Annotated in this window: 56 protein-coding genes and 1 riboswitch (1 of these 57 cut by a window edge); of the genes, 26 read left to right on the top strand and 30 right to left on the bottom strand. The window is 70.9% G+C overall.

Annotated elements, in window-relative coordinates; translation table 11 throughout:
• Together ACFYP5_RS37365 and ACFYP5_RS37360 are read left to right on the top strand one after the other, a co-directional pair.
• A protein-coding gene (locus ACFYP5_RS37365; RefSeq protein ID WP_389044246.1) for an aminoglycoside phosphotransferase family protein crosses the window boundary here: on the top strand, nucleotides 1-848 show its 3' portion. Its footprint begins 91 nt before the window's first position; the window shows 848 of its 939 coding nt (coding positions 92-939); its start codon lies beyond the left edge, outside the window; its stop codon occupies nucleotides 846-848.
• A 55-nt stretch (nucleotides 849-903) separates the two neighbouring features.
• Complete coding sequence (locus tag ACFYP5_RS37360) at nucleotides 904-1377, top strand: GNAT family N-acetyltransferase (RefSeq protein ID WP_327126141.1); 474 nt, start codon at nucleotides 904-906, stop codon at nucleotides 1375-1377.
• A gap of 17 nt (nucleotides 1378-1394) precedes the next feature.
• Here the strand turns inward: ACFYP5_RS37360 and ACFYP5_RS37355 are convergent, their stop codons facing one another.
• Together ACFYP5_RS37355 and ACFYP5_RS37350 are read right to left on the bottom strand one after the other, a co-directional pair.
• Nucleotides 1395-2396: a zinc-binding dehydrogenase gene (locus tag ACFYP5_RS37355; RefSeq protein WP_389044244.1), complete on the bottom strand. Its 1002-nt coding sequence runs from the start codon at nucleotides 2394-2396 to the stop codon at nucleotides 1395-1397.
• A gap of 46 nt (nucleotides 2397-2442) precedes the next feature.
• A complete protein-coding gene (locus ACFYP5_RS37350; protein WP_389044242.1) occupies nucleotides 2443-3642 on the bottom strand; it encodes an NAD(P)-binding protein in 1200 nt (399 codons plus the stop codon).
• A gap of 101 nt (nucleotides 3643-3743) precedes the next feature.
• Here ACFYP5_RS37350 and ACFYP5_RS37345 point away from each other — a divergent pair, with 101 nt between their 5' ends.
• Nucleotides 3744-4445, top strand: a complete 702-nt coding sequence (locus tag ACFYP5_RS37345; RefSeq protein WP_389044240.1) for a pentapeptide repeat-containing protein — start codon at nucleotides 3744-3746, stop codon at nucleotides 4443-4445.
• A 27-nt stretch (nucleotides 4446-4472) separates the two neighbouring features.
• Here the strand turns inward: ACFYP5_RS37345 and ACFYP5_RS37340 are convergent, their stop codons facing one another.
• From ACFYP5_RS37340 to ACFYP5_RS37330, 3 genes are all read right to left on the bottom strand, one after another.
• Nucleotides 4473-4970 (bottom strand): hypothetical protein, encoded by a 498-nt coding sequence (locus ACFYP5_RS37340; RefSeq protein ID WP_030933146.1) that lies wholly within the window; start codon nucleotides 4968-4970, stop codon nucleotides 4473-4475.
• Nucleotides 4971-5061: 91 nt separating this feature from the next.
• Complete coding sequence (locus ACFYP5_RS37335) at nucleotides 5062-5688, bottom strand: response regulator (RefSeq protein WP_389044238.1); 627 nt, start codon at nucleotides 5686-5688, stop codon at nucleotides 5062-5064.
• Nucleotides 5685-6971 carry a sensor histidine kinase gene (locus ACFYP5_RS37330; RefSeq protein WP_389044257.1) on the bottom strand — a complete coding sequence of 429 codons (1287 nt, stop codon included), beginning with the start codon at nucleotides 6969-6971 and terminating at the stop codon, nucleotides 5685-5687. Before ACFYP5_RS37330 ends, ACFYP5_RS37335 begins: the two co-directional genes overlap by 4 nt.
• Nucleotides 6972-7282: 311 nt before the next feature.
• On the opposite strand from ACFYP5_RS37330, the gene ACFYP5_RS37325 reads away from it, so the two are divergent.
• From ACFYP5_RS37325 to ACFYP5_RS37315, 3 genes are all read left to right on the top strand, one after another.
• Complete coding sequence (locus ACFYP5_RS37325) at nucleotides 7283-7834, top strand: heme-binding protein (protein WP_389044236.1); 552 nt, start codon at nucleotides 7283-7285, stop codon at nucleotides 7832-7834.
• Nucleotides 7835-7961: 127 nt separating this feature from the next.
• Entirely contained in the window at nucleotides 7962-8084 is a 123-nt protein-coding gene (locus ACFYP5_RS37320) for a hypothetical protein (RefSeq protein WP_389044235.1), read from the top strand.
• A 47-nt stretch (nucleotides 8085-8131) separates the two neighbouring features.
• The gene (locus ACFYP5_RS37315; RefSeq protein ID WP_389044233.1) at nucleotides 8132-9538 is read left to right on the top strand and encodes a M1 family metallopeptidase; all 1407 of its coding nucleotides are present in this window, start codon (nucleotides 8132-8134) and stop codon (nucleotides 9536-9538) included.
• Nucleotides 9539-9562: 24 nt separating this feature from the next.
• On the opposite strand, the gene ACFYP5_RS37310 is transcribed toward ACFYP5_RS37315, so the two are convergent.
• From ACFYP5_RS37310 to ACFYP5_RS37300, 3 genes are all read right to left on the bottom strand, one after another.
• The gene (locus tag ACFYP5_RS37310) at nucleotides 9563-11161 is read right to left on the bottom strand and encodes a M4 family metallopeptidase (protein ID WP_389044231.1); all 1599 of its coding nucleotides are present in this window, start codon (nucleotides 11159-11161) and stop codon (nucleotides 9563-9565) included.
• Between the two features lie 136 nt (nucleotides 11162-11297).
• Nucleotides 11298-11819, bottom strand: coding sequence for a GNAT family N-acetyltransferase (locus ACFYP5_RS37305; protein WP_389044230.1), 522 nt, complete (start codon nucleotides 11817-11819; stop codon nucleotides 11298-11300).
• Nucleotides 11820-12168: 349 nt separating this feature from the next.
• A complete protein-coding gene (locus ACFYP5_RS37300; protein WP_389044229.1) occupies nucleotides 12169-12744 on the bottom strand; it encodes a TerD family protein in 576 nt (191 codons plus the stop codon).
• A 191-nt stretch (nucleotides 12745-12935) separates the two neighbouring features.
• Here ACFYP5_RS37300 and arfB point away from each other — a divergent pair, with 191 nt between their 5' ends.
• A complete protein-coding gene (gene arfB / locus ACFYP5_RS37295; protein ID WP_030979457.1) occupies nucleotides 12936-13361 on the top strand; it encodes an alternative ribosome rescue aminoacyl-tRNA hydrolase ArfB in 426 nt (141 codons plus the stop codon).
• 16 nt (nucleotides 13362-13377) lie between these two features.
• On the opposite strand, the gene ACFYP5_RS37290 is transcribed toward arfB, so the two are convergent.
• The gene (locus tag ACFYP5_RS37290) at nucleotides 13378-13884 is read right to left on the bottom strand and encodes a flavin reductase family protein (protein WP_389044227.1); all 507 of its coding nucleotides are present in this window, start codon (nucleotides 13882-13884) and stop codon (nucleotides 13378-13380) included.
• Nucleotides 13885-14265: 381 nt separating this feature from the next.
• Here ACFYP5_RS37290 and cdgB point away from each other — a divergent pair, with 381 nt between their 5' ends.
• The gene (gene cdgB, locus ACFYP5_RS37285; protein ID WP_389044225.1) at nucleotides 14266-15927 is read left to right on the top strand and encodes a diguanylate cyclase CdgB; all 1662 of its coding nucleotides are present in this window, start codon (nucleotides 14266-14268) and stop codon (nucleotides 15925-15927) included.
• A gap of 174 nt (nucleotides 15928-16101) precedes the next feature.
• Nucleotides 16102-17097: a CBM35 domain-containing protein gene (locus ACFYP5_RS37280; protein WP_389044223.1), complete on the top strand. Its 996-nt coding sequence runs from the start codon at nucleotides 16102-16104 to the stop codon at nucleotides 17095-17097.
• A gap of 100 nt (nucleotides 17098-17197) precedes the next feature.
• Here the strand turns inward: ACFYP5_RS37280 and ACFYP5_RS37275 are convergent, their stop codons facing one another.
• The 5 genes from ACFYP5_RS37275 to ACFYP5_RS37255 all read right to left on the bottom strand — a co-directional run bounded on the left by ACFYP5_RS37275 (nucleotide 17198) and on the right by ACFYP5_RS37255 (nucleotide 22295).
• Entirely contained in the window at nucleotides 17198-18046 is an 849-nt protein-coding gene (locus tag ACFYP5_RS37275) for a ketose-bisphosphate aldolase (protein ID WP_389044220.1), read from the bottom strand.
• A 54-nt stretch (nucleotides 18047-18100) separates the two neighbouring features.
• The gene (locus ACFYP5_RS37270; RefSeq protein WP_389044255.1) at nucleotides 18101-19030 is read right to left on the bottom strand and encodes a 1-phosphofructokinase family hexose kinase; all 930 of its coding nucleotides are present in this window, start codon (nucleotides 19028-19030) and stop codon (nucleotides 18101-18103) included.
• A 167-nt stretch (nucleotides 19031-19197) separates the two neighbouring features.
• Nucleotides 19198-20352 carry an N-acetylglucosamine-6-phosphate deacetylase gene (gene nagA, locus ACFYP5_RS37265; protein WP_389044218.1) on the bottom strand — a complete coding sequence of 385 codons (1155 nt, stop codon included), beginning with the start codon at nucleotides 20350-20352 and terminating at the stop codon, nucleotides 19198-19200.
• Nucleotides 20352-21284: an ROK family protein gene (locus ACFYP5_RS37260; protein ID WP_389044216.1), complete on the bottom strand. Its 933-nt coding sequence runs from the start codon at nucleotides 21282-21284 to the stop codon at nucleotides 20352-20354. Before ACFYP5_RS37260 ends, nagA begins: the two co-directional genes overlap by 1 nt.
• 102 nt (nucleotides 21285-21386) lie before the next feature.
• Complete coding sequence (locus tag ACFYP5_RS37255) at nucleotides 21387-22295, bottom strand: SIS domain-containing protein (protein WP_389044213.1); 909 nt, start codon at nucleotides 22293-22295, stop codon at nucleotides 21387-21389.
• Between the two features lie 323 nt (nucleotides 22296-22618).
• On the opposite strand from ACFYP5_RS37255, the gene ACFYP5_RS37250 reads away from it, so the two are divergent.
• From ACFYP5_RS37250 to otsB, 3 genes are all read left to right on the top strand, one after another.
• Nucleotides 22619-23836 carry an ABC transporter substrate-binding protein gene (locus ACFYP5_RS37250; protein ID WP_389044253.1) on the top strand — a complete coding sequence of 406 codons (1218 nt, stop codon included), beginning with the start codon at nucleotides 22619-22621 and terminating at the stop codon, nucleotides 23834-23836.
• A 32-nt stretch (nucleotides 23837-23868) separates the two neighbouring features.
• The gene (locus ACFYP5_RS37245; RefSeq protein ID WP_389044211.1) at nucleotides 23869-24147 is read left to right on the top strand and encodes a DUF3263 domain-containing protein; all 279 of its coding nucleotides are present in this window, start codon (nucleotides 23869-23871) and stop codon (nucleotides 24145-24147) included.
• 151 nt (nucleotides 24148-24298) lie between these two features.
• A complete protein-coding gene (otsB, locus tag ACFYP5_RS37240; protein WP_389044209.1) occupies nucleotides 24299-25153 on the top strand; it encodes a trehalose-phosphatase in 855 nt (284 codons plus the stop codon).
• An 18-nt stretch (nucleotides 25154-25171) separates the two neighbouring features.
• On the opposite strand, the gene ACFYP5_RS37235 is transcribed toward otsB, so the two are convergent.
• A complete protein-coding gene (locus ACFYP5_RS37235) occupies nucleotides 25172-26566 on the bottom strand; it encodes a trehalose-6-phosphate synthase (RefSeq protein WP_389044206.1) in 1395 nt (464 codons plus the stop codon).
• A 54-nt stretch (nucleotides 26567-26620) separates the two neighbouring features.
• A complete protein-coding gene (locus ACFYP5_RS37230; RefSeq protein WP_389044251.1) occupies nucleotides 26621-27571 on the bottom strand; it encodes a glucosyl-3-phosphoglycerate synthase in 951 nt (316 codons plus the stop codon).
• A 152-nt stretch (nucleotides 27572-27723) separates the two neighbouring features.
• A riboswitch (SAM riboswitch) is annotated at nucleotides 27724-27850 on the top strand.
• Between the two features lie 17 nt (nucleotides 27851-27867).
• On the opposite strand from ACFYP5_RS37230, the gene thrC reads away from it, so the two are divergent.
• From thrC to groL, 4 genes are all read left to right on the top strand, one after another.
• The gene (gene thrC, locus ACFYP5_RS37225) at nucleotides 27868-29169 is read left to right on the top strand and encodes a threonine synthase (RefSeq protein ID WP_030933081.1); all 1302 of its coding nucleotides are present in this window, start codon (nucleotides 27868-27870) and stop codon (nucleotides 29167-29169) included.
• 58 nt (nucleotides 29170-29227) lie between these two features.
• Nucleotides 29228-29506: a MoaD/ThiS family protein gene (locus tag ACFYP5_RS37220; protein ID WP_030933077.1), complete on the top strand. Its 279-nt coding sequence runs from the start codon at nucleotides 29228-29230 to the stop codon at nucleotides 29504-29506.
• A 453-nt stretch (nucleotides 29507-29959) separates the two neighbouring features.
• Nucleotides 29960-30166, top strand: a complete 207-nt coding sequence (locus tag ACFYP5_RS37215; RefSeq protein WP_003967346.1) for a cold-shock protein — start codon at nucleotides 29960-29962, stop codon at nucleotides 30164-30166.
• A 348-nt stretch (nucleotides 30167-30514) separates the two neighbouring features.
• The gene (groL, locus tag ACFYP5_RS37210; protein ID WP_389044203.1) at nucleotides 30515-32137 is read left to right on the top strand and encodes a chaperonin GroEL; all 1623 of its coding nucleotides are present in this window, start codon (nucleotides 30515-30517) and stop codon (nucleotides 32135-32137) included.
• 99 nt (nucleotides 32138-32236) lie between these two features.
• On the opposite strand, the gene ACFYP5_RS37205 is transcribed toward groL, so the two are convergent.
• On the bottom strand, nucleotides 32237-32899 hold the full coding sequence (locus ACFYP5_RS37205) for an HAD family acid phosphatase (RefSeq protein ID WP_389044201.1): 663 nt from the start codon (nucleotides 32897-32899) through the stop codon (nucleotides 32237-32239).
• A gap of 517 nt (nucleotides 32900-33416) precedes the next feature.
• Between ACFYP5_RS37205 and ACFYP5_RS37200 the strand changes: the two genes are divergently transcribed.
• A complete protein-coding gene (locus ACFYP5_RS37200; protein WP_389044200.1) occupies nucleotides 33417-35372 on the top strand; it encodes an Ig-like domain repeat protein in 1956 nt (651 codons plus the stop codon).
• Between the two features lie 421 nt (nucleotides 35373-35793).
• Entirely contained in the window at nucleotides 35794-37068 is a 1275-nt protein-coding gene (locus ACFYP5_RS37195) for an LAETG motif-containing sortase-dependent surface protein (protein WP_389044198.1), read from the top strand.
• Between the two features lie 218 nt (nucleotides 37069-37286).
• Here the strand turns inward: ACFYP5_RS37195 and ACFYP5_RS37190 are convergent, their stop codons facing one another.
• The 3 genes from ACFYP5_RS37190 to ACFYP5_RS37180 form a co-directional block, all read right to left on the bottom strand.
• A complete protein-coding gene (locus ACFYP5_RS37190) occupies nucleotides 37287-38108 on the bottom strand; it encodes a hypothetical protein (protein ID WP_389044195.1) in 822 nt (273 codons plus the stop codon).
• A 306-nt stretch (nucleotides 38109-38414) separates the two neighbouring features.
• Entirely contained in the window at nucleotides 38415-38624 is a 210-nt protein-coding gene (locus ACFYP5_RS37185; protein WP_389044194.1) for a DUF397 domain-containing protein, read from the bottom strand.
• Nucleotides 38605-39447 carry a helix-turn-helix domain-containing protein gene (locus ACFYP5_RS37180; RefSeq protein WP_389044192.1) on the bottom strand — a complete coding sequence of 281 codons (843 nt, stop codon included), beginning with the start codon at nucleotides 39445-39447 and terminating at the stop codon, nucleotides 38605-38607. The genes ACFYP5_RS37185 and ACFYP5_RS37180 overlap by 20 nt, the downstream gene beginning before the upstream one ends.
• 113 nt (nucleotides 39448-39560) lie before the next feature.
• On the opposite strand from ACFYP5_RS37180, the gene ACFYP5_RS37175 reads away from it, so the two are divergent.
• The 3 genes from ACFYP5_RS37175 to ACFYP5_RS37165 all read left to right on the top strand — a co-directional run bounded on the left by ACFYP5_RS37175 (nucleotide 39561) and on the right by ACFYP5_RS37165 (nucleotide 40852).
• Nucleotides 39561-39812: a hypothetical protein gene (locus tag ACFYP5_RS37175; protein WP_389044189.1), complete on the top strand. Its 252-nt coding sequence runs from the start codon at nucleotides 39561-39563 to the stop codon at nucleotides 39810-39812.
• Entirely contained in the window at nucleotides 39802-40035 is a 234-nt protein-coding gene (locus ACFYP5_RS37170) for a hypothetical protein (RefSeq protein ID WP_389044187.1), read from the top strand. The genes ACFYP5_RS37175 and ACFYP5_RS37170 overlap by 11 nt, the downstream gene beginning before the upstream one ends.
• A 211-nt stretch (nucleotides 40036-40246) precedes the next feature.
• The gene (locus ACFYP5_RS37165; protein ID WP_389044184.1) at nucleotides 40247-40852 is read left to right on the top strand and encodes a Uma2 family endonuclease; all 606 of its coding nucleotides are present in this window, start codon (nucleotides 40247-40249) and stop codon (nucleotides 40850-40852) included.
• Nucleotides 40853-40909: 57 nt separating this feature from the next.
• On the opposite strand, the gene ACFYP5_RS37160 is transcribed toward ACFYP5_RS37165, so the two are convergent.
• The 3 genes from ACFYP5_RS37160 to ACFYP5_RS37150 all read right to left on the bottom strand — a co-directional run bounded on the left by ACFYP5_RS37160 (nucleotide 40910) and on the right by ACFYP5_RS37150 (nucleotide 44468).
• Nucleotides 40910-42454, bottom strand: a complete 1545-nt coding sequence (locus tag ACFYP5_RS37160; RefSeq protein ID WP_389044183.1) for a PTS transporter subunit EIIC — start codon at nucleotides 42452-42454, stop codon at nucleotides 40910-40912.
• 52 nt (nucleotides 42455-42506) lie between these two features.
• Nucleotides 42507-43484, bottom strand: a complete 978-nt coding sequence (gene murQ, locus ACFYP5_RS37155; protein WP_389044180.1) for an N-acetylmuramic acid 6-phosphate etherase — start codon at nucleotides 43482-43484, stop codon at nucleotides 42507-42509.
• Nucleotides 43485-43547: 63 nt separating this feature from the next.
• Nucleotides 43548-44468 carry a MurR/RpiR family transcriptional regulator gene (locus ACFYP5_RS37150; protein WP_389044179.1) on the bottom strand — a complete coding sequence of 307 codons (921 nt, stop codon included), beginning with the start codon at nucleotides 44466-44468 and terminating at the stop codon, nucleotides 43548-43550.
• 134 nt (nucleotides 44469-44602) lie between these two features.
• Between ACFYP5_RS37150 and ACFYP5_RS37145 the strand changes: the two genes are divergently transcribed.
• A complete protein-coding gene (locus ACFYP5_RS37145) occupies nucleotides 44603-44971 on the top strand; it encodes a hypothetical protein (protein ID WP_030933043.1) in 369 nt (122 codons plus the stop codon).
• Nucleotides 44968-45243 carry a DUF4031 domain-containing protein gene (locus ACFYP5_RS37140; RefSeq protein WP_093779569.1) on the top strand — a complete coding sequence of 92 codons (276 nt, stop codon included), beginning with the start codon at nucleotides 44968-44970 and terminating at the stop codon, nucleotides 45241-45243. Before ACFYP5_RS37145 ends, ACFYP5_RS37140 begins: the two co-directional genes overlap by 4 nt.
• Before the next feature lie 28 nt (nucleotides 45244-45271).
• Here the strand turns inward: ACFYP5_RS37140 and ACFYP5_RS37135 are convergent, their stop codons facing one another.
• The 6 genes from ACFYP5_RS37135 to ACFYP5_RS37110 form a co-directional block, all read right to left on the bottom strand.
• Nucleotides 45272-46498: a Cmx/CmrA family chloramphenicol efflux MFS transporter gene (locus tag ACFYP5_RS37135; protein WP_389044177.1), complete on the bottom strand. Its 1227-nt coding sequence runs from the start codon at nucleotides 46496-46498 to the stop codon at nucleotides 45272-45274.
• 95 nt (nucleotides 46499-46593) lie between these two features.
• Nucleotides 46594-47307, bottom strand: a complete 714-nt coding sequence (locus ACFYP5_RS37130; RefSeq protein WP_389044175.1) for a hypothetical protein — start codon at nucleotides 47305-47307, stop codon at nucleotides 46594-46596.
• A 106-nt stretch (nucleotides 47308-47413) separates the two neighbouring features.
• A complete protein-coding gene (locus ACFYP5_RS37125; RefSeq protein WP_389044173.1) occupies nucleotides 47414-48442 on the bottom strand; it encodes a DUF2891 domain-containing protein in 1029 nt (342 codons plus the stop codon).
• Nucleotides 48443-48540: 98 nt separating this feature from the next.
• Nucleotides 48541-49509: a DUF979 domain-containing protein gene (locus ACFYP5_RS37120; RefSeq protein ID WP_389044170.1), complete on the bottom strand. Its 969-nt coding sequence runs from the start codon at nucleotides 49507-49509 to the stop codon at nucleotides 48541-48543.
• On the bottom strand, nucleotides 49506-50237 hold the full coding sequence (locus tag ACFYP5_RS37115; RefSeq protein ID WP_389044168.1) for a DUF969 domain-containing protein: 732 nt from the start codon (nucleotides 50235-50237) through the stop codon (nucleotides 49506-49508). The genes ACFYP5_RS37120 and ACFYP5_RS37115 overlap by 4 nt, the downstream gene beginning before the upstream one ends.
• 381 nt (nucleotides 50238-50618) lie before the next feature.
• Nucleotides 50619-51335: a GntR family transcriptional regulator gene (locus tag ACFYP5_RS37110; protein ID WP_389044166.1), complete on the bottom strand. Its 717-nt coding sequence runs from the start codon at nucleotides 51333-51335 to the stop codon at nucleotides 50619-50621.
• A gap of 165 nt (nucleotides 51336-51500) precedes the next feature.
• Here ACFYP5_RS37110 and ACFYP5_RS37105 point away from each other — a divergent pair, with 165 nt between their 5' ends.
• Genes ACFYP5_RS37105 through ACFYP5_RS37095 form a run of 3 tightly spaced genes read left to right on the top strand, consistent with a single transcriptional unit; the run spans nucleotide 51501 to nucleotide 53883 of the window.
• Nucleotides 51501-52250, top strand: coding sequence for a LamB/YcsF family protein (locus ACFYP5_RS37105; protein ID WP_389044249.1), 750 nt, complete (start codon nucleotides 51501-51503; stop codon nucleotides 52248-52250).
• Nucleotides 52247-53026, top strand: coding sequence for an allophanate hydrolase subunit 1 (locus ACFYP5_RS37100; RefSeq protein ID WP_389044164.1), 780 nt, complete (start codon nucleotides 52247-52249; stop codon nucleotides 53024-53026). Before ACFYP5_RS37105 ends, ACFYP5_RS37100 begins: the two co-directional genes overlap by 4 nt.
• Entirely contained in the window at nucleotides 53023-53883 is an 861-nt protein-coding gene (locus ACFYP5_RS37095; RefSeq protein ID WP_389044161.1) for a biotin-dependent carboxyltransferase family protein, read from the top strand. Before ACFYP5_RS37100 ends, ACFYP5_RS37095 begins: the two co-directional genes overlap by 4 nt.
• A gap of 23 nt (nucleotides 53884-53906) precedes the next feature.
• Here the strand turns inward: ACFYP5_RS37095 and ACFYP5_RS37090 are convergent.
• Nucleotides 53907-54751: HAD-IC family P-type ATPase (locus ACFYP5_RS37090; protein ID WP_389044160.1), on the bottom strand; the 845-nt coding region annotated here is incomplete at its 5' end.

Below are 54751 nucleotides of genomic sequence, written 5' to 3'. Positions count from 1 at the left end.
TCGTGGCCGCGCTGCCCGGGCTCGCGGACCGTTTCCTCGGGGAGTGGGGGCTGCGGCGGGACGGCGCCGCGATGTACGGGGTGTGTGCGCTGGTGCTGCCGGTGGTACGCGCTTCGGACGGCCGGCGGGCGGCGCTGAAGCTTCAGGCGCAGGACGAGGAGACGGCGGGGGAGCCGGTCGCGCTTCGGGTCTGGGGCGAGGCCGGTGCGGGAGCGGTGGAGCTGCTCGACCATGACCCCGGGACCGGCACGATGCTGCTGGAACGGCTGGACGAGCAGCGGCCGCTCTCGGAGGTGGCCGATGAGCGGGCGGCGGTCGAGGTGCTCGCCGGGCTGCTGGCCCGGCTGACGTCCGTACCCGCGCCGGACGGACTGCGCCGGCTCGGGGATGCCGCGGAGCGGATGCTGGACGGGGCGGCGCGGGCGGCGGCCGGGCTGGCGGACGAGGAGGAGCGGCGGCTGCTGAGGGACTGCGCCGCGGCGGTACGGGAGGTGGCGGGCGAACCGGGGGACCGGCTGCTCCACTGGGACCTGCACTACGACAACATCCTCGCCGGCCGGGCCGACGAGGGCCGGGCGCACGAGTGGATCGCACTGGACCCGAAGCCGCTGGCCGGGGACCCCGGGTTCGATCTGATGCCCGCCCTGGCCAACCGGTTCGACGTGTCGGCGGTGCGGTGGAGGTTCGATCTGATGACGGAGGTGATGGGGCTGGACCGGGAGCGGGCGCGGTCCTGGACACTGGGGCGGGCGCTGCAGAACGGCCTCTGGGGTGTGGCGGAGGGCGAGCACCGGCTGCCTCCGGACCAGGTGGAGATCGCCCGGCAGCTGCTGGGGCGGGGGGAGTGAGGGAGGGGCAGGGGCGAGCGGCGGCACAGGACGGACACGTGTTTACGCTGCCCTCATGATTCGTACCGCTACCGCTGCCGATGTCCCTGTCATTCACACGATGGTCCGCGAGCTCGCCGACTACGAGAAGGCGCTCCATGAGGCGAACGCCACCGAGGAGCAGCTGCGCGAGGCACTCTTCGGTGAGCGGCCCGCAGCGTACGCGCACATCGCCGAGTCCGACGAGGACGGCGAGATCGTCGGCTTCGCGCTGTGGTTCCTGAACTTCTCGACGTGGCGCGGAGTGCACGGCATCTACCTGGAGGACCTGTACGTACGTCCGGACCGGCGCGGTGGCGGGCACGGGAAGGCGCTGCTGACGGAGCTGGCGCGGATCTGTGTGGAGCGTGGTTACGAGCGTCTGGAGTGGTCGGTGCTGGACTGGAACGCCCCGTCCATCGCCTTCTACGAGTCGCTGGGTGCGCGGCCGCAGGACGAGTGGACGGTGTACCGGCTGACGGACGGGGCGCTGGCGGAGCTCGGCGGCTGACCTCTGCCGGGCACTTCCTACGGCACGAGGACGACCTTGCCCATCGTGCCGCGCGTCTCCAGGGCGCGGTGGGCGGCGGCCGCCGCGGCGAGGGGGAACCGCTGGACGGCAGGGCGCAGGCGTCCGGCGGCGGCTTCGGCGAGCGCGCGTTCTTCGAGGACGCGCAGACCGCCCGCCTTCTGCATCATCGCCGGTCCGAGGACGCTCCGGGATGTGATGCCGCGTTCGGCGAGTTCCTCGTCGGTGAAGCTGAGCGGGGACCCGTTGTGGAGTCCTTCTCCGGACCAGCCGAAGACGATGTGCTGCCCGCCCCTGCCGAGGAGGTCGACGGCCGCACGGCCGGTGACGCCGCCCACGGAGTCGTAGACGACGGTGGCCCGGCGGCCGAGGCCATCCAGGTGGGCGCGGACCCGCCGGGGCCAGTCGGGGAGGGTGTAGTCGACGGCGAAATCGGCGCCGTTGGCCCTGACCGCGGCGGTCTTGGCCGGACCGCCGGCCAGGCCTATGACGGTGGCCCCGGCGTTCTTGGCGTACTGCACGAGCAGGGTGCCGATGCCGCCCGCGGCGGCCGGGACCAGGGCGATGGAGTCGGGGCCGAGGTCGGTGAACTGCAGGATGCCGAGTGTGGTGCGGCCGGTGCCGATCATGGCGACGGCTTCGGCTTCGTCGAGGCCGGGCGGGATCGGGTGGAGCCTGTCGGCGTCGGTGACGGCGAGTTCGGCGTAACCGCCGGGGGCAGTGCCGAGATGGGCGACGACGCGGCTGCCGAGCAGTGCGGGGTCGGTGGACTCGCCGAGCATGTCGACCGTGCCGGCGACTTCCCGGCCGGGGACGGTGGGCAGCTCGGCGGGGGCCGGGAAGGGGCCTGTCATGCCCTCGCGCAGGGCGGTGTCCAGGAGGTGCACGCCCGCCGCGGCGACGGCGATACGGACCTGGCCGGGGCCGGGTACGGGATCGTCGGTCGTCTCGTACGTGAGGTTCTCGGCGGGGCCGAAGGTGTGGAGGCGGACGGCGTGCATGGCGGGCTCCCCGGGTCGACTGGCTGTCGGGGCTCACCCTCCGACCTCAACTCCGCTCGAGGTCAAGCGGCCGACGGGTCGGCCGTGGCTGTTCGCTCGCTCCGAGCGCGAGCACGGCGGCCTCCATCCCGCTGTTGAACGACACCTCACTGAGCAGTCCGGGCGCCGCGACCTGGTCGCCCGCGAGGTAGATGCCGTTGCCGCGGTCGATGGCCGGCCGGTCCCGCCAGGTGGTGCCGGGGTGGTCGACCGCGCCCGTACGGCCGGTGGCGAGGGCCTCGCACCGCCACTCGACGCGGTCGCGCCAGCCCGGGAAGCCGAGGTCGAGGAGGTCCTCGGCCCGGGCGATGCCGGCTGCCTTCGACTCGCCGGGGGCTACGGGAATCTGGCCCTGGACGAGCTGTCGGCCCGTCGGGGCGAGGGTGCGGTCCTGGGCGGTGAAGCGTTCCGTCCAGCCGGGGGCGTCCAGGTCGGAGACGGCGAACGCGTCGCCGCGCCGGGTGCGCAGCCCCAGGTCGATCAGGGCGCTCCTGCCGCTGTCCCACGTCAGGGTGGGGTCGCGGAGCAGGCTGCGGGCGGCGTCGAGGGAGGTGGCGACGACGACCGGGCCGCTGCGGGCCAGGCCGTCGAGGTCGCTCGGGTCGATCCGGGTCGCCGTCTCGATCCGGACGCTCAGGTTCCAGGCGCGCGCCGCCATCCGGTCGATGACCTGCGCCCAGCCGCCGACCGGGTAGCGGGCCTCGGGCGGCAGTGCCGCGGCGCGGCGCAGCCGCTCCTGGACGAACGCGGCGGAGAGCGAACCGGGGTCGTGGTGGTACAGCGCGACAGCGGCGAAATGCGCGGCCGTGCGGGCGCCCTCCTCGCCGACCTGAGCGGTGGCCCAGGTGCGGAAATCGGTGTCGACGGGGGCGTGTTCGGCCCGGCGGCGGGTCAGCCGGAGGAGGGCGAGGGGCGGGGTCCTGCGCAGGGCGCCGTCCAGCCGGAAGCGGAGTTTGCCGGCCTGGCGCAGCGGCACGGTGACGGTCCGGCCGAGGAGACCCCGCTGCCCGAGCCAGGTCCAGTGCGGTCCGCGGCGGTAGAGGGCGTGGGGTCCGTCATTGGTGCGATACGGGCCTTCGGCGGTCCTGGCACGGCCGCCGAGGGTGTGGTGGGCCTCGTGGACGGTCACCAGGGCACCGGACTCGGCGGCCGTGATCGCTGCGGTGAACCCGGCGAGGCCGCCGCCGATGATGTGGATGCGCTGCATGAGTTCCGGTCCCTTCGGTCGAAGAAGGCGTCATGAAGGGGACGGCCGGAAACGCCGATGTGTGACATCGGCGCGGGGCGTTGTCAGTGGCGTGGGTCACGATGGGGCCCATGGCACGTAACAGCAGGAGCGATGGCGCGGGCGGGAAGGGCGTCGTGGCGGCGGCGCGGCGGCCGGAGGTGCGGCTGCCGCCGCTCGTCCCCTACGACGGGGAGGGACTGGAGCCGGACGGCGACTACGACGGTGTGCGGTTCGAGGGGGTGGATCTCGCGGACGGGTCGGGGCCGGGCGCGCGGTTTATGGACTGCGCGCTGGAGAAGTGCGGTCTCGACCGTACGGAGCTGGTCAGGGCCCGTTTCATCGACTCGGTGCTGACGGGGGTGCGGGGTGTCGGCACCGACCTCGCGGGGGCGTCGCTGCGCGATGTGGAGGTGGTGGACGCACGGCTGGGCGGGGTGCAGCTGCACGGTGCGGTGCTGGAGCGGGTGCATGTGCGTGGCGGGAAGATCGACTACCTGAATCTGCGGAAGGCGCGGCTGACGGACGTGGTCTTCGAGGGCTGTGTGCTGTCCGAGCCGGACTTCGGGGACGCGCAGCTGGTGCGGGTGGAGTTCCGGGACTGTGTGCTGAAGCGGGCCGACTTCAGCTCCGCGCGGATGGACGCGGTGGATCTGCGGTCGGCCGCCGAGCTGGACATCGCGCGGGGGGTGGAGCGGCTGGCGGGGGCGGTGATCAGCCCGCTGCAGCTGATGGAGCTGGCGCCGGCCTTCGCGGCACAGATCGGGGTGCGGGTGGAGGCGTAGAGGGTTGCCTCGGTCCTTCGGGGCAGGTCAGACGCGGGGGAAGCGCGCCTGGAGGTCCCAGATCACGGGGTTGTCGGCGAGCCCTTCGTGCATGTCGGCGAGGTCCGCGATCAGGTCGTGCAGGAAGTCGCGGGCCTCGCGGCGCAGGAGGGAGTGGCCGAAGGTGAGCGGGGGCTCGTCGCCGGGCATCCAGTCGGCCTCGACGTCGACCCAGCCGAAGCGGCGCTCGAAGAGCATCCGGTCGGACGATTCGGTGAAGTCGAGCTCGGCGAACTGCCGCCGGTGCGAGCGGCTGCCGCGGGGGTCCTGGTCGATCTGCTCGACGATGTCGCAGAGCGCCCAGGCGAAGTCGAGCACGGGAACCCATCCCCAGGCTGTGGATACTTCGCGGTCCGCCTTGGTGTCCGCCAGGTAGACGTCCCCGGAGAAGAGATCGTGCCGCAGGGCGTGGACGTCCGCGCGTCGGTAGTCGGTCTGCGGGGGATCGGGGAAGCGTCGGGAGAGGGAGTAGCCGATGTCGAGCACAGTTCGATGGTGTCATGCCCGGGGGCGCGTCGACGCCGGAGCGGAGGGTGCCCCATTGCCTCACTGCCCCGGGGCCGCGGGGCGGCCCGGCTCACGGCAGCAGCCGCTGCTCCTTCGCCACGGACACGGCGCCGGCGCGGGTGTCGACGCCGAGTTTGTCGTAGATGCGGCCCAGGTGCGTCTTGACCGTGGCCTCGCTGATGAACAGGGCCCGGGCGATGTCCCGGTTGCCCAGGCCCTGGGACAGCTGGCCCAGGATGTCGCGTTCGCGGTCCGTGAGCGTCGGCAGGGGGCTGCGCATGCGGGCCATGACACGGCTGGCAACCGGTGGGGAGAGCGTGGTGCGGCCCTGAGCCGCCGAGCGGATCGCGGCGAACAGTTCCTCCGGGCGCTCCGCCTTCAGCAGATAGCCGGTGGCGCCCGCCTCGATGGCGCGGGTGATGTCGGCGTCCGTGTCGTACGTCGTGAGGACGAGGACGTGGACGCCGGTGGCCGCGATGCGACGGGTGGCTTCGACTCCGTCGACTCCTTCGCCCAGTTGGAGGTCCATCAGGACGACGTCGGGGGTCAGCCGGGCGGCCAGGACGACGGCCTCCTCGCCGCTGCCCGCCTCGCCGACGACCTCGATGTCCGGTTCGCTGCCCAGGAGGGCGAGCAGTCCGGCGCGTACGACGGCGTGGTCGTCGCAGAGCAGGATCCGTACGGCGAGCGGGGTCATGAGGGTTCCTCCGGCGAGGGCGACGGGGCGGGCGAGGGCGACGGGGCGGGCGAGGACGAGGGGGCGGACAGGGGGACCTCGGCGGAGACGACGGACCCCTCGCCCGGTGCCGACTCGATGGTGAGCGTGCCGCCGAGCTGATACACCCGGGCGCGCATCGCGGGCAGTCCATGGCCGCGGACGCCTGCTGCCGGACGCGGGGCGGCCGCCCCCCAGGTACGGCGCAGGCGCCGCCGGGGGGCGTGGTGGGCCGGCGCCGGTGTGTGGCTTCCACTGGGTACCGCCGGTGCGGGCGGGGTGAAGCCGCGGCCGTTGTCGGCGACGTCCAGGACGGTCCGGTCGTCCAGGTGGGTCAGTGTCAGCGCGGCCTCCGTGGCGTCCGCGTGCTCCCTCACATTGGCCAGGGCGCCCTGGGCGATGCGCAGCAGCGCGGACTGCACCCGGTCGGGCAGTGCCGCGTGCGGCGTCCCCTCCACATGGCAGCGGACCGTGAACACTCCCTGGGCCTGCGCCGTTTCGCGGGTGGCCAGTGCGCGCAGCGCCGCCTCCAGGCCGCCACCCGCCGCGAGATCCGCCGGCGCCAGGTCGTGGACGAAGCGGCGCGCTTCGGCGAGGTTGCGCTCGGCGATGCCGGCGGCCGTACGGACATGGCGGCGGGCGGTCGCCGGATCGGCGTCCCAGGTGCGGTCCGCGGCCTGGAGCAGCATCTGCTGGCTGGACAGGCCCTGCGCGAGGGTGTCGTGGATCTCCATGGACAGCCGCTGGCGTTCCGCGAGGGTGCCTTCGCGGCGTTCGGTGGCGGCGAGTTCGCGGCGGGTACGCAGCAGATCGTCGATCAGTTCGCGCTGGCGCGCGGCCTGGCGCTGCATGTGGACGAAGACCGCGGTCGCGGTGGCGGCCACGGCAGGGGGCGCGAGTACCAGATTCGGGTCGAAGCCGTGGGCCAGCCGCAACTGCGCGGCCACGACGAACACGGTGAGCAGCGCGACGAGGGCGTACGCGGCGCGCGGCGGGAGCAGCCGCAGCCCGGTGTAGAAGAGCGGTACCGCGCACCAGGCGAAACTCGGCGCGAGGACGACGAGCACCATCCACACGGCCACGAGCACGCCGAGCCGGGCCAGCCGGCGCGGGGTGGGGCGCGAACCGAGCACCGGGCCCAGCAGATACAGCGCGGCGAGCGCGACGGACAGCGCGATGATCCACGGCGTGCGGTCCTCGCCCGGGTGACGGAGCAGGAAGCGGGCCAGGGACGCGCCGAGCAGCAGGAAGAACGCGGCGTGCATGAGCAGCGCGAGCCACCGGGCGTCCGGGTCGGTGGCTTCGGTCCGGTGCTCCACCTCGTACCTCTTACTCCCTGCCGACTGCCGACTGCCGAAAGAGCCGCTGCTCGACCTGCGCGGACACATCCATGGTGACCCGGTGCGGCCACCCCCGCATCAACCGATCGGCTGACGGGTCCGTCAGCCGTCCTGCGCGCGGTGTCGAGCCGGTACGTCGACGTCACGGGGCCGGGTCCGGCCGGAGGATCGATCGCAGAGACCGCCTGATCGGATCTGCCGGGCGGAACACCTTCGAATCGCCGAGGAGCCCCACCATGAAGAAGATGCCCTTGCGTACCCGTGTCCTCACCGGTGCCGTCGCCGCGCTCGGTGCCGGAACCTTCGGTGCCATGTCCGCGAGCGCCTCCGCACCCGCCGCCGCCACTGCCGCCGCCGTCACGGCCGACACGGCGGACCGGAACCTCCAGCAGACCACCCATCTGACCGTCGCCGCCGCCACCAGGGCAGCGCGAGCCGCCCTCGACGCCGCCGAGAAGGAGAACCAGCGTGTGGCGGTCGCCGTCGTCGACCGGAACGGCAACACCGTCGTGACGCTGCGGGGCGACGGCTCCGGCCCGCAGGCGTATGAGTCCGCCGAGAAGAAGGCGTACACCGCTGTCTCCTGGAACGCCCCCACCTCCGTGCTCGCGGGCCGCCTGGCGCAGGCCCCGAACCTGAAGGACATCCCTGGCACCCTGTTCCTCGCGGGCGGCGCCCCGGTGCAGGTCAAGGACGCACCGGTGGCCGGCATCGGAGTGGCCGGCGCCCCCAGCGGCGACCTCGACGAGAAGTTCGCCCGGGCGGGCGTCGCCGCACTCGCCAAGTAGGACAGCGACCACAGGAGAAACCGCGGATGAACCCCCTCGATCAGGACCTCCTCCGGGCCGCGCGCACCGGTGACACCGATGCCGCACGCACCGCGATCGAGGGCGGCGCGCGTCGAGGATCGAACTGTTGCTGGCGGCGGGCGCGACCCCCGGTCTGCCGGACGGCGACGGGGTAACGGCGCTGGTCCATGCGGAGCGGCGCGGTTTCGCGGAGATCGCGGCGCTGCTGCGGAACCCGGACCTGAGGTGAGCATCCGCCGAGCCCTCGATCCGACATGGCGCACATAGGATTATTCCGTGCGCCCCACCGCCCTGGTCCTGGCCGTCGTCACCGCCACCGTCGTCTCCCTCGCCGCCGGCTGCACCGGCGGGACCGGTGGTGTGGAGGGCACTCCCGGCGCCGCCGGTCTGCGCGACCAGTACTTCCCGAAGGCCGGTAACGGCGGGTACGACGTCACTCACTACGACCTCACCTTCGACATCGACCCGGCCGCCCGGCGGATCCGCTCCACCGCCGTGATCACCGCGCGCGCCACCCAGGACCTCAGCGCCTTCAACCTCGACCTGGCCGGGCTGACCGTCGATTCCGCGAAGGTCGAGGGGCGTCCGGCCGCCGTCAACCGGGCGGGCCACGAGCTGACGCTGCGCCCCGCCGCCGAGGTGGAGCGCCACCTGCAAAAGGGCAGGACCTTCCGCACGGTCGTCCACTACTCCGGTTCCCCGCTGACCCTCACCGACCCGGACAGGTCGAAGGAGGGCTGGCTGAGGACGGCGGACGGGTCGGTCGCACTCGGCGAGCCGGTCGGGTCGATGGCGTGGTTCCCCGGCAACGACCACCCGAGCGACAAGGCGACGTACGACCTCACGGCCACCGTCCCCCGGGGTCTGACGGCCGTCTCCAACGGTGAGCTGACGTCCCGGAAGGTCTCCGGCGCCACCACCACGTACCACTGGCACACCGCCGAACCCATGGCGAGCTATCTCGCGACGCTCGTCGTCGGCCGCTTCGACCTGAAGGCGTCGACGACCCCCGAGGGCATCAAGGTGTTCACGGCCGTGGACCCGAAGGTGGCCGCGGCGAGTGCCCGGACCCTCGCCCGGATCCCGGAGGTGGTGCGGTGGGAGGCCGAGCGCTTCGGCCCGTACCCGTTCTCGTCGACCGGCGCGATCGTCGGCCGTCCGCATGACTCCGGGTATGCGCTGGAGACCCAGAACCGGCCGTACTTCCCCGGGCCGCCGACCGTCGGACTCCTCGTCCACGAGATGGCCCACCAGTGGTTCGGGGACTCCGTCACGCCCGCCGGCTGGCGCGACATGTGGCTCAACGAGGGCTTCGCGACTTACGCGGAGTGGCTGTGGAAGGCGGACAAGGAGGGCGTTCCCGTCCGGCGCAGTTTCGACGCCGCCTTCGCCGACGACGCCAACTGGGCGTTTCCGCCCGCCGATCCGCCGACGGCCGCGGACATCTCCAAGGACCCGGTGTACGAGCGCGGGGCGATGGTGATCCACAAGATCCGGCAGGCGGTCGGTGACGACCGGCGGTTCCTCGCGCTCGTCGCGGGCTGGACGAAGGCCCATCGGTACGGCACCGCGTCGACGGCCGACTTCACCGTGTACGTGGAGAAGGCGACGGGGAAGGACCTGACGGATCTGTGGAACACCTGGCTGTACGGCCACGGCCGGCCCGCCCCGGAAAGGAGCTGACCGGCCCCGGGAACCCGCCGGGAACTACTTCACGTTGACGCCCGACCAGGCGGCGTCCACGGCCGCGAGTTCCGGGCTGCCCGCCCCGTACAGGTCGGTCGCCGCCTTCTCCGTGGCCGTGCGCGCGGCCGCGTAGTCGGTGGACGAGGTCATGTACGCGGAGAGCGCCTTGTACCAGATCTGGACCGCCTTGTCCCGGCCGATGCCGGTGACGGTCGAGCCGTCGGCGGTCGGCGAGTCGTAGTCCACCCCGTTGATGGTCTTCGGGCCGCTGCCCTCGGACAGCAGGTAGAAGAAGTGGTTGGCGACGCCGGAGGAGTAGTGGACGTCGAGGTCGCCGACGCCGGCGCTCCAGTAGTCCGCCGAACCGCCGTCCTTGCTCGGCTTGTCCATGTAGCGCAGCGGGGTGCCGTCGCCGTTGATGTCGATCTTCTCGCCGATGAGGTAGTCGCCGGCGTCGCTGCTGCTGTCGGCGAAGAACTCGACCGAGGTGCCGAGGATGTCGCTGGTCGCCTCGTTGAGGCCGCCGGACTCGCCTGCGTAGTCGAGCTTGGCCGTCGCCGCGGTCAGGCCGTGGCTCATCTCGTGGCCCGCGACGTCGAGGCTGGTGAGCGCGCTCTTGTCGTCGGCGCCGTCGCCGTACGTCATGCAGAAGCAGCTGTCGTCCCAGAACGCGTTGACGTACGCGTTGCCGTAGTGGACCCGGGAGTAGGCGGCCTTGCCGTCGCCCGCGATGCCGTCGCGGCCCAGCGCGGACTTGTAGAAGTCCCAGGTCATGGCGGCGCCGTAGTGGGCGTCGACCGCGGCGGTCTGCCGGTCGCCGCCGGTGCCGTCGCCCCAGGTGTCGTCGTCGTCGGTGACGAGCGCGCCGGTGCCGCTCTCGCCCTGGTTCAGGTCGTACGTCTTGTGGCCGCCGCGGTCGCCGTCGGTCAGCTCGAAGCCGGAGCCGCTCGCGGTGGTCGACAGGGTGACCTTGCCGCTGTACTGGCTGTTGCCGACGCCGGTCTCGATCGCCTCGTAGCTGTGCAGCGTCCTGCCGGTGACGGCGTCCGTGATGAGGTGACGCCTGCTGGGCGTGCCGTCCTTCTGCACGCCGGTCCTCACCGTCTCGAAGGCGAGGACCGGCTTGCCGCCGCCCGCCCAGATCACCTTGCGCGCGCTCGCCGCGGTCTTCACCTTGGGGGTCGTGGACGGCACCGTTATCCGGGCGTCGGTCGCCCTGGTGACGCTCTTGAGCTTCCCGCTGCCGGTGGTGTGGGTGACGAGGTCGCCGCCGAGGACCGGCAGTCCGGCGTAGGTGCGCTCGTATCGGGTGTGGACGGTGCCGTCGGCGTCCTTGATCACATCGCGGACGATCAGCTTCTCCTGGCTGCCGAGCCCGAGCGCGTCGGCCGTCGAAGAGGCGTCCGACTGGGCCGACTTGATCGCGGCGGTCCGCTTCGAGGCGGTGTTCGGGTCGATCGCGGTCCTCGCGCCGGACGTGCCGGTGGTACGGGTGGCGGAGGCGCCGTCGCGGCCGTTGCCCGGGGCCGCGGTCGCCGCACCGGACTGCACGCCGACGACGACCATCGCGGCCACGGCGGCCAGGGCTGCGGCGCGACGGGTGTTCATGTGGGGGGTCATGCGTTCTCCGTTGTTCGTTCCGTGGGGGGTTACGAGCGGAGAGCGTGCCACCGCATGACCGAGTTTGACGGTGTGCTGACAATTGCCTCACATTCTTTTGACCACTTCTTGTCCGACTGGGATGCTTTCGTGTCCGTTATTCGGCAGGCTTCAACGGCTTGTGCAACACCGCGCAGGGGCGGCCCAGTTGACGGTCGGGCCGGTGGCCGATGACCTCGTAGCCGAGCGCTGTCCAGAAGGCGAGCGCCTCGGGGTTGTCGTCCAGGACGGCCAGCCGGATTCCGTCCCGCCCGGCGGCCCGGAACCGCTCCTCGACGAGCCCGGCCAGCTGTCGTCCGTAACCGGAGCGGTGCTGCCGTGCGTCGATCATGAGCAGTCCGATCCACGGGTCGGGGTCGGCCGGGTCCGGATGGTGCGCGAGGGTGATGGCCACGCCGACCAGCCGCCCCTGCGACCGAGCGAGCAGCACCTCGGTGTCGGGGTTCGCCAGCTCCTCGGCGAGCGAGGCCGCGACCTGTTCCGGCCGGATGTCGTGGGGGTCCGGGAAGTCGCCGCTGATCTGCTGGAACGTCGGATCGGACGCGTAGAGCGCGGTGAGTTCGGCGAGCAGCGGGCCGGGAAGCGCACCGGTCACCGGCAGCAGCGGTTCGATGATCACGCGGCGCAGCCTATGCGGGCGCGCGCCGCCGTCGTGCGTCGGCGCCGCGCGCAGCCACCCGTAGGGCGGCAACTTGCGGGGAGGCCGTCGTGGAACGGCCGGACGACGCGCCGAGTCGGACGGGCGCGTCAACTGTTCGACCGGGCCCGTTCCGTCGGTGAGGTCATGAGTCGTCCGTCGTGTGCCATGCGCTCGTACGCGGCCTTCTGACGGCATGGCAGACGTGAGCGTCCGTCGTGCGTCATGCGGTCGGGCGTGGCCGTCCGACGGCATGACGCACGGGAGCCCCCGGCCGAAGGAATCGACCGGAGGCTCCCGTCCGTCAGGTCAGGCCATGAGACCTATTGCGTCAGAGGTTGACGCCGAAGTCCTGGGCGATGCCGCGCAGGCCCGAGGCGTAGCCCTGGCCCACGGCGCGGAACTTCCACTCCGCGCCGTTGCGGTACAGCTCGCCGAAGACCATCGCGGTCTCGGTGGCGGCGTCCTCGCTCAGGTCGTAGCGGGCGATCTCGGCGCCGCCGGCCTGGTTGATGATGCGGATGAACGCGTTGCGCACCTGGCCGAAGTTCTGGCTGCGGGTCTCGGCGTCGTAGATGGAGACCGGGAAGACGATCTTGTCGACGTCGACCGGCAGGCCCGCCAGGTTGACGTTGATCTGCTCGTCGTCACCCTCGCCCGCGCCCGTGACGTTGTCACCGGTGTGGACGATGGTCTGGTCCGGGGTCGACTTGTTGTTGAAGAAGACGAAGTGGCCGTCGGAGACGACCTTCCCGCCCGGGTTGACCGCGATCGCAGAGGCGTCGAGGTCGAAGTCGGTGCCGGTGGTGGTACGGACGTCCCAGCCGAGGCCGACCGTGACGGCGGTCAGGCCCGGGGCCTCCTTGGTGAGCGAGACGTTGCCGCCCTTGGACAGGCTTACTGCCATGGGAAGTCCCTTTCATCGTCGTGTGCGGGCTTCGTGCCATCACGAAGCTACCGTCACACGTCATAACGCAGGCAGAGGACCGGGAGGTTCCTGCTCCCTTTACTTTCTTTACCGAACTGTCGGCCGAACGGGTGAGCGGATGCGGCAAAAGGAGGTGACGGGAGGTGCGGCGGCCAGGGAACATGGGTGTCATGTCCGGGCCCTATGTCATCCGCGGTTCGGTCTCCCTGCCGGAGGCCGAGCTCATGTGGCGTTTCTCGCGGTCCTCCGGGCCCGGCGGTCAGCACGTCAACACCAGTGACTCCCAGGTGGAGCTCCGCTTCGACCTCGCGGCGACCGACGCGCTTCCCGAGGTGTGGAAGGACCGGGCGCTCCAGCGGCTGGAGAGCCGGCTGGTGGGCGGCGTGGTCACGGTGCGGGCGTCGGAGCACCGGTCGCAGTGGCGCAACCGCGAGACCGCCCTCGTCCGCCTCGCCTCCCTGCTGGCCGAAGCCACGGCGCCGCCCCCCAAGCCGCGCCGCAAGACCAGGATCCCGCGCGGGATCAACGAACGCCGGCTGCGCGAGAAGAAGCAGCGCGGCGACACGAAGCGCGGCCGCTCCGGCCGCGATTGGTGAACCCGGACGCCGGGGTTCAGCCCAGCTGCCGGTAGCGCCCCCGGAAGTACGTCAGCGGCCCGCCGTCCGCGCTCGGCAGTGCGGCGCTCAGCACCCGTCCGATCACCAGTGTGTGGTCGCCCGCGGGCACCCGCTGCTCCGTGCGGCACTCCAGGGTGGCGAGGGCCCCGCCGATCAGCGGTGCGCTCGACACCTCTCCCCGTACGTAGGGGATGTCCTCGAACAGCAGCCGGTCGCTGATCCGGCCCTTCATCGCGAACCGTCCCGCGACGTGCCGCTGGCTCTCCGACAGCACGGAGACCGCCCACAGCGGCTGTTCGTCGAGCAGGTCGTCCATCCGGGAGCCGTTGCGCAGGCTCACCAGGACGAGCGGCGGGTCCAGCGACACGGACATGAAGGCGGTCGCCGTCATGCCGACGTCCTCGCCGCGCCCGTCCTCGTCGAGCGGCGGCTCCTGGGCGGTGATCAGGACCACGCCGGCGGCCAGCCGGGCGAGGGCGCCGCGGAACTCGTCGTTGCTCACCCCCTCAGCATGGGGGATGGGCTCGGACCGGGGGGTGGGGGGCTTCGTCTGCAACACAACGGGCACGCTAGCCGCGGGCGCGGGCCGCCGCATCGGGCCAGGGGACCAGAGGGGTCCTAGGACTCCGGGCTGACGGGGCGTGCCGGGAGCGCGGTGCAACGTACTGCAACGTACGGATTTGCGTTCAAGAAACGGACGGGCCGGCTCGGTGGGCTGCTCACAACCCTTCATCATCTGTTGTGACTTGAGTCACAGAGCGCAATATTTGTTGACCCTGTGTACCGGGTGCACAGCTCACTGTGATTCAGTGGCGGTGACACTGCGAACAAGTACGTCGATATGAAACCTGGAGTGCTGTCGAGGTCTCGGGGAGTGCGAGCAATGGAGGCCGAGTCGGAGCCGTACGTCCGCCTGGCGACGATGCGGCAGCTGCATCAGGCCGTCGCCGATCTCAATACGGCGCGGAGCCTGGCCGACACACTGCAGGCCGTGGCCGACGGAATCGTCGCCGGTCTCGGATACGAGCTGGCCTGCGTCAACCTCGTCCGCCCCGACGGTGATCTCGTCGTCGCCGCCTTCGCGGGCAACTCCGCCGCCGAAGCCCTGATCACCGGCCGCGTCGGCTCCCGCACCTCGTGGGACCGCCGTCTGGTCATGGGTGAGTGCTGGGACGGCCTCCGCTTCATACCGCACACCGACGGCTGGGTCCTCCTCGACGACGACGTACCGCAGTGGCACACCGAGGGCCCCGAGCCCCGCTTCGAGGACGAGTGGCACCCGCAGGACAGGCTCTACGCCCCGATGTACGCGTCCGGGGGCGGCCAGGACCTCCTCGGCGTGATCTCCGTCGACCGCCCGCGCAACGGCCGCCGTCCCGGCGCGTGGGGCCGCGAGGCTCTCCAGATGTACGCGTCGCAGGCGGCCATTGCGATCAGTAACGCCCGGCTCCGAGCAAACATGCAGCGCGCCCTGGTCCGGCTCGAACGCGAGCAGCAGGCGCTGAGGGCCAGCGAGGAGTCGTTCCGCCAGGCCTTCGAGTACGCCCCCAGCGGCATGGCCATCGCCGAGATGGGCGGGGACCAGCACGGCAGACTGCTGCGCACCAACGACGCCCTGTGCCGGCTGCTCGGCCGCCCCGCCTCCGTGCTGCGCCGCTACTCCTTCGCCGAGCTGGTCCATCCCGAGGACGTCGGCACCCTGCTGCGGACGTCCGCCGAGGGCGGCCGCGCCGAGCTGCGGCTCGGGCGCCGGGACGGCTCGTACCTCTGGGTGTCGCTGCGCAATTCCGTCGTCGCGGACACCGCCGACGGCCCGCGCTTCCTCCTCACCCACGTGGAGGACATAGAGGAGCGCAAGCGCCACGAGCTGCATCTGGCGCACCGCGCGTCGCACGACGCGCTGACCGGACTGCCCAACAGTGCCGAGCTGCGCGCGCGGCTCAGTGCCCGGCTCTGCGAGCGTCCGCACGCGGCGTCCACCACCACCGCCGTGGAGGCGCTGGACGCGGCGTACGGCGACGTCGAGGACGCGGAGGGCCGCGTGCACGGCTTCCGTGCCGACGGCTTCGAGGCCGACGCGGTGGCCGGCGGCCCGTACGACCACCATGTGCACGCGGTGGCACCCGACGACGAGAGCGACGACGGGGCGAAGGGGCTCGCCGTCCTCTTCTGCGACCTCGACGGCTTCAAGTCGATCAACGACCGCTTCGGGCACCACACCGGTGACGCCGTCCTGATCGAGGTCGCCCGCCGGCTCACCACCTGTGTGCGCGACGGCGACACCGTCGCACGGCTCGGGGGTGACGAATTCGTCGTCCTCGCGGACGGACTCGGTGCCGCAGATGCCGCGGATCTGGCGGTGCGTCTACGAAACGCCATCATTCCGCCCATTCGGGTGGATGGTCGCGCGGTGCGGGTCGGGGCGAGCTTCGGGATCGGCTGGGCCGGCTGCGGCATGACCGTCGAAGAGGTGCTGCGCTCCGCCGACCAGCGGATGTACGTGGAAAAACGGTCCCGGTCGAAGGTTCACCGCAGGGCCGGCTGACGTTCACGACAGGTCCGTTCCGGCATCCGTCGTCGTACCCCGGCCACGGTCCGTGAGTGACCCCGGAGGCCACCGGCAATTCGTGGTGTGCTCCGTTCGAGGTAGGCTCGGCCGGTCGGCCACGGCTGGCAATTTTCGGCGACGGCTGGCGACATGGTGAGGAGTGACCCAGGGATGACGGCCGGGAACAACGGCGCAAACACACCCGAGGACGACGATCCGTTCGGCTACCTGTACGAGGACGGACAGGCGGCCGGCGCCCAGGCGCCGCGGCAGGGCGGATACGGCTACCCGGGTCCCGTCTCGCAGCCCGGCGTGCCGAGGACCTCGTACAACCAGGTTCGGACCGTCGGCGAGCGTCAGTACGGGCAGCAGGTGCCGCAGCAGCAGCCGTACGGCCAGCCGCAGGCACCGTACGGTCAGCCGCAGGCTCCCTACGGCGCGCCGAATGCGCAGTACGCCGCCCCGGAGACCTACCCGGGTGGTGCGCCCACCGCACCGGTCGCGGCGCAGGGCGGCCACGGCCGGACCGGTGGCCCCGGCAAGGGCGGTCCGAACAACAGAGGTCTGCTGATCGGTGCGGTCGCCGTCGTCGCGGTCGTGCTCATCGGCATCGGTGCCGCGCTGATGACCGGCGACGGCAACGACGACAAGAAGAACGAGGCCGCCACCTCGGCCGGTGCCGCAGGCCAGGCCGACGAGTCCCCGAAGCCGAAGGACACCGGCGCGGCCTCCGAAGATCCGGTGGAGCTGCCGAAGCAGGACGCGGCGACGCTGAAGCTGGGTGGCACGGCCACCGTCGAGAAGACCATCAAGGGCGCCGAGGGCGCGGACGGCGTGTACGTCACCGGCTTCAACCAGCCGGGGTCCTCGGTGACCTGGAAGGCGTCCATGAAGACGGGCGGGTCGTACCGGCTGACTGTGCGGTATGCCATCCCGGCCAAGGACGCCAACGCCACGCTGACGGTCAACGGCAAGGCCAACAGCCAGCCCATCGGTCTGAAGAACTTCGTGAAGTCCTCGGACCCGAACTGGGAGAAGAACTGGCAGACCACGTGGGCGCCGGTGACTTTGAACCAGGGCGACAACGAGATCAAGATCTCGTGCGAGACCGGCAACCAGTGCGACGTGATTCTCGACTGGCTCGAGGTCACGCCGGCGCAGGGCTGAGCACTCCCGGAACCGATCTGCCCTACGCCTTCGTCCGAACCGCGACGGTTCGGACGAAGGCGTAGGGCAGTTTCTTCTGTGCCGGCCGCCTCGTGGCTCCTCAGCCCATCAGCGTCAGGAATCCCGCCACCGTCGCGGCCATCGCCCCACGGCCCGGGACGAGGTACTTGCGCGGGTCGACGCCCGTCGGGTTCTCGGCCAGGTAGGCGCGCACCGCGCCCGTGAAGGCCGTGTTCAGGGCCGTGCCCACATTGATCTTGCGCATGCCGGAGGCGACCGCCTGGCGGATCTCGTCGTCCGGGACGCCGCTGGAACCGTGCAGCACCAGCGGGACCGTGACGGCGCCGCGCAGCTGCCCGATCAGGGCGTGGTCCAGGGCGGCGGTGCGTTCCGTCATGGCGTGCGAGGAGCCGACCGCGACGGCCAGCGCGTCCACGCCGGTCGCCGCGACATAGGCGGCGGCCTCGGCCGGATCCGTGCGGACGCCGGGGGCGTGGGCGTCGAGCGGGGCTTCGCCCTCCTTGCCTCCGACCTTGCCGAGCTCCGCCTCGATCCAGATCCCGCGCTCGTGGCCCCAGGCCACCGCGTCGGCCGTGGCCTGCACGTTCTCCTCGTACGGGAGCTTCGAGGCGTCGAACATCACCGAGCCGAATCCCTCCGCGTGCGCCTGGTGCAGCAGGTCGACGGACTCGACGTGGTCGAGGTGGAGGGCGAGCGGCGCGCTGGACGCACGGGCGACGGCGGCCGTCGCGGCGGCGATCGCGGAGAGCCGGCCGCCGTGGAACTTCACGGCGTTCTCGGAGATCTGCAGGATGGCGGGCGCCCCGGCGCGCTCCGCGCCCGCGGCGATGGCCTCCGCGTGTTCCAGCGTGATGACGTTGAAGGCGGCGATCCCGCGGCGGTCGGCCTGGGCGGCCGAGACGAGTTCACCGGTGCTGACGAGCGGCATGCTGCCCCCTGAGACTTCTGGATGGTGCTGGATGGTGCCGGGCGGTACCGCGGCTCAGGCCGTCGTCGGTGCGTACTCCTCGACATCGACGCGCGACAGCAGCTCCTCGTAAGCCACCCGGTCGAACTCCCCGGCCGCGGGAGCCAGCACCGTCGCCGTTGACAGTGCCACCGCCCTGCGCAGCCGGTCCGGCCAGTTCAGGCCCTCGACGAGCCCGGACAGCAGCCCGGCCACCGCGGAGTCGCCCGCTCCGGTCGGGTTGCCCGCGACCCGGGCGGGCGGTGCGGCCCGCCAGGTGCCGTCGGGTGTGACGGCGAGCATGCCGTCCGCGCCGAGCGAGGCCATGACGCCGTGCGCGCCGCGGCGGCGGGCGTCGCGGGTGGCGCGCAGCGGTTCGCGGGAGCCGGTGAGCTGGGCCAGTTCGTCGGCGTTCGGCTTGATCAGGTCGGGGCGGGCGGCGATGCCCCGGCGCAGCGGTTCGCCGCTGGTGTCGAGGAGGACCGGGACGTCGGCGGTGCGGGCCAGGCGGACCAGTTCGGCGTACGCGCCGACGTGGATGCCGGGCGGCAGGCTGCCGCAGAGGGCGACCGCGTCCGCTTCGCCGAGCAGCTTCCGGTACGTGGTGAGGAAGGCGGCCCATTCGCCGGGGGTGATGAGCGGGCCCGGCTCGTTGAGCTGGGTGGTGTCGCCGGTGGACGCGTCGACGACGGCGATCGTGCGGCGGGTGTTCCCGGCGACGGTGACGAGTGCGTCGCGCGGCGGGAGGCCGGCCAGCAGGTCCCGGAGGACGGCTCCGGTGGCGCCTCCGGCGAAGCCGGTGACCACGCTCTCGTGGCCGAGCGCGGAGAGCACCCTGGCCACGTTGAGGCCCTTGCCGCCGGGGCGTTCGGAGATGTCGCCGACGCGGTGGCTGGTGTGCGGGACCAACGCCGGTACGCCGTACGTCAGGTCGAGTGCCGTGTTCAGCGTGACCGTGAGGATCACCTCGGTCACCCCTTCGATCCGTGCCGGAGCGCGGATCCCTTGCCAGAACGCGCTTTCCCTGCTGTTTACGAAGCGATCATGCCAAAGAGACGGCGGTCGGCCCAGACCTCGGGGCCAACCGCCTTCTCTTCGTTACGTATTCGACCCGTCGTCAATAATGGGCTGAATCACCCAAGATGGGGCTCAATGACCCAATCGCCCTTGCGCATGACGCCCTTCAGCGTGAAGCCCTCGTCCAGGACCACCAGGTCGGCGTCCTTGCCCGGCTCCAGCGAGCCGACCTTGTCGTACACACCGAGCAGGCGCGCCGGGTTGGCGGAGATGGACTGCACGACGTCGTCGACCGGGATCCTGTCGAGGGTGACGGCCCGGCGGAAGGCGGTGTCCAGGGTGAGCGTGGAGCCCGCGATCGAGCCTCCCTCGACGAGCCGGGCGACGCCTTCCTTGACCTCGACGGCGAGCGGACCCAGCTGGTACTGACCGTCACCGAAGCCGGCCGCGTCCATCGCGTCCGTGATCAGCGCGACGCGGGCGGCACCCGCGTGGCGGTAGGCCAGTTCCAGGGCGGCCGGGTGCAGGTGCGTACCGTCGTCGATCAGCTCGACGGTGATCCGCTCGTCCTCCAGGAGCGCGGCGATCGGGCCGGGCTCGCGGTGCGCGAGCGGCGGCATCGCGTTGAACAGGTGGGTGGCGACGGTGGCGCCCGCGTCGATCGCCTCGACGGTCTGCTCGTACGTCGCGTCCGTGTGCCCGATCGCGGCGATCACCCCGTGCTCGGCGAGCAGCCGCACCGACTCGATGCCGCCCGGCAGTTCGGTGGCGAGCGTGAACATCTTCGCGGTGCCGCGGGCCGCGTCCATCAGCTTGCGGACCTCGGCGGGGTCCGGGTGGCGCAGCAGCTTCTCGCTGTGCGCGCCCTTGCGGCACGGCGAGATGAACGGGCCCTCGAAGTGGATTCCGGCCAGGTCGCCCTGCTCGACGAGCTCGGAGAGGATGCCGGCCCGCTGGGCGAGGAAGTCCATCTCGCCGGTGACGGTGGAGGCGACCAGGGTGGTGGTGCCGTGCTCACGGTGGGTGCGGACGCCGGTGAGGACCTCGTCCACGGTGCCGGAGGTGAAGGACGCGCCGCCGCCGCCGTGGTTGTGCATGTCGACGAAGCCGGGCACGACCCAGTGGCCGGTCAGATCGACGGTCTGGGCGCCTTCGTGCGCACTGCCGGCGATCCGGGTGCCCTCGACGATCACCCGCCCGTTCTCGACGGTCCCGGTGGGAAGAACCACCCTGGCCCCTGCGAGGACCGTGCTGTCTGCGCGTCCGGCCATCAGGCGGATACCTCCGTGGAGAGAAGATCCCAGGCGAGCAGCCCTGCGCCCAGGCATCCGGCGGTGTCCCCGAGGGCCGCCGGGACGATGTGGGGCAGCTTCTGGAACGTGACGCGTTCCTCGACGGCCGCACGGAGTGGTACGAACAAGGTTTCCCCCGCCTCGGCGAGCCCGCCACCGATGATCAGCATGCGCGGGTCGAGCAGCGTGAGCGCGGTGACCAGCCCGGCGGCGAGCGCGTCGACCGCGTTCCGCCAGACCCGTACGGCCGCGGGATCGCCCGACTCGACGGCCTTCGCGCAGTCCGCCGCGTCGGCCTCCGGGTCGCCCGACGCGGCGGCCCAGGCCCGGCTGACCGCGGAGGCGGAGGCCAGGGTCTCCAGACAGCCGCGCTGTCCGCAGCCGCAGTCCGGCCCGTCCGGCCGGACCACGACGTGCCCGATCTCGCCCGCGTACCCGTGCGCCCCCGCCTCGATGGTGCCCGCGATGCCGATGGCCCCGGCGATACCGGTGCCCAGCGGCACGAAGAGGAAGCGGTCGGCGCCCTTGCCCGCGCCGATCCGGCCCTCGGCGAGGCCGCCGGTCCTGACGTCGTGGCCGAGCGCGACGGGCACTCCGCCGAGCCGCTCGCCGAGCTTGTCCCGCATCGGTACGTCGCGCCAGCCGAGGTTCGAGGCGTAGACCGCGATCCCGTTCTCCGCGTCGACGATGCCGGGTACGGCGACACCGGCCGCGGCGGCGCTCTCGCCGAACCGTTCCTCGCCGTGGGCGCGCAGCTCCGCGGCGAAGGCGAGGATCGACTCCACGACGGCGTCGGGTCCGCGCTCCCGGCCGGTCGCGCGCCGGGCCTCGTGCAGCAGGGTGCCGTCGGCCCCGACCAGGGCGGCCTTCATTCCGGTGCCGCCCACATCGAGGGCGATGACGTGTTTCACGGACACAGTTTCGCCCGCCGGACCCCGATAGGTCTAGTCCACTATCGCTGTTTGTTGCGCGTACATACAAAATGACGACGGGCGGTCGGCGCGGCCGATGGCTCAGGGAGCCAGGATCACGCTGCGCGAAAGATTGCGCGGGTGGTCCGGGTCGTACCCCTTCGACTCCGCGATCTCGACCGCGAGCCGCTGGGCCCGGATCAGATCGGCCATCGGGTCGGCCGTGGCATGGGCCACCAGCGTGCCGCCGACCCCCGCGACCTCGCCCGCGAGCCCCTCGGGCAGTGCGCCGAACACCCACGCGACCCGGTTCGGCCCGGTGATCGAGATCGGTCCGTGGCGGTACTCCATCGCCGGGTACGACTCGGTCCAGGCGCCCGCCGCCTCGCGCATCTTGAGCCCGGCCTCCTGGGCCAGCCCGTACGTCCAGCCGCGCCCCAGGAATGTCCACTGCTCGGCCGCGAAGACCGCCTCCGCCAGCGGCTCCGTCACCGCGAGCTCCGCGTCGACCGCTGCCTCGGCGACCGTCTTCACCCCCGCCGGCAGCGGACCCGCCGCCTCCAGGCCGGCCCGCAGGAAGGCCAGCGCGGTGGTGGCGAACCGGGTCTGGACGACCGACTCCTCGTCCGCCCAGTCCAATACGGCCACCGCGTCGGCGGCGTCCATGACAGGCGTCCTCGGGTCGGCGGTCAGCGCGACGGTGGCCACCTTGCCGCGCAGCTCACCGAGGAGGTCGAGGACCTCCGTCGTCGTGCCGGAGCGGGTGATCGCCACGACCCGGTCGTACGGACGCCCTGCAGGGAACTCCGACGAGGCGAACGCGTCGGTCTCGCCCTGCCCGGCCGCCTCGCGCAGCGCCGCGTACGCGATCGCCATGAACCAGGAGGTGCCGCACCCGGTGACGGCGACCCGCTCACCCGGCCGCGGCAGTCCGTCGAACTCGGCCCCCGCCTCCGCGGCGCGCCGCCAGCAGCTGGGCTGGGTGGCAATCTCTGATGCGGTACGGGACATGCTGGACGGCTCCTCGGTGCGTGGGGACGGTGACGACGGGACGGTGCAGAACAGCGGGCACGGAAAGGTACGGACCACGAAGTGCCGTGTGCCGAGATGTACTTAACAGCCGGTCCCGTTCCCGTGCAATGACACCCCGGACCAACCGGACACAGGTCCGGTTACGTTGCAGAAGCGATACTTCTCTGGTGTAGACCGCCCTTGGCGACATGGGTAAAAATCGCAGCTCATCCGGACGGTCGGGTGGTCACCGAATCGATGAGGATGGACTGGCTGTGCAGCGGCACTACTTGGGACTGACCGCGGCGGTAGCCGCACTGGGCATGGCGGCAACGTTGTCGGGGTGTGGCGCCGACAGTGCAGCGGGGGACGTCACCCTCAAACTCGTCGCGGCCGACTACGGCAACAGCGCGGCGAACAGCTCCAAGAAGTACTGGGACGAACTCGCCAGGAACTTCGAGGCGTCCCACAAGGGCATCAAGGTCGACGTCAACGTCTATTCGTGGAAGGACGTCGACCGCAAGGTCGCCGACATGGTGAAGAAGGGGCAGGCCCCGGACATCGCGCAGATCGGTGCCTATGCGGACTACGCCAAGGCCGGGAAGCTCTACAGCGCCGACGACATGCTCGCCATCCGCACGCAGGCGAACTTCCTGCCGCGGCTGGCCGATGCCGGCCAGTACAACCAGACCCAGTACGGACTGCCGTTCGTCGCCAGCACCCGGCTGCTCTTCTACAACAAGAAGTACTTCAGCCGGGCCGGCCTGGCCGCCCCGAAGACCTGGGACGACATCCGTGACGACGCCGTGGTGCTGAAGCAGCGCGGTGTCACCTACCCGTTCGCGCTGCCGCTCGGTCAGGAGGAGTCCCAGGCCGAGACCATGATGTGGCTGCTCAGTGGGGGCGGCGGCTACACGGACGACGTCGGCTCGTACGACATCGACTCGCCCGAGAACGTCAAGACCTTCGACTGGCTGAAGACGAATCTGGTCGACAAGGGGCTGGTCGGCCCGGTGGCGCCCGGAAAGCTGGACCGGGCGCAGGCGTTCGAGGCGTTCACGAGCGGCAAGGTGGGGATGCTCAACGGGCACCCCACGCTGATGCAGGAGGCCGAGCAGAAGGGCGTCCAGGTCGGCATGGTGCCGCTGCCCGGGATCAACGGCCCGACCGAGGGGTCGATGGGCGTCGCCGACTGGATCATGGGCTTCAAGCAGAACAACCACCGCGAAGCCATCGGCAAATTCTTCGACTACATGTTCGAGGACAAGAACGTGGTGGCCTTCGCCGACGAGTACGACCTGCTGCCGGTCACCGACAGCGCGTCCGCGGTGATGGAGACGGACGCCAAGCACAAGCCGCTGCGGAAGTTCCTGGAGGCGCTGCCGAACTCGGAGTTCTACCCCGTCGGCAAGACGTCGTGGGCGCGGACGAGCGAGCTGATCAAGCAGAACATCGGCAAGGCGGTGCAGCCGGGCGGCAGTCCGGCAGGTGTGCTGGCCGAGATCGCGCGGGGGGCGGCGACGGCGGAGGAGGCGGAGTAGCGCAATGCGGGGCGGGCGTTATGTTGGCTGATATGACCGCCTCCGAGAACGACGCCCAGGGTGCGGAGACCCCGGACACGACGCAGCCGGGGCTCTCCGAGCGGGAGCGTGCGGTGCTGGCCGTGGAACGGCGGTCGTGGCCCGGCCCCGGGGCGAAGGAGCGGGAGATCCGCGAGGGGCTGGGGATCTCGCCGACGCGCTACTACCAGTTGCTGAACGCGTTGCTGGACGACCGGCGGGCGCTGGAGGAGGACCCGGTGACGGTCAACCGGCTGCGGCGGGTGCGGGAGGCCCGGCGGGGGAGGCGGTAGCCGGGGTGCCGCACCTGAGGACCGGCCCTCCGGTGCCCGAGGAGCGGGGGTCCGGCGGAGCCGCGGGTTTCGGACAGGGTCGGGGCAGGGCAACAGGCCAGCCGCAGGCGCAGCCGTAGCCGCGCTCCGGCACCCCCGATAGGCTCGGCACATGGGCAGCAACCCAGAGCAACTCCTCCCCACCCCCACCACGCCGGCCGGCCGCGAAGGCCTCGCAGCCATCCTGGCCCGCCCCGATCGTGCCGTGGTCGCCCTCGACTTCGACGGCACCCTCGCCGACATAGTCCCGGACCCGGAGCAGGCCCGCGCCCACCCCGGCGCCGTCCCGGCCATCGCCGCGCTCGCCCCGAAGGTCGCGTCCGTCGCCGTGATCACCGGCCGCCCGGCCGGCGTCGCGGTCCGGCACGGCGGCTTCGCGGGCGTCCCGGGCCTCGACCACCTCGTCGTCCTCGGCCACTACGGTGCCGAACGCTGGGACGCCGTCTCCGGAACCGTTCGAGCGCCCGCCCCGCACCCCGGTGTGGCAGCTGTCCGCGCCGAACTCCCGGGCGTGCTGGACCGGTTCGACTCCTGGCACGGCACATGGATCGAGGAGAAGGGGCAGGCGCTCGCCGTCCACACGCGCCGCGCCGCCGACCCGCAGGCCGCCTTCGACGCGCTGCGCGGCCCGCTGGGTGAGCTCGCGGCCCGGCACGGGCTGATCGTCGAGCCGGGGCGCCTCGTCCTGGAACTGCGTCCGCCCGGCATGGACAAGGGCGTGGCGCTCGCGAAGTACGTGCGGGAGATGGACGCCGAGTCCGTCCTGTACGCGGGGGACGACCTGGGCGACCTCGCCGCGTACGCCGCGGTGGAGAAGCTCCGCACGGAGGGCCCCGACGGCATCCCGGGTCTGCTGGTGTGCAGCGGAAGCGCGGAAGTACCGGAACTGGCCGAGCGGGCGGACCTGTTGCTGTCGGGTCCGCCGGCCGTGGTCGACTTCCTCGCGGCCCTCGCCCGGCGCCTCTGAACGACCGCCGCCGAACGGTCAGTCCCGCCGCAGCGCCTCCAGCTGTTCCAGGAACCACCGCTGCGGCGGCAACGCGGTCGCCGCCGCAGCCAGCCGCTTCGACCGCTCCGCCCGCTCCCCGTCCGGCATCGTCAGTGCCTCGTGCAACGCGACGGCCGTCGCCGACACGTCGTACGGGTTCACCACGATCGCGTCCGCGCCCAGCTCCTCGTACGCCCCCGCCTCCCGCGACAGCACCAGCGCGCAGCCCTGGTCGGAGACCACCGGGACCTCCTTCGCGACCAGGTTCATGCCGTCGCGGATCGGGTTGACGAGCGCCACGTCCGCCAGCCGGTACGCCCCCAGCGAGCGTGCGAAGTCGTCGTTCACATGCAGCAGGACCGGGGTCCAATCGGGTGTTCCGTACGCCTCGTTGATGTCGTCCGCCAGCCGCTGCACCTCGGCCGTGTACTCCCGGTACACCGCCAGGTCCTGGCGCGACGGGTACGCGAACGCGACATGCACCACCCGCTCGCGCCACTGCGGGCGGGTGTTCAGCAGCTCCCGGTACGCCAGCAGCCCGCGCACGATGTTCTTGGACAGTTCCGTACGGTCGACCCGCACGATCGTCTTCCGGCCGGTGCCGCCCACCTGCTCCCGCAGGATCGCCATCCGCTCGTCCACGTCCGCCTCGTGCGCGCGGCGGCGCAGGAAGTCCGCGTCCGCGCCCAGACCGTGCACGCCGATCCTGGTCCGGCCGGTGCCGCCCAGGACCTCCGTGCAGCAGGCGGTGAACGCGTCCGCCCACCGCCGGGTCAGGAAGCCCGTCCGGTCCGCGCCGAGCATGCCGCGCAGCAGCTGCTCCGCGATGTCGTCGGGCAGCAGGCGGAAGTAGTCGGCCGGGGCCCACGGGGTGTGCGAGAAGTGGCCGATCCGCAGGTCGGGACGGAGGTCGCGGAGCATGCCGGGGACCAGGGCCAGGTGGTAGTCCTGCACCAGAACCGCCGCGCCCTCGCCCGCCTCCTCGGCGAGCGCCTGCGCGAAGGCCAGGTTGTACGCCTCGAACGACGCCCACTGCCGGCGGAACTCCGCGTCGAAGACCGGCTCCAGCGGCGTCTGGTACAGCATGTGGTGGACGAACCAGAGCACCGAGTTCGCGATGCCGTTGTACGCGTCGGCGTGCACATCGGCGTCGATGTCCAGCATCCGTACGCCCGGCTCGGCGATTCCGCGCCGGACCGCCTCCCGGTCCCCGTCGCCGAGCGCCGCGCAGACCCACAGCTTGTCCTCGACGGCGCTCAGCCCGGAGACGAGTCCGCCGCCGCCCCGTCTGGCGCTGATCGAACCGGTCTCGCTCAGTGCGTACGAGACCGGGCCGCGGTTGGACGCGACGAGTACCTGGGCAGCAGACGTGATCACGTGCTCGGAGACCATGTTGCGGAATCTAGCCCGATCGCGAACCGCCCAAACGTGCGAAGTCAGGCCACCTCAGGCGGCGCGGCGCGAAACGTACTCCCTGATCTCCTGCATCGGCGGCCGCTCCTCCGTGTCCACGGCGTGCGTGCGCGGTACGAAGCCGGTCTCGCCCCGCTCGAACTGGGTGAGGGATGGCCGTACCAAGTGGCCGCGGGAGAGGCGCAGTTGCGCCGTCCGGTAGATGGCCGCCGCCATCCGGCCCAGCGCCTGCCCGTCCTGATGGCGGTGCTTCCTGACCCCCACGTCGACCTGCGCCAGCGCGTCCAGCCCCACGGTGTGCAGCGCATCCACGAGCAGGCCCAGTTCCACTCCGTAACCGACCGGGAACGGCAGCCGCTCCAGCAGGGAGCGCCGCACCGCGTACTCGCCGCCCAGCGGCTGGACGAAGCCGGCCAGCTGAGGCCAGTGCAGGTTGAGCAGCGGGCGGGCCACCAGTTCCGTGACGCGACCGCCTTGGCCTGCCGTGTCCCCGAGCGGCCGGTCGTACATCGCCTTCACGAACTGCACCTCGGGATCGGTGAGCAGCGGCCCGATGATGCCGGAGACGAAGTCCGCGGAGAAGTCCTTCAGGTCGGCGTCTATGAAGCAGACGATGTCACCGTCGGTGACCAGGAGTGATCGCCAGAGGACCTCGCCCTTGCCGGGCAGGGCGGGTATCCGCGGGAGTATGTCGTCACGGTGCACCACACGGGCGCCCGCCGTCCGGGCGACTTCGGAGGTGGCGTCCGTCGACCCGGAGTCGATCACCAGCAGCTCGTCGACCAGCTGGACCTTCTCCATCAGCTCGACCCGGATCGTCTCGACGATCGTGCCGACCGTCGCCTCCTCGTTGAGGGCGGGCAGCACGACGCTCACACTTCCGCGCCGCGGATCCCCGGCCCTGGCGGCGACGAGCCGGTCCAGCGGGCGGTCGGCGGCCGACCAGGAACGCCTGGCCAGCCAGCGTTCGACCTCTTCCAGCACGGTCGATACTCCCTGTATGTGATCCATCTCGCGGTTCGGACGGCCATCTCAACCGTCCGATGCTTCGGTTACAGTCTTGAACAACGCGGATGGCCCTCGCATGCCGGGGCCCTCCGCCGATAAATGCCTGGATCGATGATCCAGTGCCACAGCGCTCATCCAGAGGGACTGAGGGAACGGCCCGTTGAAGTCCCGGCAACCCTCCTGCCGACCGCGAGGTCAGGTGGGGAAGGTGCCAATTCCGTCTCGTGGCGAAATGCGTCGCGAGGAAGATGAGGAGAAAGGGCCTCGCCATCATGGCTACGCAGACCGTTGCAGTGAGCACCAACTCTTCCGCCGACGCTGTCGACCTCGGTCCCGCCGCGGCACTTTCCTGCCGCGAGTGCGGAGAGCGTTTCGAGCTCGGTCCCATTTTCGCCTGCGCGACCTGTTTCGGGCCGCTCGAAGTGGCGTACGACCTGCCGAGCGGCTCACCGGACGAGCTGAAGAAGCGCATCGAGGCCGGGCCGAACAACATCTGGCGTTACGCGCCGCTACTGCCGGTCCCCGCCGATGTCGCGGACAAGCCCAACATCAACCCCGGCTTCACCAAGCTGGTCAAGGCCGACAACCTCGCCCGCGAACTGGGTGTCACCGGCGGCCTGTACGTCAAGGACGACTCCGGCAACCCGACGCACTCCTTCAAGGACCGCGTCGTCGCGATCGCCGTCGAGGCCGCCCGCGCCTTCGGTTTCACCACTCTCTCCTGCTCCTCCACCGGCAACCTCGCCGGCGCCGTGGGGGCGGCCGCCGCCCGGGCCGGCCTGCGGTCCTGCGTGTTCATCCCGCACGACCTGGAGCAGGGCAAGGTCGTGATGGCCGCGGTGTACGGCGGTGAACTGGTCGGCATCGAGGGCAACTACGACGACGTCAACCGCTTCTGCTCGGAGCTCATCGGCGACCCGCTCGGCGAGGGCTGGGGCTTCGTCAACGTCAACCTGCGCCCGTACTACGGCGAGGGCTCCAAGACGCTCGCGTACGAGATCTGCGAGCAGCTCGGCTGGCGCCTGCCCGACCAGCTCGTCATCCCGATCGCGTCCGGCTCGCAGCTCACGAAGATCGACAAGGGTCTGCAGGAGCTGATCAAGCTCGGTCTCGTCGAGGACAAGCCGTACAAGATCTTCGGCGCCCAGGCCGAGGGCTGCTCCCCGGTCTCCACCGCCTTCAAGGCCGGCCACGACGTCGTACGCCCCCAGAAGCCGAACACGATCGCCAAGTCGCTGGCGATCGGCAACCCGGCCGACGGCCCCTACGTCCTGGACATCGCCCGCCGGACCGGCGGCGCCGTCGAGGACGTGGACGACGAGCAGGTCGTCGACGCGATCAAGCTGCTGGCGCGCACCGAGGGCATCTTCGCGGAGACGGCCGGCGGGGTGACGGTCGGCGTGACGAAGAAGCTGATCGAGGCCGGCCTGCTGGACCCGACGCTCACCACCGTCGTCCTCAACACCGGTGACGGTCTGAAGACGCTGGACGCGGTCGCCCCGACCACCGGTCCGACGGCGACCATCCGGCCCAGCCTCGACGCGTTCCGCGCCGCAGGCCTGGCCCGCAGCTGACCCGACCACCCGGACGTCCACCCGTGACGTCCACCCGAGACGCAAGGAAGGCACCCACATGAGCGTCAAGGTCCGTATCCCCACCATCCTGCGCACCTACACGGGCGGTCAGGCCGAGGTCCCGGCCGAGGGCGCGACCCTCTCCCAGGTGATCGAGTCGCTGGAGCAGAACCACCCGGGCATCGCCGCGCGCGTCCTGGACGACCAGGGCAAGCTGCGCCGGTTCGTGAACGTGTACGTCAACGACGACGACGTGCGCTTCGAGGGCGGCCTGGAGGCGGCCACCCCGGACGGCGCCGGCATCTCGATCATCCCGGCCGTCGCGGGCGGCTGCTGACCCTCCGTCGCCCCGGCACGGACTCTCCGTAGCCCCGCCGCCGACTTCACAGCGTCACCGGAATTGCCCCCTCTGCGAGGTAAGCGGAGGGGGCAATTCTGCATGGTTAAGCGCGGTACAGTTGGGAAGTCCCCTCCGCTGCCCGTGCCGACCGCATATGAGAATGCGCCCGCCCGCGACAAGATGCAGCCAAAGTATTCCAACTCCTTGCGTCATAAGTGGCCTTTGCCCGGCCCGAGTTGCCCTGGAATCGCATAAATTCCGCATATTCGGGTGTTCGGTGCTGCCCAGAATTCTCGTCCGATTGACCTGTTGCAGAGGGCAGTTGGGCAGATACATTCGGCCGCGGTCGACGCGTTCCGGCGCACGCACCCTCTCCTGTCGGGGGGTGAGTTCTGACCCGGGCCCGCGAAGTGCGGTCCTGTGCAAGGGCCAGTAATAGGGGAGTTAGGCATGGCTCAGGGCACCGTCAAGTGGTTCAACGCGGAGAAGGGGTACGGCTTCATCGCGGTCGACGGTGGTGCGGATGTTTTCGTCCACTACAGCGCGATCCAGATGGACGGGTACCGCACCCTCGAAGAGGGTCAGCGAGTTGAATTCGAGATCTCGCAGGGCCAGAAGGGGCCGCAGGCGGACATGGTCAAGCTCGCCGTCGGCTGAGCTCGGCGCGGTCGGCCAACGACACCACTCACGCATGAAGGGTCCGTACCCCCAGGGGACGGGCCCTTCACGCGTCGTGCCGCCGTCACCCGCGTGGCATCCCCACGACATCCCACGCGCCGTCGCCCGGTTCGCGCCTTGTCCGCAACCGCCGGGGGCGCTTGCACTCGTGGGGGTCGAGTGCTAATCATTGGCGTTAGCACTCTCCAGGTGAGAGTGACAGAACTTGGACCGGGCCGGTGAGGCCCGCAGGCTGGTGGGGCAAGGAACCACCCGGCAGGCAGGCCGTCCGTCGCGGGCGCCACTCGGTCCGGAGAAATCCACCCCTGTCCGGGAGGACCACTTCACATGGCCAAGATCATCGCGTTCGACGAGGAGGCACGGCGCGGTCTCGAGCGCGGGATGAACCAGCTCGCCGACGCCGTCAAGGTCACCCTTGGCCCCAAGGGCCGCAACGTCGTCCTCGAGAAGAAGTGGGGCGCGCCCACGATCACCAACGATGGTGTTTCCATCGCCAAGGAGATCGAGCTCGAGGACCCGTACGAGAAGATCGGCGCCGAGCTGGTCAAGGAAGTCGCCAAGAAGACGGACGACGTCGCCGGCGACGGTACGACCACCGCCACCGTTCTCGCCCAGGCGCTCGTCCGTGAGGGCCTTCGCAACGTAGCCGCGGGTGCAAACCCGATGGCCCTCAAGCGGGGCATCGAGAAGGCCGTCGAGGCCGTCTCCGCCGCTCTGCTGGAGCAGGCCAAGGACGTGGAGACCAAGGAGCAGATCGCTTCGACGGCCTCCATCTCCGCCGCCGACACCCAGATCGGCGAGCTCATCGCCGAGGCGATGGACAAGGTCGGCAAGGAAGGCGTCATCACCGTCGAGGAGTCCCAGACCTTCGGTCTGGAGCTGGAGCTCACCGAGGGTATGCGCTTCGACAAGGGCTACATCTCGGCGTACTTCGCCACCGACATGGAGCGCATGGAGGCGTCCCTGGACGACCCGTACATCCTGATCGTCAACTCCAAGGTCAGCAACGTGAAGGACCTCCTTCCGCTGCTGGAGAAGGTCATGCAGTCCGGCAAGCCACTGCTGATCATCGCCGAGGACGTCGAGGGCGAGGCCCTGTCGACCCTGGTCGTCAACAAGATCCGTGGCACCTTCAAGTCCGTCGCCGTCAAGGCCCCGGGCTTCGGTGACCGCCGCAAGGCCATGCTCGGCGACATCGCCATCCTCACCGGTGGCACGGTCATCTCCGAGGAGGTCGGTCTCAAGCTCGAGAACGCCGGCCTGGACCTGCTGGGCCGCGCCCGCAAGGTCGTCATCACCAAGGACGAGACCACGATCGTCGACGGTGCCGGTGACAGCGACCAGGTTCAGGGTCGCGTCAACCAGATCCGTGCCGAGATCGAGAACTCCGACTCGGACTACGACCGCGAGAAGCTCCAGGAGCGTCTGGCGAAGCTGGCCGGCGGCGTGGCCGTCATCAAGGCCGGTGCCGCCACCGAGGTCGAGCTCAAGGAGCGCAAGCACCGCATCGAGGACGCCGTTCGCAACGCGAAGGCGGCCGTCGAGGAGGGCATCGTCGCCGGTGGTGGCGTGGCGCTGCTGCAGGCCTCCGCCGTCTTCGAGAAGCTGGAGCTCTCGGGTGACGAGGCGACCGGCGCCAACGCCGTCAAGCTGGCGCTGGAGGCCCCGCTCAAGCAGATCGCCGTCAACGGTGGTCTCGAGGGTGGCGTCGTCGTCGAGAAGGTGCGCAACCTGCCGATCGGTCACGGTCTGAACGCCGCGACCGGCGAGTACGTCGACATGATCGCCGAGGGCATTCTCGACCCGGCGAAGGTCACGCGCTCCGCTCTGCAGAACGCCGCGTCGATCGCCGCGCTGTTCCTGACCACCGAGGCCGTCATCGCCGACAAGCCGGAGAAGGCCTCTGCGGCCGCTCCGGGCGGCATGCCGGGCGGTGACATGGACTTCTGATCCTGACGGATCAGTAGTTGGGTCGCACATCGGCCCCCGGGACCTGTACTGGTCCCGGGGGCCGATGCCATGTCCGCGGCGGTGACGGCCGGTCAGCGGTCAGGAGAGCTTTCCGTCGTAGTCCGGGAGCTTGAACGTCCGCTCGGCGTGGCCGCCGACCAGGTCGCTTTCGTTGTTGCCGATGTTGGCGATGATCGTGTAGCCCCGGGCCTCGATCTCGGCACGCTTGGCGGTCTTGTACGTGCTGACTTCGTCGAAGAGGTCCGGCAGGTCGCGGACGTAGAGGCCGGTCACCGGGTAGCCGACGGCGGTGAGGTTGTGCTGCGTCAGCGAGGCGATGATGCCCGGACGGGCGGTGACGAAGAAGATGGCGACGCCTTGGGAGTCGGCGTACCGGACCAGATCGCGGACCTGGGTGATCGCGGGGGTCGGGAACGTCCAGAAGTAGTGGAAGTCCGTCTCCAGCGACGAGTTGTCGATGTCGAGGACGATCGCGGGTTTCTGGCCCGCTGGGGTCTGGGCGATGCGCTGTTGGACGTACGGGCGGGCCACGTCGATGACCGCGGCGACATCACGCTGCCAGGTGCCGTAGTCGATGCCCAGGATGGCGGCGTTGCCGCCGGGGGCCCAGGAGGTCGCCCCGGCGGTGGGCGACGACACGGGGGCGGCCTGGGCGGCTGTGGCGGGCGCGACGAGGGCGAGAACGGCGGCCGCGGCGACGACGCCCGCCGTACGGGCGAACCGGGTACGGCTTCGGCTCATGAGGGTGTCTCCTGTGTCGAAGTTGACATGCACGCGTCCAACCCTCGATGAGGCCCGGTCCCATGTCTACTGGTCGGTAGGAAACTTTTCATGGACGCACCATGAAATGGGCACACCGTGAATCGGACGTAACCCTTCCGGGTCAGGGGGCGGTTGCCGGGCGTACCTCTCCAGGATCCGCGGCGCGGCGGATGGTGGGCGAGGCGACCGTTCGGGTGGCAGTTCGGCGGTCGGGCGGCAGCGGACCGGCGCGCTCGGACTCCGCGACTCGAGCCCGGGGGCGTACGAGCCGCGCCGACTTCACTCCGCATGAGACATCGACTGGTCAACATCGATGAATCCGCGCTGAGGTACGGACCGTTCGCGGTGGTGGGGGCGCTGGGCGTGTTGTCGGTGGCATGACCTAGTCTTCGCTCACTCGCCACACCCGCGGCACAGGTCACACACATCGGCTGTCGCCTGTCAGCTGCGCGCAGTGGCTCCACACTCGTTCCGGGGGGTTCGAATCACCGTGCGTATGCGCACTCTTCCGGCCGCCACCGCACTGGCGGTCCTCTTCAGCTCGGCGGTGCTCACCGCCGCACCGGCGTCCGCCGACACCGCCAGGACCGTCGCGGTCACGGCCGCTGCCGACACGGTCGTCGACGGCGTCCACCAGCGGCTGTTCTTCAGCGACAGGTACCAGAGCAAGATCGTCGTCACCGACAACGCGGGCAAGGCCGTCGCCGAGCTCACCGGCCTGCCTCAGGTCCAGGACCTCGAACTGAGCCCGGACTCGGGCACGCTGTACGCCGCGGTCTACGGCGCCGACAAGATCGTCGCCTTCGACACCGCGACACTCACGCAGACCGCCGAGTACCCCACCGGCGCGAAGACCACGCCCTCCCATCTCGCCTACGCCGACGGCAAGCTGTGGTTCGGATACGGCGACCAGTGGGACTCCGGGCTCGGCTCGGTCGACCTGACCGCCGAGACGCCCATGGTGACGCTGGACCTGGCGGCCGGGCACGACTTCGCGAGTCCGCCGAAGCTCTACGCCGACCCTGACAACCCGGGCACGCTGCTGGCCCTCGACGCAGGCATCAGCTCCGGTCCGATCGTCGTCTACGACATCTCCTCCGGTACTCCGGCCATCCGCGTCTCCGCCGAGAAGGGCGGCTTCTACCACGACGCGGCGCTCACCCCGGACGGCCAGAACGTCGTCGTGGCCGGGAACAGCGCGCTCACCGAGTACCGGCTCTCCGACCTGGAGGAGGTCCGCACCTTCCCCGTCGCCTCCGAACCGGAGACGGTCAGCATCGCCCCGGACGGCACGGTCGCGGCCACCGTCCTCGACACCGACGACCTCGGCGACACGTACGTCTTCGCCGCCGACCCGGGCCGGCCCGCCAGCGTCCGCAATCTGTCGCACAGCTGGATGCCCTGGTACGGGCACTCGACGAACTGGTCGGCCGACGGCGGAAAGCTGTTCGTGATGAGCGAGGGGGGCGACAACGACTCCTCCACGTTCAACGTCGTCGACGAACCCCGCAAGTACGTCGCCACGCTGAAGGCCGACGCCCCGGCCACCGCCACCCGCGCCAAGTCCCTCACCGTCAAGGGCTCGCTCGTCTCCGGCCTCGCGCTGCCCGCGGGGACGCCGCTGACCGTCACCCGCACCGACCTGGAGTCGCCGAAGGGCAAGTCGCTCGGCACCAAGTCCCTGGCAACGGGCGGCAAGTTCTCCTTCACGGACACCCCGCCGGCCGGCGGCAAGGTCACGTACAAGGTGACGTACGCCGGTGATGCCACGCACGCCTCGGCGACTGCCTCGGACACGGTCGAGGTCTCCCGCGCCACGCCCACGCTGACGCTGAACAACAACGGCAAGGTGTACGACCACGGCAAGGACGTCGCGTTCACGGCGCACCTCGGCACGACGTACAAGAACCGCACGGTCGAGATCTGGGCCAACCCATTCGGCTCGGACAAGCCGAACAAGCTGGTGAGGACCGGCACGGTCAACTCCAGCGGCAACCTGTCGGTCACCCTGGACATGGCCCGGGACACCACGGTCACCGCCGTGTTCAAGGGCGACGCCCGCTACGCCCCGAAGACGGTCAAGGCCACGGCGTACGCCAGGGTGAAGGTCTCGACGGCGCTGTCCAAGCACTACAAGACCGGCAAGATCGGCTCCACGACGTACTACTACTTCCACAAGAACACCGACGTCATCTCCACGACGACGATGAGCTACTACAAGGACCGCAAGCAGCGGCTCGAGCTCCAGGTGTACTCCCAGGGCAAGTGGTACTCCGGGGCCACCGAGTACTTCAAGCTCGGCACCAGCGGAAAGTCGGTCGTCAACCTGGGCCACGCCGGCAAGTCCGGCATCCGCGCCCGGGTGCGCTCCTCGTACATCAACGCCAGCTCCGGGGACAACGTGAACTCGACGACGCACGGCGCCTGGAAGTACTTCGTCTTCACCAACTGAGTCGGTGTCCGGTCCCATGAGGCCGTGACGAGGGGGCGCGTTCCTGTCGGTGGGAGGGGACGCGCCCCGGCTCTGCTTTGCCCCGCCGGGAACGCCCCAACTCTCCTGTCGGCCTTCCAGGTTGTGCCCGCAGTGACAGTGGCAGGCTCGCGTACGCGAACGTGCAGGGGCTCGCCGGGCGGGGCGGCGCCGGGGAGGCGTTCAGGGTCATGTGGTATTCATCACAGCGAAAGTGTGGGTGGTGAAAGCAACTGCACCCTTTCGTCTCTTCTGTCTGTCCCGGTGTGGTGGTGTCTGCCGGAGCAGGTGAAAAATCTGTGACGGTCGACCGCCCGCCCGGTCATACGATCACTTCAAGTCGCATTTGCGTGTCCCATTCCGCTGCGACCCTTCTTCTCTTTTCGGACCCCGAAGGGCTCTTGTGAAGATTCGCCGGATACTTGCCACAGCTGTTGCCGCCGCAGTGACCACGCCTGTCCTCCTTCTGTCGGTCACCCCCGCGTTCGCCGACGACAAGCCGACAGCGCAGACGCAGGAGAAGCCGTCCATCGCGGAGCTGGAAAAGGCCGCCGCCGCAGCGCAGGAGGCGTACGACGACGCCGTAGAGGCCGAGAGTGCCGCCTACGCCGCTCTGGAAACGGTCCTGTCCGACACCTCTCCGCTGGCCGTTGCAGCCAAGGCCGCCCAGGCGGTGGCGGCCGACGCCGCCACCGCGAAGACCAACGCCGACCAGGCGGTCGTCGACGCCAAGGCGGCGGTCGACGCCCTCCCGGAGACGGCCACCGAGGAGGAGAAGACCGCGGCGGCGACGACTCTCACCGAGGCGGAAGCCGCCGCCGCAGCCGCCGCCGACGCCAAGGTCGCCGCCGATGCCAAGGTCGTGGAGGCCCTGGACGCGCGTGACGACGAGCGGGTCGCCGCGACCCGGAAGCTGGACCAGGCGCGGAAGGCCACCGAGGCGGCGCTCGCCGACAAGACCGCCGCCGACGACGCGCTGGCCAAGGCGAAGGAGGAGGCGGGTGAGGGCGGCGAGGACTGCGTCCCCGAGGCCAAGCTCACCACGGTCGTCACGGGTCTGCCGTCCACGGTCGTCGCCGGCACGAAGGTCAACTTCAATCTCCGGGTGACCAACGGTACGGACAAGACGATGGACGAGGTACTTCCGTTCGCCTACGTCCACGCGACCGACAAGAGCGGGCGCAAGGACATCGACGACCTGGTGCACCTGCAGTGGTCGTCCGCCTCGTCCTCGACGTGGAAGACCGTCGACAATGAGCACTACATGGACGCCATCAGCCCGCTGAAGGCAGGTGCCCACGCCGACGTCAAGATGCGCCTCACGGTCGACTCCTCGGCCCCCGCGGGCAACGGCGTCACCTTCGTCGCCGGTGACTACTTCAACGACAACGGCACCTGCGGCGGGAACCCGGACCTCGAGGGCTACGAGTTCCTGATCGCCGCCGCGGGCAGCAAGCCCGGCAAGGTCGACGACGCCAAGCCGAGCACGACCGAGCCGAACACTTCTGACGTCGAGCCGCAGGGCAGCGCGTCGGCCAGCCCCGTGGGCGGCAGCCTCGCCGCCACGGGCTCGTCCTCCGCGACGTCGCAGTTCGCCCTCGCGAGCGGCGCGGCCCTGGCGATCGGCGCGGGCGCGGTGTTCGCCGCACGCCGTCGCAAGGCCGGCTCCCACGCCTGACGCATGAGGCGAGGTGCCCACCAGGCACCCCGGCCCACGCACTGACCGCCCAACGGGCCCGACACCGAGCGGTGTCGGGCCCGCTGTGTGACACGGCTGCCCCGGTGCGGCGCCACCGCCGGACCAGCGCCTACGGGCCCGGAGTTCGGAGCGCGGCAGCAGGGCCCGCAGCGGGCGTTCCGGACCTCACCGGCGCGGACGGAGCCGCGGCCGAGGCGTCACGTGATCGCGCCCTGCCTCTTGGGGCGGGGGACCATCGCGGCCCGCAACTCGGCCATCCGGTCACGGACCCCGCCGGCCGGGATCCCGCGGTTGCTCGCCGGTACGGAGGTCTGCTCACCCCGGCATGGCCCGCACGCGCCGCCGGGAAGCGTCTCCGCCCGGCCCGGTGTGCCGCATTTCGCGCACTCCAGGACCCGCAACGCGGCAGATGGGGTGGGCGGAGCGACCCGTTCGGGTGGCATCTTGGTGATCAGACGAGTGCGGACCAGTGCCGCCGCGTGATGCACCGGGACCGGCAATCCGTCGGTCAGTGCGTGCAGCAGCTGTACTTCGGTGGCACCCCGCTCGAACCACGCAGTGACGTACGGCTCCAGCGCCGCGCAGTCCGTCGATGACAGGCTCAGCGCGGGTGCGGTGCGGCCGAGTGCCGCCAGCAGGACGAATGCCCGGGAGCGGGTCTGCCGCCGCTGCTCCGGCGGTACGTCACCCCTGGTGAACGCGGCCCACCAGTCGTCGTCGCGAGGCGTGCGGGAGAAGAACGTACGTGTCACCCAGCGTGCGCTGCCCGAGCCGATGACGTGCTCGCTGCCCCGGCGCAGATGCCCGGCCCGCTGGAGGTTGTTCAGTGCGGTCCGCAGTGCGCACTGCCCGTACGGCAACACCTTGGCCAGCGTTTTCACGGCGATGTCGGCGCCGTCCGGCAACCGGTCGACATAGGCGGCGACCGCGGCCTCGCGCGGCGGCAGGTGCGCGAAGTCGTGCGCGCTACGTGGGCGTTGACCGGGAGCAGACCGCTTGCCGTAGCCCGGGTTGGCCATCGGGTGCGACGGCGTGTGCGGGATATGAGGGGGTACGTGCGGTGCGCGTGGGGCAGCACTAAGCTGGCTGTCAGCCATTTGATCGCCTGTTTCGATCTCGTTGGTCAGACCCCTGTTCGGTGTTCCCGCACCGGCAGGGGTCGTTCGTTATTCGGAACGCTAGAGCGTCGCCACCTTGCGTGGCAAGCCGGTCACGAAAAGTGAACGCGCCTGCTACGGGACAGTCCTTGGGGAGGGCGGGTGGGGTGAAGCCCTCCACCCATTCCTTGAAAGAGCGCTCGGAGTGCGGGGCTTGAGCCCCGGGCCTCAGTTGCGCTTGAGGTCCGCGACGAAGGACGACCACGCCGCCGCACGGAAGACGAGCGCCGGGCCGTCCGGGACCTTGGAGTCGCGGACGGGGATGATGTCGGGTCGGCCGTCGGCGATCTCAAGGCAGTCGCCACCGCTTGCACCGCTGTACGAGGACTTGTGCCAGGTTGCTGTGGCCAGGTCGTAGTCAGAACTGCTGAGCTTCATGGGCGTGATCCTCCGCCACCGACTCGATCAGGGCCAGGGACGCCTCCGGTGACAATGCGCTGGCCGCCACCAGATCGTAGGTCAGTTCGTAGTGCCTGACGGTTGCGGGATCGTCCTGCAACTTCCCTGTGCCCAGGGCCTGAAGGTAAGCGAGCGGGGGTGCGTCATCGAAGGACATCAGCTTGAGCGGACCTTCCATGGCCATGTGTGCGCCCGCGTTGAACGGCAGTACCTGCACGATGATCCGGTGTTCTCGTGCCAGCTTGAGGACGTGGTTGAGCGCCTCCGTCAACACTGCCAATCCACCAACCTTCCGACGTAAGACCGCCTCATCCAGCACCGACCAAAACAAGGGCGTTGTTGGATCGCAAAGCAGCTGGGCGCGATCCAGCCTCACTCTGGTCAGGTCGTCGACCACACTCTCCGCCGCCATCGGCAGTCCTCCCCGGAACACCGCCCGTGCGTAACGCTCCGTCTGCAGCAAACCGGGGATCAGCTGCGGTGCGTACTCCTTGATGGTCTTCGCGACAGCCTCCGCCTCCGCAGCCTCCGCGAAGTGGTCCGGGTACTTCGACTTCTTCAGGGCGACGCAGTTCCGTACGAAGAACCCGTCCGTCGTCAGGATCTCGTCGAACTTCTGCGCCTGGTCCAACTGCATCCGGCGCGTACCGGACTCGAGTTGGCCGATGAACGAGCCGCTGACGAAGAGCGGGAGGCCGAGTTCCTCCTGGGAGAGGCCGGCGCTGTCCCTTCGGTGGCGGAGTTCGGCGCCGAGGAGGGCCCGTGGTGAGGCGGACGGGTCGAGTTTCTTCGGGCCCGGCATGGCAACTCCTTGTGACACACCTGTGGTTGTTGGACCTGCGCCACTTCCAGGCTAGTCGAGCGTCGGACACGCTGGGTAGGCATTGCGATTACCGAGCGTGGAAGGTGCGCAGGATGACCACTACGGAGCGACGACGGGTTGCCGCCGGAAGAGTGCGGGAGGCGGAGGACGCGGTGGAGACGCTGAGACAAGGGCTGAACGGTGTGGGGCTCATGCTGCCGTCGTTGCGGATCGATCCGGTGTCGTGCGCGGGGAACGAGCCCGCGCCGCTGGTGGATCTCGGGCGCTGCAACATCGACACGGCGCTGCGGCTGAGCGCCGTTCTGGAAAAGAAGTGTGACGGGGAGGCCGGTCATGACGGGTGAGGAACTCGAACCGTGTACGCCGGAGCCCGGGACGTACGCGGTGGACTCGCGGGACGGGCGCGTGGGGCGCGTGATGGGGTGCGTCGGACCGTACGTGCAGTTGCGGCCGCCAGGCGGTGGGGCCGAGTGGGACTGTCCGCCGGCGTCCGTGCAGCCGGCCTCGCCCGGGGACGTGCTGCGGGCCAAGGTCAGGGAGGTCAACCGGGAGGGCCGGCTGCCGTGAGAGACACGGGGGTGGCGCCCAGGCCGGGGCGCCACCCGTCCCTCGGGCGTGTTGCCTTACGCGGCGGGGACCTCCCGTACGAACGTCCAGGGGCAGTGAGGGGAGATCCGTGCGTTCGTCACTCGGTCGTGGGACGCTGATGGCATCGGCAGACCGCCGCAGAACCGTCGATCTACGCTCCTTTGACAGGCCGCAGGAGAGGGGACCCGTGATGACCGCCGCGATGGTCGAGAACGACCAGGCCTCTGAGGGCCGCCCATGGGACTACCTGCTGCAGACATGGCGTGAACTGGACGTGCCCGAGGGGTGGCGCGCCGAGATCGACGAAGGGCAGATCGTCTTGGTGCCACCGCCGCACGCGCATCACAACGGCATCGCCGCCAAAGTGCAGCGCAGGCTCTACCGAGATCTGCCCGAAGAGCTGGAGATCTACCAGACCCTCGGCATCCACGTGGCCCCGCTCGACAAGCTCTACGTGCCGGATCTTGTGGTCATGCCTTCGGAGCTGATCGATGCTGCTGATCCGGAATCCAGCGATCCGATGGACGCCGCTGACGCCCTGTTGATCGTCGAGATCACGTCGAAGGGAAACGCTCGGGAGGACCGGACGAAGAAGTATCGCGCCTACGCCCGCGCGGCCGTACCGATGTACCTCTTGATCGACCGCTTCGACACGCGCGGGGCGATGGCCACGCTGTTCTTGGAGCCGAACGAGGATGGGACGTACAAGCGCTCCGACGCCGTGCCGTTCGGGAAGCCGCTCACACTCCCCGAGCCCTTTGGTCCGACGCTGCTCACCGCGGACTTCCCGGCGTGACCGGGCAGCAGTGAGGGCGGCACCCGTGCGGGTGCCGCCCTCTGTTGCGTCACGGGATCAGGTGCGGGCCGGCTCCGGTGCCGGGTCGGTGAGCGGCGTGGCCGGGGTACCGGTTGCCGCGACCGTCGAAGCCGCCGGCTCCTGCGACACGTTGAACTCCGTCAGCAGGTCCCTGCTGAAGCCGAAGAAGTACGTGGCGACGAAGCCCGCCAGGTAGCCGACCAGCAGGCCGCCCGCGTAGATCGCGATCGTCGTGCCCAGGCCGTGGTTGCCGTCGAGGAGCGGGAACAGGGCCCAGCCGGACGGGCCGATCGCCGTGGAGCCGACCGCGCTGCCGAGCTGGTTGAAGAAGCCGACGAACGCCCCGCCGAACGCCCCGCCCACGCACGCCGTGATGAACGGGCGGCCGAGGGGCAGCGAGACACCGTAGATCAGGGGCTCGCCCACGCCCAGCAGACCGGCCGGGAGAGCCGACTTGATCGTCCTGCGGATCGACTCGTTGCGGGGGAGACGGAGGTAGACCGCGAGAGCCGCGCCGACCTGGCCCGCACCCGCCATGGCGAGGATCGGGAGGAGGACCGTGTAGCCCTGCTGCTCGATCAGGGTCGTGTGGATCGGGATCAGCGCCTGGTGCAGACCCAGCATGACCAGGGGGAGGAAGAAGCCGCCGAGGACCAGACCCGCGCCCGCACCGCCGTTGGACAGCAGCCAGTTGGCGAAGTCGCCGATCGCGGTGGAGACCTCACCGGCCACGTACATCAGACCGAAGATCGTCACCAGGCCGGAGATCAGCACCGTCAGCGTCGGGGTGACCAGGACGTCCAGTGCCTCGGGGACCCAGCGGCGGCACCACTTCTCCACATACACCGCGAGGACCGCCGCGCCGAGGGCGCCCAGCACACCGCCCTGGCCGGGGGAGAGCTTCTGGCCGAACGCCTCGATGTCCGCGACACCGGGGAAGACGATGATCGCGGCGACCGCACCGCCGAGGATCGGCGTGCCGCCGAACTCCTTCGCCGTGTTGTAGCCGACGAAGACGGCGATCAGCGCCATGAAGCCGGACGCCATCGCACCGAGCGCGGGCGTCACCGACGTCAGCCAGCCCAGGTTCTTCAGCAGACCGTTGAGACCGGCGATGATGCCGCAGCCGATGAGGGCCGGGATCAGCGGGACGAAGATGTTCGCGATCTTCCGGAGGAAGAGCTTGAACGGCGTGGCGTTCTTCGCCTTCCGCGCCGCCTTGATCGCGGCGCCCTGGGCGGCGAGTTCGGCCGCGGTCGTCGAGCCCGCGTCCGCGTCGGTCGAGGCAGCAGGCGCGGCGGGTTCCGGGGTCGTTGCCCGGCCCTCCTCCACCAGCTTCTCGAACTCCGGGGTGACCCGGGCGACGGTGCCCGGGCCGAGGACGATCTGGTACGTGTCGTCCTCGACCACGCCCATGACGGCGGGGAGCGCCTTCAGGGCCTCGTCGTCGACGAGCGAGCGGTCGTGCAGGCCCAGCCGGAGCCGGGTCATGCAGTGGACGACGGAGCTGACGTTCGCGGCGCCACCGACGAGCGGAAGGATCGCGGCGGCAGTGGCGCGGTTCTTGTCTTCTGTAGCCATGGTGCGTGGTGCCTTGCTGTGCGGGGGGTGCGGAGCGGTTCCCCGGATGGGGTCAGGTGGTGGTGCGTGGTGCGGCCGCGAGGGCGGCACGGAGGTGGCCGTCGGACGCGGACAGAAGGGTGGCGGCGGTGGGACCGTCGACCTGGCCGAGGATGGTGAGGATCGCGTTCTTCACCTCGCCGTCGGTGGCGGCGAGCGCGGCCTCGATCTCCTCGTCGGAGGCGCCGGTCGCGAGAGCGACGATCCGGCGGGAGCGGGCGCGCAGCTTCTCGTTGGAGGCACGGACGTCGACCATCAGGTTTCCGTACGTCTTGCCGAGCCGGATCATCGTGATCGTCGACAGCATGTTGAGGACGAGCTTCTGCGCCGTGCCGGCCTTCAGCCGGGTCGAGCCGGTGAGCAGCTCGGGACCGACGACGATCTCGATGGGGTGTTCGGCCGCGGCGCCGAGCGCCGAGTCCGCGTTGCAGGACAGGCCGATGGTCAGCGCGCCCTTGGCGCGGGCGTGCTCGACGGCCCCGATCGCGTACGGCGTACGGCCGGAGGCGGAGATGCCGACCACCGTGTCGTCGGGGGTGAGGTCCAGGGCGTCGAGGTCGGCGGCGGCCAGCTCCGTGCTGTCCTCGGCACCCTCGACGGCCGTGATGATCGCGGACGGTCCGCCCGCGATCAGGCCGATGACCTCGGACGGGTCGGTGTTGAACGTGGGCGGGCACTCGCTGGCGTCCAGGATGCCCAGCCGGCCCGGGGTGCCCGCGCCCGCGTAGATCAGCCGGCCGCCGCGGGCCATGCGGGCGGCCGTGCCGTCGATCGCCGCTGCGATCTCGGGCAGCCGGGCGGCGACGGCGGTCGGGACGGTCCGGTCCTCGCCGTTCATGATCCGGGCAATCTCCAGCGTGCCCAGCCGGTCGATCTCGGCGAGCTCGGGCCGGAACGCCTCGGTGGTGAGGGTGGCGAGCTCGGCGCGCAGCTCCCCGTACTCGGAGTCCCGGCCGGGCGTCGCGGCGTTGGCGTCGGTGGTGGAGGTCATGGACAGCGGCTCTGCTTTCTCGATCTCGTGTCTTGTGCGGGTTCAGCGCGTACGGCGTCGTGGTCAGCGGGTGCTGCGAGGGGTATGTCGGTGGGCGAGCGCCTCGTAGGAGGCGGCCAGCGCCGGGGCGGCCGTCTCGTACGTGCGCTGGGCGACGCCTATGAACAGGCAGTCCACGACGAGCAGCTGGCTCGTACGGCTCGACATCGCGGCGGGGCGCAGTTCGCTCTCCCGGGCGGTGGACGTCGTCAGCACGTGGTCCGCGTACTGCGTCACCGGGCCGTCGGGGCGGCCGGTGATCGCGATCGTCGTCGCCCCCTGGTCGAAGGCCACCCGGAGCGGTTCGATCACATCGACCGTGGAGCCGGAGTGGGTGATCGCGATCGCCACGTCGCCGGAGCGCAGCTGCACGGCGTTGGTCACCGCCAGGTGCGGGTCCATGTGGGCGTGCGCGATCAGGCCGATCCGGAGCAGCTTCTGCGCCAGGTCCTGGGCGACGAGGGAGGACGCGCCGACGCCGTAGATGTCGATCCGGCGGGCGGTCGACGCCGCGGCCACGGCGGCACCGAGCTGTACCGTGTCGAGACCGGCGGCCGTGTCGGCGAGGGTCTGCTGCTCGTCGAAGGCGAGCTTGGCGACCACATCGGCGATCGGGTCGTCGACCGCTATGTCCGCCGTGACAGCGGGGGCGCGGCCGGACTGCTGGTGGGCGGCGAGCCCGGCCAGGGCGAGGCGCAGATCCCGGTAGCCGGGGTAGCCGAGGAGCCGGGCCGTGCGGACCACGGTCGCCTCGCTGGTGCCGGTGAGCTCGGCGAGACCGGTGACCGTCAGGGCGGCGCAGCCGGCGGGGTCGCCGGCGACGGCTTCGGCGACCCGCTGCATGGAGCGGGTCATGGAAGGTGCGAGCGTCCGCACCTTGGCCGCGAGGGCGGCCGGTGCGGGCGGAGAATCACCGCTGAAACTTTCCTTCAGGTCATTGGTCACATTTGAAAGATATTTTCAACCCTGCGGCACGTCAACCCCCCTTTGGTCCTGACCTCTGGCGGAACCGAGAATCTGTCGGTACCGAAGGTCCCCTTACGGGGAAGGCCGGTTGGGTACGGGGTGAGAATGGCTCCATGGAGTTGAACCGCCTGGAGCAGGCGCTGCATACCGCCCGCGCGCTGGTGATGGCCGATCTCACGGCCGGCGACGTCGCCGAGGCCGAAATCGTCTCCCTCGTCGAGGACGCGGTGACGCACCGCCGCTGGTGGGTCGAACAGTGGCCGGACGGTGTGGAGTACCTGGTCGGTCTGGTCGCCCAGGACGTCCAGGACGCGCTGCTGGAGCGTTACGGCCGGTGGCCGCTCTGCCCGGTCTGCGACGCCGGCGACCCGCACGCCCTCGACGTCGAGCCGGAACTGGGGCCGGACCCGCGCTGGGTATGCACCAAGGCGACCGTGATGGTGGCGCGTGTCGGCGCGCTGAGCGGGGTGCTGCGCCGGTGACGGTCTATATCGACCCGCCGGACTGGCCGGGTCACGGACGCCTCTGGTCGCACCTGGTCAGCGATGTCTCGTTCGAGGAGCTGCACGCCTTCGCCGCCTCGATCGGCTGCCCGCCGAAGGCCTTCGAGCGCGACCACTACGACGTACCGGAAACCCGGTACGCGGACGCGGTGCGGGCCGGGGCCCGGGAGATCGGCTCCAAGGAACTGGTGCGCCGGCTGACGGACGCGGGGCTGCGACGCCCCAAGGGACGCCCGGTTCCCGGCAGCTGAACGGATGCGGCCGACGCGGCCGCCGGGGTCACACCGCCGGGGCGGCCGCTTCCACGGACGCCTCCGAGGGAGTCGCCGCCGCGGGCGAACCGGTCACCCGGCGCGACCTGCCCCCGCCCTGCAGCCGCAGTGACCACACCACCCCCACCACCGCCAGCACCGTCATCGCCGCGCCCGCCCAGGCCGTCGCCGCGAACCCGAAGTCCGCGTCGATCACCGTGCCGCCCAGCCAGGGGCCGCCCGTGTTGCCCAGGTTGAACGCGGCAGTCGTCGTCGCACCCGCCAGCGTCGGGGCCGCGCCCGCGATGTTGAACATGCGGGCGTTCAGCGCGGGGGCCGTGTAGAACGCCGACAGGCCCAGCAGGAACGCGAGCCCGACCGCGGCGACCTGGTTCGAGGCGAACAGTGCCAGCGCGACCAGGAAGACCGTCGACGCCGCGATGCCGCTCATCAGCACCCCGAAGAGGTGCGCGTCCGCGACCCGGCCGCCGATCGTCGTACCGATCAGCGCACCGATCCCGAACAGCGCGAGGACCGTAGGCACCCAGCCCGAGTCCAGCCCGGCGACATCCGTCAGCAGCGGCGCGAGATAGCTGAACGCGCAGAAGACCCCGCCCGCCGCCAGTGCCGTGACCGCGATCGACAGCCACACCTGACGGTCGCGGTAGATGGACATCTCCCGCTTGAGCTGCGGCTTCTCCGCAGGGAGCGGGATACGAGGGATCAGCGTCGCCACCCCGGCCAGAGCCACCGCCGACGCCGCGCCGACCGCCCAGAACGCCGACCGCCAGCCGAGGTTCTCACCGAGAAACGCCCCCAGCGGTACGCCGAGGACGTTCGCGATCGACAGCCCGCCGATCATCACGGCCATCGCTCTGGCCCGCGCGTTCACCGGCACCATCGCGATGGCGACCGCCGCACCGACCGCCCAGAACCCGGCGCACGCGAACGCGCTCACCACACGGGACGCGAAGAGCACCTCGTACGTCGGAGCGAGCGCACCCGCGACCTGCCCGAGGCCGAACACCGAGATCAGTGTGATGAGGGTGGTCCGGCGCGGCAGCCGGAGCGTGGCCACGGCGAGCAGGGGCGCACCGATCACCATGCCGATGGCGAAGGCGGATATCAGGAGCCCGGCCCGCGGGATCGACACGCTCATGTCGTCGGCGATCGGCGGCAGCAGCCCGGAGAGCATGAACTCGCTCGTACCGAGTGCGAAGACCGAAAGGCCCAGAATGTATACGGCCAAAGGCATACGGGTGCGATGACGAACGGCAGATTCGGGCATGACAGGTGCCAACGACGATGTAGGCCGTTACATTCCCGTATCGGCGGATCGTGCCGACCGTCTCAACGGGTGAGCAGCTCGAGCTCCGTCAGCAGGTTCTGCCGGGCGCGCGGCTCCCACTCCGCGATCCCGTGCGGCGTACGGAACAGTCTCGGCAGTCCCAGCAGTTGACGCAGCACGGCTGCCCGGCCGTCCCGGAACGCGTCGTCGGGGACGAAGCCGTACTCCTCCCGCACCTGAGCCGCGTACTCCGCGTACTCCTTGGGGGCGGCCGCCAGGATCGCCAGATCCGCGTCGCACAGCACCTCGCCGTTGGTGTCGCCGGCCGCCGGGTCGTGAGTGACGGTGAGCCGGACCAGCCGCGCCACTTCGGCGGTGATGCCGCCCGGGACACCGGCCTCGGGCAGGGCGCGCTCGGCCAGAGCGGCGCTGCGCTCCTCGTTCTCCGAGCGGTCCGGGCGGTACACCGCGTCGTGGAACCACGCGGCGAGACGGACGGCGTCCGGGTCGGCGGCGTGGCCGGCCAGTGTGTCGATGCGGTCGAGGACCGCCGTCAGATGAGCGGTGGTGTGGTAGCGGCGCTGCGGTTCGGCCCAACGGGTCAGCAGGTTGTCGGCGTACGGCACGGGGTCGGGACCACCGGCGCCGCCTCGGGCGCCGGCCAGCGCCTCCCGCCAGCGGCCACGGAGGACGTCGGCGGCGGTTCCCGCTTCGTGAACGCCGCCCGCCTCGTGGGCGGCCCCGGAGGCACTGCTTTCGCGCGAGCTGTCGGTCATGGGACGACCCTACGGGCCGGCCGGTCACCTGAGGACCGGGCCGGGCGTCGTCCACCGGGGCGGCCCGTCGAGGGCCGCCCCGGTCGTTGCGCGGGTGCCGGACCGGTCAGTGGCCGGGCGGGGTGTCCAGGGCCAGTGCGGCGAAGGTGGCCAGCCAGTGGTCCGTGCTGAAGTCACCGGAGGAGACCGACGGCAGGCCGACGGCGAGATGAGCCTCGGCCGAGGCGGTCAGCGCGGTGTGGGCGGGGCCCTCGCCCAGCGCGCCGGCGATCGTACGCAGGGCCGCCGCCCGGCTCATGGTGAGGCCCAGGAGGTGGCCGATCTGCGGGTCCGAGTGGTCGGAGACCACGGGCGGGGTGAGCAGCGGAGAGTCCGTCAGCCCCGGCAGGAACCTGGCCAGCCAGGTCCGGAACTCCGCGACGGGGAGCACGCGGCGCATCGCGTCCGCCTCGGTCAGCGCGGGGGAGAGGAAGTCCTGCCCGGACGGCTCCCAGTGGGCGGGGGCGTCATGGTCCTCGGCGAACCAGCTGCGCAGCCGTTCCGCCACCGCGTCGAGCACGGGGCGGGGCAGACCGGCGCGCTCGCCCGCGTCCAGGACCATGCCCAGGCCGAAGGCGCTGTTGGGGTGGATTCCGTGCCTGATCGGGTACGTCGCCTTGGGCAGCCAGGCGGTGAGGAGTTCGCCGACCGTCTCCACGGCAGGGGCGAGGGCGTCGGCCCAGCGGTCGCCCTCGGGGGTGGCGAGCGCCCGGCACTCCGCTGCCAGGGCCACCAGCCACGCCCAGCCGTAGGGGCGTTCGAAGTGCGGGCGCTTGCGGAGATACGCCGCCTCGACGGCGAGGTTCTCCTGGGTGAGGTGGGAGTTCAGTACCTCGTGGACACGGGTGGTGACCGTGGCCGGGAGGTCTCCGGTGGTGGAGAAGCGGCGCAGCAGGCGGACGAGCAGCCAGTGCATGTGCACGGTGGAATGCCAGTCGTACCCGCCGTAGAACGCGGGGTGCAGGGTGCGGGGCGCGACCAGTTCCTCGGGGCCGGCGTACAGGTGGGCAGGGGCGTTGGGGTACTCGCGTACGACGTTGGCGAGGGCCAGTTCCGTGAAGGGGACGGCGTACGTGGCAGGGAGCGCGGGGGACATCGGGGTCACTCCAGAGGGGTGGGCGAGCGGCTCGGGTCAAGGGGCGGCCCGGGCCAGGGGGCAGGGGTGGATGGGGCTCGGGTCAGGGGCGGTCCGGGTCAGAAGGCGAAGAGGGCCATGATCGCGACGTTGCAGACCAGCAGTGCCGCCGCGGTGGGGAGCTGGGCCTTGATCGGGCCGTACTGGTCCTTGAGTTCGAGCAGAGCGGCGGGAACCAGGTTGAAGTTGGCGGCCATCGGGGTGACGAGGGTGCCGCAGAAGCCGCAGAGCATGCCGATCGCGAGGATCGCGGGCGCGTTGCCGTTCATCTGCTCGATGAGGACGGGCCAGCCGATCGCTGCGGTCATCACCGGGAACGCGGCGAAGGCATTGCCCATGACGACGGTGAACAGCGCCATGCCGCAGCAGTAGACGGCCACGGCCACGAACTTCTGGCCGTCCGGAAGCATCGCCTCAGTGATCCTTCCGACCTGCTCGCCGACACCGGCGGACTGGAAGATCGAGCCGAGGACTGCGAGCAGCTGAGGCAGGATCAGCGCCCAGCCCATCGATTCCAGCATGTTGCGGCCGGAGTGCAGCGGCACGGAGATCTTCCGCTCGCGCAACAGCACCATGCCCACGATCAGCGCGGCGATGGCGCCGACGCCGAGGCCGAGGATGGTCTCGTACCCCGGTTCCAGGACCGGTTCGCCACCGATCTTCCAGTTCTTCACGAGCGTCGCGCAGATCATCGCGACGACGGGGATGGTGAGAGCCGGAAGGAACAGCTTGTTGCCGAAGCGGGCGGCCGAGGCTGCGCGCTTCTCGCGGGAAGGAGTGTGTGACGCGCCCTTGCCGGTGAGACCGCAGCCGCCCAGGACGATCAGGATCAGGACGGCGACGCCCAGGGGCTCGGCGGGGAGGGACTTGTCGACGACTCCGGTGGAGTAGAAGAATGCGGCGCCCAGCAGACCCCAGAAGCCGGCTGATCCGAAGCGCTTGGGGTTGCTGCGGTCCATGACCATCTGCGCGGCCATGACGAGGAACACCGCGCCGACCAGCCAGAAGAAGTACTCGGACTTGATCACTTGGCGTCCTCCGTCCGGATCCCGGCGTGCGTCGTCAGGTCGTTCTCGGCGGCGGCGACCGCGAGTTCGCGCTCCAGCTGCCGGTCCAGGTTGAGCAGGCGGGCCCCGTGGATCAGGAACGCGCAGATCGCGGACGGGATCGCCCACAGGGCCAGGTGCAGGGGTTCGAGGTGCTGGTCGTACGTGGAGTTCACGAAGCCGGTGATCAGCAGGATCGATCCGATGGCGATGAAGCAGTCCTCACCGAAGAACACTCCGATGGTGTCGGCGCCCGAGGCGTGCGAGCGGACCTTCTCGCGCAGCTTCTGCGGCAGCGGACGACCCGCCTTGGCCTCGGCGGCGGCCTCGGCCATCGGGGCGATCAGCGGCCGCACACTCTGCGCGGGGCCGCCGATGCTGGTGAGGCCGACGGAGGCGGTGAGCTGACGTATCAGCAGGTAGAGCGCCAGGAAGCGGCCGGTGGTCAGCCTTCCGAGCTTGCCGATGAGAGTACGGGCCTGCTCCTGGAGTCCGTACCGCTCGAGAAGCCCGATGACGGGCAGGGTGATGACGAAGACGGTCACGGAGCGCGCGGAGGCGAAGCTGTTGCCGAACGTGGCCAGCACCTCCTGCGGGGAGAGCTTGCCGAGCAGCCCTGTGACGATGCCTGCGACACCCACCACGAGGAGGGGGTTGCGGCGGGTGGCGAATCCGAGGATCACCACGAGCACGCCGAGGAGAACGATCACGCGTCGGCCTTCTTCCGCGCATGGACGTGCAGGCGGGCCTGCTCGGTCCTGATCAGACGGGGGGTAGTGCGCGAGACATTAAGCGATTGTTCAACAAACCCACAAGGGTGCTGGCTACATGGATTGCAAAGTGTGAGGTGGGGCGGCGGTGTGGCCGGGGCGGGCAGTGCGCCGTTCGGTCGGTCCGGGTGGCAGATGGTGCGATTCTGCTCCTGATCTGCGGGTTCGCCCGGAAGGAGTCGGCCGTGTGACGTGAGGGGCGGGATTCGGGGAATGGCGCGGATTGTGGAACGTTCCGCGCGTGACGCGGGCCCGGCGCGGGCTGAGTGCCGGGCCGTGCACAGTGGGGCGGTCGTCGTGCGGCGGGTGTCCGGGGCGGCGCTATCGCGCGGTCAGGCGCTCCGCGTACGCCTCCGCCAGCTGGCGCCGTGAGTCCTCCAGGTAGAAGGCCAGCATCCGCTCGGCGCCCGCGGCGTCGCCCTCGGCGAGCCGGTCCGCGATCTCCCTGTTGCGGGAGAGGTAGGGCTCGTGGAACCGGCGCGGGTCGGCCATCACATGGAAGGCGAGCCGCAGTTCGGCGAGGACGTTGCGCATCAGCTCGTCCGTGCGGGGGCTGTTCGCGAGTCCGGCCAGGGCCTGGTGGAAGCGGATGTTGGCGGTCGAGCAGACCGGCCAGTCGCCGGCCAGCGCCGCCTGCTCGCCCGTCGACACGGCGGCCTCGACGGCCGCCAGGTCGTACGGCGGCTCGCCCAGCGTCCGCAGGGCGGCGCATTCGACGAGCAGCCGGACCCGGTAGATGTCCACCAGGTCGTCGACGGCGAGGACGCGGACGAAGACGCCCTTGTTGAGCCGGTGTTCCAGGAGGCGCTCGTGCGACAGCAGGCGGAACGCCTCGCGCAGGGTGTTCCGGGACACGGCGAGCGCTCCGCTGATGCTCTCCTCGGAGAGCCGGCTGCCCGGCGGGAAGTACCCTTCGGTGATCCGGTCCCGCAGGATGGCGGCGACCCGCTCGGCGGTGCCGGACCGGGCCAGGGAGGCACCGTCCGCCGCCAGTTCCGAGAGATCCGGAGAAGTCCGGCCGCCCGCATTCCCCGTCATGCCCCGTCCTCCGCCTGTTGCCGTGCGCGTCGTCCGGTGCGCACTCTGCGCCCAGTGAACCGCACGGGTGTCTCGCTCCCCAAGCCGGGTCTTGTCAGATTGTTGAACAATCGCTAGCGTGCGCTCGTGATGGATCTGACGAACCCGACGAACCCGGCGAGCCCGATGGATCTCAACGCGGATCTCGGCGAAGGGTTCGGGCACTGGACCCTCACCGATGACGACGCGCTGCTCGACTGCGTCACCAGCGCCAATGTGGCCTGCGGCTTCCACGCGGGCGACGCCTCCGTGATGCGGCGGGTCTGCGACATCGCGGCCGCCAGGGGTGTCCGGATCGGCGCCCAGGTCGCCTACCGTGATCTGGCCGGCTTCGGGCGTCGCTCCATGGACGTGCCACCCGCCGAGCTCACCGCCGAGATCGCCTACCAGATCGGTGCCCTGCGGGTCTTCGCCGAGGCGGCCGGCTCCACGGTCGCGTACGTCAAACCGCACGGCGCCCTCTACAACCGCGCCGTCTGGGACGACGGCCAGGCCGCAGCCGTGGTCGAGGGCGTCAGACTGGCCGGCGGGGACCTGGCGGTCCTCGGACTCCCCGGGTCGCGCCTGCTCGACCACGCCCGGGCCGCCGGTCTCACCGCCGTCGAGGAGGCCTTCGCCGACCGCGCGTACACCCCGCAGGGCACGCTGGTCCCGCGGAGTGAGCCCGGCGCGGTGCTGCACGACGAGGACGAAGTCGTACGCCGCAGTGTCGGGATGGCGGTGGACCGGGGCGTCACCGGCGCGGACGGCAGCCGGATACCCGTCGCGGCACGCTCGCTGTGCGTGCACGGCGACACCCCGGGCGCGGCAGCGCTGGCACGCAGGATCAGAGCGGCGCTCGAAGAAGCGGGCGTGGCCGTGCGGGCGTTCGCATGAGCGCGGGTGCCGGCGCCGCGCGTGGGGTCACGGCCGAGCGGGGCGTCCGCACGGGACGGTCCCGCGACGCGCGTACGTCCGGGTCACCGGCAACGGGCGCCCCGTCCCGCGACGCGGGCACCCCGGCCGGCATCCGCGTCCTTCCCGCCGGGGGCGGAGCGCTGCTCGTCGAGCTGTCCTCCGGTGAGCACGCCGAGGCCTTCCACGCCGAGCTGCTGCGGCGTCGCGCACGCGGCGAACTGCCCGCCGTACGAGAGATCGTTCCCGGTGCACTGACCGTCCTGCTCGACGGCATCGCGGACCGCACCCCGGACGGCTGCGCGCGGCTCGCCCGGGAGCTCGTCTCCTGGGAGGTGCCGCCGCTGCGGCGCGACGCCGGGGATGCCGTCGAGATACCCGTCGTCTACGACGGCCCGGACCTCGCCGACGTCGCGGCGGCCTGGGGCGTCACCGTCGCCGATGTGCCCCGCATCCACGCCGGGACCGAATTCCGGGTGGCCTTCTGCGGGTTCGCACCCGGCTTCGGCTACCTCACCGGCCTTCCCGAGCACCTGCACATGCCACGCCGCGCGACTCCGCGCACCAGGGTTCCGGCCGGTGCGCTGGCCCTCGCGGGGGCGTACACCGGGGTGTACCCGCGCCCGTCGCCCGGCGGCTGGCAGATCATCGGGCGGATGCCCGAGCCGGGCGAACTGTGGGATCCGGCCCGCGAACCGGCCGCCCTGCTGAGCCCCGGGGCGCGGGTGCGTTTTGTCGCGGCGGAGGAGCGGTCATGACCGGTGCCATCGAGGTGGTCAGGGCCGGAGCCCTGACCACCGTGCAGGACGCGGGCCGTATCGGCTGGGCGCACCTCGGGGTGCCGCGCGCCGGCGCCCTGGACGCCCCCGCCCGCCGACTCGCCAACCGGCTGGCCGGAAACCCCGCGGACGCGGCGCTGCTGGAGACGACCGCGACCGGCTGCGCCGTCCGCCCGGACCGGCCGGTGGTCGCCGTCGTCGGCGGCGCGCCCTGCCGGGTCACGGTCGACGGGCGGCCCGTGGCCTGGGGGACACCCGTGCACGTACCGGCGGGCGCGGTGCTCGACGCCGGCCCCGCGGTGCAAGGGCTGCGCAGCTATCTGGCGTTCGGGGGCGGTCTGCTGCCGGAACCGGTGCTGGGCAGCAGGTCCGCGGACCTGCTCTCCGGGCTCGGCCCGGCCCCGCTGCGCGACGGCGACGTACTGCCGCTGGGATACGGGGCGTCGCGGCCCGCGGCCCCCGACACCGTGCCCTGGCCGGGCGCGCCCGCCGAACTCGTTCTCCCCGTACGCCTCGGCCCCCGCCACACCTGGTTCACGGATCAGGCGCTGCGCACGCTCACCACGGCCACGTACCGGGTCTCGCCGCACAGCAACCGGATCGGACTGCGCACGGAGGGCCCGGCCCTGGCGCGCGCCCGCGAGGGCGAACTGCCCAGTGAGGGGATGGTGCTCGGCGCCATTCAGGTGCCGCCGGACGGCCGCCCGGTGGTGTTCCTCAACGACCATCCGACGACCGGGGGCTACCCGGTCGTCGGGGTCGTGGACGAGACCGCACTCGCGGGGGCGGCACAGGCGGTGCCGGGCACCCGGGTGCGGTTCGTGAGCGCGGGCTGAGCAACGGCTCCGCCGGGCCGGTCCTACGCCGCCGCGCGGAACCCCCGCAGCCGCAACGAGTTGCCCACCACGAACACCGACGAGAACGCCATCGCCGCCCCCGCGATCATCGGGTTCAGCAGCCCCGCCGCGGCCAGCGGCAGCGCCGCCACGTTGTAGGCGAACGCCCAGAACAGGTTCGTGCGGATCGTCCCCAGCGTCTTCCGGGACAGCCGGATCGCGTCCGCCGCCGCCCGCAGGTCCCCGCGGACCAGGGTCAGGTCGCCGGCCTCGATGGCCGCGTCCGTGCCCGTGCCCATCGCCAGGCCCAGGTCCGCCTGGGCCAGCGCCGCCGCGTCGTTGACGCCGTCGCCGATCATCGCGACCGAACGTCCCTGCGTCTGCAGCCGCTTGACGACATCGACCTTGTCCTCGGGCATGACCTGCGCGTACACGTCGTCCCGGTCGATCCCGACCTCCGCCGCGACCGACTCCGCCACCGCCCGGTTGTCCCCGGTGAGGAGGAGAGGGGTCAGGCCCAGGGCCCGCAGCCGCGCGATCGCCTCGGCGCTGGTGCCCTTCACCGCGTCGGCGACCTCCAGGACCGCCCGCGCCTCGCCGTCCCAGGCCACCGCGACGGCCGTCCGTCCGGCGGCTTCCGCCGCCGCCTTCTTCCGGACGAGCTCCCCAGGCAGGTGGATCTCCCACTCGGCGAGCAGCTGCTCGCGGCCGACGAGGACGGCGTGGCCCTCGACGACACCCTGGACGCCGAGGCCCGCGAGGCCGGTGAAGTCCTCGGGGACGGGGGGTGCCGCGCCGGTTCGTTCGCGGGCGCCGGTGGTGATGGCTTGGGCGATGGGGTGCTCGGAGGCGTGCTCCAGGGCGCCTG

Origin of the sequence: Streptomyces sp. NPDC005262, assembly GCF_042872425.1 — a bacterium.
In the GTDB taxonomy this organism is placed as follows: Bacteria; Actinomycetota; Actinomycetes; order Streptomycetales; family Streptomycetaceae; genus Streptomyces.
Note: the sequence above shows the minus strand (reverse complement) of the source record. Positions and strands in the feature narration are given on the sequence as shown.

Bases quoted from the DNA above. Each gene is read 5' to 3' on its own strand.
- ACFYP5_RS37215 (WP_003967346.1), top strand. From the start codon at position 29,960: ATGGCTCAGGGCACCGTCAAGTGGTTCAACGCGGAGAAGGGGTACGGC.
- ACFYP5_RS37310 (WP_389044231.1), bottom strand. From the start codon at position 11,161: ATGACCCCCCACATGAACACCCGTCGCGCCGCAGCCCTGGCCGCCGTG.
- ACFYP5_RS37205 (WP_389044201.1), bottom strand. From the start codon at position 32,899: ATGAGCCGAAGCCGTACCCGGTTCGCCCGTACGGCGGGCGTCGTCGCC.
- ACFYP5_RS37275 (WP_389044220.1), bottom strand. From the start codon at position 18,046: ATGCCGCTCGTCAGCACCGGTGAACTCGTCTCGGCCGCCCAGGCCGAC.
- ACFYP5_RS37200 (WP_389044200.1), top strand. From the start codon at position 33,417: ATGCGCACTCTTCCGGCCGCCACCGCACTGGCGGTCCTCTTCAGCTCG.
- ACFYP5_RS37235 (WP_389044206.1), bottom strand. From the start codon at position 26,566: ATGGTCTCCGAGCACGTGATCACGTCTGCTGCCCAGGTACTCGTCGCG.
- ACFYP5_RS37165 (WP_389044184.1), top strand. From the start codon at position 40,247: ATGACCGCCGCGATGGTCGAGAACGACCAGGCCTCTGAGGGCCGCCCA.
- arfB (WP_030979457.1), top strand. From the start codon at position 12,936: ATGTCCGGGCCCTATGTCATCCGCGGTTCGGTCTCCCTGCCGGAGGCC.
- thrC (WP_030933081.1), top strand. From the start codon at position 27,868: ATGGCTACGCAGACCGTTGCAGTGAGCACCAACTCTTCCGCCGACGCT.
- ACFYP5_RS37135 (WP_389044177.1), bottom strand. From the start codon at position 46,498: ATGCCTTTGGCCGTATACATTCTGGGCCTTTCGGTCTTCGCACTCGGT.
- ACFYP5_RS37330 (WP_389044257.1), bottom strand. From the start codon at position 6,971: ATGCACGCCGCGTTCTTCCTGCTGCTCGGCGCGTCCCTGGCCCGCTTC.
- ACFYP5_RS37255 (WP_389044213.1), bottom strand. From the start codon at position 22,295: ATGTCCCGTACCGCATCAGAGATTGCCACCCAGCCCAGCTGCTGGCGG.
- ACFYP5_RS37350 (WP_389044242.1), bottom strand. From the start codon at position 3,642: ATGCAGCGCATCCACATCATCGGCGGCGGCCTCGCCGGGTTCACCGCA.
- ACFYP5_RS37220 (WP_030933077.1), top strand. From the start codon at position 29,228: ATGAGCGTCAAGGTCCGTATCCCCACCATCCTGCGCACCTACACGGGC.
- ACFYP5_RS37360 (WP_327126141.1), top strand. From the start codon at position 904: ATGATTCGTACCGCTACCGCTGCCGATGTCCCTGTCATTCACACGATG.
- ACFYP5_RS37170 (WP_389044187.1), top strand. From the start codon at position 39,802: ATGACGGGTGAGGAACTCGAACCGTGTACGCCGGAGCCCGGGACGTAC.
- nagA (WP_389044218.1), bottom strand. From the start codon at position 20,352: ATGGCCGGACGCGCAGACAGCACGGTCCTCGCAGGGGCCAGGGTGGTT.
- ACFYP5_RS37175 (WP_389044189.1), top strand. From the start codon at position 39,561: ATGACCACTACGGAGCGACGACGGGTTGCCGCCGGAAGAGTGCGGGAG.
- ACFYP5_RS37125 (WP_389044173.1), bottom strand. From the start codon at position 48,442: ATGTCCCCCGCGCTCCCTGCCACGTACGCCGTCCCCTTCACGGAACTG.
- ACFYP5_RS37250 (WP_389044253.1), top strand. From the start codon at position 22,619: ATGGCGGCAACGTTGTCGGGGTGTGGCGCCGACAGTGCAGCGGGGGAC.
- ACFYP5_RS37345 (WP_389044240.1), top strand. From the start codon at position 3,744: ATGGGGCCCATGGCACGTAACAGCAGGAGCGATGGCGCGGGCGGGAAG.
- ACFYP5_RS37355 (WP_389044244.1), bottom strand. From the start codon at position 2,396: ATGCACGCCGTCCGCCTCCACACCTTCGGCCCCGCCGAGAACCTCACG.
- ACFYP5_RS37325 (WP_389044236.1), top strand. From the start codon at position 7,283: ATGAAGAAGATGCCCTTGCGTACCCGTGTCCTCACCGGTGCCGTCGCC.
- ACFYP5_RS37335 (WP_389044238.1), bottom strand. From the start codon at position 5,688: ATGACCCCGCTCGCCGTACGGATCCTGCTCTGCGACGACCACGCCGTC.
- ACFYP5_RS37160 (WP_389044183.1), bottom strand. From the start codon at position 42,454: ATGGCTACAGAAGACAAGAACCGCGCCACTGCCGCCGCGATCCTTCCG.
- ACFYP5_RS37130 (WP_389044175.1), bottom strand. From the start codon at position 47,307: ATGACCGACAGCTCGCGCGAAAGCAGTGCCTCCGGGGCCGCCCACGAG.
- groL (WP_389044203.1), top strand. From the start codon at position 30,515: ATGGCCAAGATCATCGCGTTCGACGAGGAGGCACGGCGCGGTCTCGAG.
- ACFYP5_RS37280 (WP_389044223.1), top strand. From the start codon at position 16,102: ATGACGGCCGGGAACAACGGCGCAAACACACCCGAGGACGACGATCCG.
- ACFYP5_RS37185 (WP_389044194.1), bottom strand. From the start codon at position 38,624: ATGAAGCTCAGCAGTTCTGACTACGACCTGGCCACAGCAACCTGGCAC.
- ACFYP5_RS37110 (WP_389044166.1), bottom strand. From the start codon at position 51,335: ATGACGGGGAATGCGGGCGGCCGGACTTCTCCGGATCTCTCGGAACTG.
- ACFYP5_RS37105 (WP_389044249.1), top strand. From the start codon at position 51,501: ATGGATCTCAACGCGGATCTCGGCGAAGGGTTCGGGCACTGGACCCTC.
- cdgB (WP_389044225.1), top strand. From the start codon at position 14,266: ATGGAGGCCGAGTCGGAGCCGTACGTCCGCCTGGCGACGATGCGGCAG.
- ACFYP5_RS37180 (WP_389044192.1), bottom strand. From the start codon at position 39,447: ATGCCGGGCCCGAAGAAACTCGACCCGTCCGCCTCACCACGGGCCCTC.
- ACFYP5_RS37145 (WP_030933043.1), top strand. From the start codon at position 44,603: ATGGAGTTGAACCGCCTGGAGCAGGCGCTGCATACCGCCCGCGCGCTG.
- ACFYP5_RS37100 (WP_389044164.1), top strand. From the start codon at position 52,247: ATGAGCGCGGGTGCCGGCGCCGCGCGTGGGGTCACGGCCGAGCGGGGC.
- ACFYP5_RS37095 (WP_389044161.1), top strand. From the start codon at position 53,023: ATGACCGGTGCCATCGAGGTGGTCAGGGCCGGAGCCCTGACCACCGTG.
- otsB (WP_389044209.1), top strand. From the start codon at position 24,299: ATGGGCAGCAACCCAGAGCAACTCCTCCCCACCCCCACCACGCCGGCC.
- murQ (WP_389044180.1), bottom strand. From the start codon at position 43,484: ATGACCTCCACCACCGACGCCAACGCCGCGACGCCCGGCCGGGACTCC.
- ACFYP5_RS37245 (WP_389044211.1), top strand. From the start codon at position 23,869: ATGACCGCCTCCGAGAACGACGCCCAGGGTGCGGAGACCCCGGACACG.
- ACFYP5_RS37300 (WP_389044229.1), bottom strand. From the start codon at position 12,744: ATGGCAGTAAGCCTGTCCAAGGGCGGCAACGTCTCGCTCACCAAGGAG.
- ACFYP5_RS37190 (WP_389044195.1), bottom strand. From the start codon at position 38,108: ATGGCCAACCCGGGCTACGGCAAGCGGTCTGCTCCCGGTCAACGCCCA.